Here is a 55,944-nt window from a genome sequence, read left to right on the forward strand (position 1 = left end):
ATCGGCGCGGTGATCGGCACGCTGGGCGGCGCCGAAGCGCGCGGCCGGCTGGCTGCCGCCTTCGGCAAGGATCCGCCCGCCGCCTTCATCGAGGACGCGGTTGCCATCGTCGGCGGCCTGCTCATCGTGGCGGCGGTCGCATGAGCGTGAAGAGTTTCGACGCTATCGTCATCGGCGCCGGCCAGGCCGGCCCGCCTCTCGCCGGCCGGCTCGACGCCGCCGGCATGAGCGTGGCGCTGGTCGAACGCAAGTTTGTCGGCGGCACCTGCGTCAACACCGGCTGCATGCCGACCAAGACGATGGTGGCGAGCGCCTATGCGGCGCATCTCGCCCGCCGCGCCGCCGACTATGGCGTTGCACTCTCCGGTTCGGTGGGGGTCGATTACACGAGGATCAAGGCGCGCAAGGACAAGGTGACCAACGACGCCCGCGGCAACCTGGAAAGCTGGATCGCCGGGATGAAGGGCTGCACGCTCTATCGCGGCCACGCCCGCTTCGTATCCGCCAACGCCGTTCGCGTCGGCGACGATCTTCTGACCGCGCCAAAGATCTTCCTCAACACCGGCGGCCGTGCCTCGGTGCCCGACCTGCCCGGCGTCAACGACATCCCCTACCTCACCAATTCATCGATGATGGACCTCGATGTGCTGCCCAGCCATCTCATCGTCGTCGGCGGCAGCTACATCTCGCTCGAATTCGCGCAGATGTTCCGCCGCTTCGGCTCCGAGGTCACCGTTATCGAGAAGGCGCCGCGGCTGACCGGGCGCGAGGACGAGGACGTCTCGGCCGCCATCCAGTCGATCCTCGAAAACGAAGGCATCACCGTCCATGTCGGCGCCGACGACATCGGCTTCGCCAAAAAGGGCAACGAGATCGCCGTGACCTTCTCCGCCGGCAAGCCGCCGGCCGTCGGCTCGCATGTGCTGCTGGCGCTCGGGCGCGTTCCCAATACCGACGATCTCGGCCTCGACAAGGCCGGCGTCGAGGTCGACCAGCGCGGCTACATCGTCGTCGACGAACAGTTGCGCACCAATGTGCCCGGCATCTGGGCGATGGGCGACTGCAACGGCAAGGGCGCCTTCACCCACACCTCCTACAACGACTACGAGATCGTCGCCGCCAACCTCTTCGACAATGACCCGCGCAAGGTGAGCGACCGCATCGAGGCCTATGCGCTCTACATCGATCCGCCGCTCGGCCGCTGCGGCATGACCGAGGCCGCGGTGAAGAAATCGGGGCGCCGCGCGCTTGTCGGCCAGCGGCCGATGACCCGCGTCGGCCGCGCCATCGAAAAGGGCGAGACGCAAGGCTTCATGAAGATCCTGGCCGACGCCGACACCGGAGAGATCCTCGGCTGCTCGGTGCTCGGACCGGGCGGCGACGAGGCGATCCACTGCGTGCTCGACCTCATGTACGCCAAGGCGCCGATCAAAACGCTCGCGCGCGCCATGCACATCCACCCCAACGTCTCCGAGCTTCTGCCGACCATCGCCCAGGAGCTGAAGCCGCTGGTCTGAAGCCTGGGGTCAGCCACCCTCCCGTTCGCCGGTCTCGCCAGCGAATTGTTCGACCTGCGCCGACGGTCGGACAGGCTGGACCACTCGACAGCCCTGCCGCAAACATGCATGTCTGGCCTCTCTATTGGAGGCCCCTTATGCAAAAGACGATCGAGCGCATTGCCGGCGACAGCGAAGGCGTTGCTTACGAATTTCCGGTTTTCCGCTTCGAGGGCGCGGACAAGGCGGCTTCGAGCGCCTACCTGCAAGCAGCGCTTCATGCCGGCGAATTGCCCGGCGTCGTCGCCATCGACGCGCTGATGCCTATGCTTGCCAAGGCGGAAGCGGAAGGCCGGATCAGGGGCGCCATCACCGTCGTACCTTGGGCCAATCCGATCGGCCGGGCCCAATATCATTTCGGCGAGCACCAGGGCCGCTTCAACCTCGGCACCCGCACCAATTTCAACCGCGCCTTCCCGCTGCTTGCCGCGCCGGACGCCAAGCTTTTGCCGGATGTCAGCCTCGGCGGCGCCGATCGCCGGCTGAAGAACCGGCTGGTCCAGCTCTCGCTCGGCAACGACATCGTCGTCGACCTCCACTGCGACGACGAAGGCCTTGCCTATCTCTACATCCACACCAGCCTGTGGCCGCATATGGCCGACTGCGCGGCCGCCATGGGCGCCGATGCCGTGGTGTTGTGGAGCGAGGACAGCAGCGGCACCTTCGAGGGCGCCTCGATCATGCCTTATCAGAATGTGCCTTCGAGTGTTGCGCGCTTCGACCGCCGCGTTGCCACCACCGTCGAATACCGTGGCATGCTGGACGTCGACGGTGCTTTGGCCGCCTCCGATGCCGCCGGCCTCTACCGCTTGCTGGTGACGCGCGGCGTCATCCAGGATGCTTCCGTTCCGAAGGCGAGCAACTTCGCCGGCGCCGTCGTGCCGCTGGAAAACATCGACATGATGCCGTCGCCCAAGGCCGGCGCCATCCTCTACGACGTCAAGCCCGGCGACCGCGTTGACAAGGGTGACAGGCTGGCGACAATCGTCCATACGCCGGGCGAAATCGACGGCCGCACCGAGGTGTTCGCGCCGCAGTCGGGCTTCATCCTGACTCGCCGTTCGCGCCGCATCATCCGCGCCGGCGAGGATCTGCTGAAGCTCGCCGGCGACAAGAAGAGCGACGACGCGCGCTCCGGCACGCTGGAGGACTGACACCGTCAGTCCTTCACCATCTGCGTGAAATCCAGTTGCGCGGCCGGCCATTCGCCGCTATGGGAGTCGCCATGAACATGCGTTCGAACAAGACCGTTTGGTGGTGGGCTCGCTGACAGCGGCCGGTTCGAACGCGCGTGCGTAAAGAGAGGGTGGCCGCAACGGAATGTCCGGGCGGCCATTTGTTTTTTCAAGCCATTCCCGGGTCCGTTGCCCAAAACGCTGATGGAGACGGCAATGACGACTAAAGTTCTGGACAACGGGGCCGAGCGCTTCGTCACCGCGGGCGGGGTGACGATCACCCGCGAACGCCATGACCAGCCCTATGAAGGCGCGATCGACGCCTATGTCGATGGCCTGAATTCGCGCCGCGGCGCGGTGTTTTCCTCCAATTACGAGTATCCGGGCCGCTACACGCGCTGGGACACAGCCATCATCGACCCGCCGCTTGTGATTTCGGCGCGCGGCCGCGCCATGCGCATCGAGGCGCTGAATGCCCGCGGCGAAGCGCTGCTGCCGGTGATCGGCAAGACGCTCGCGGCGCTGAGCGAAGTGACGATCGCCGAGGCCTCGAAAAAGCTCATCCGCCTCGATGTCGCAAAGCCCGGCCGCGTCTTCACCGAAGAGGAGCGCAGCCGCGTTCCGTCCGTCTTCACGGTGCTGCGCGCCATCACGGCTTTGTTCAAGACCGCCGAGGACGCCAATCTCGGCCTTTACGGTGCCTTCGGCTACGATCTCGCCTTCCAGTTCGATCCGGTCGACTACAAACTCGAGCGCAAGCAGAGCCAGCGCGACCTCGTGCTGTTCCTGCCCGACGAGATCCTGGTCGTCGACCATTATTCGACCAAAGCCTGGACGGATCGTTACGACTATTCCGGCGAAGGGTTTTCGACCGAAGGTCTGCCGCGCGACGGCGCCGCCGAGCCGTTCAGGACCGCCGACCGCATCCCGCCGCGCGGCGACCACGAGCCGGGCGAATATGCGAACCTGGTGCGGCGCGCCATGGAGAGCTTCAAGCGCGGCGATCTTTTCGAGGTCGTGCCCGGCCAGATGTTCTACGAGCGCTGCGAGACCCAGCCCTCCGACATTTCGCGCAAGCTGAAAATGATCAACCCCTCCCCCTATTCCTTCTTCATCAATCTCGGCGAAAACGAATATCTGATCGGCGCCTCGCCGGAGATGTTCGTGCGTGTAAACGGCCGGCGCGTCGAAACCTGCCCGATCTCGGGCACCATCAAGCGCGGCGACGACGCCATCTCCGACTCAGAACAGATCCTGAAGCTGCTCAACTCCAAGAAGGACGAGTCCGAGCTCACCATGTGCTCGGACGTGGACCGCAACGACAAGTCGCGGGTCTGCGAACCTGGATCGGTGCGCGTCATCGGCCGCCGCCAGATCGAGATGTATTCGCGCCTGATCCACACCGTCGACCACATCGAGGGGCGGCTGCGCGAAGGCATGGACGCCTTCGACGCCTTCCTGTCGCACGCCTGGGCGGTCACCGTCACCGGCGCGCCGAAACTCTGGGCCATGCGCTTCATCGAGCAGAACGAGAAGAGCCCGCGCGCCTGGTATGGCGGCGCGATCGGCATGGTCAACTTCAACGGCGACATGAACACCGGGCTGACGCTGCGCACCATCCGCATCAAGGACGGCATCGCCGAAGTGCGCGCCGGCGCCACATTGCTCTTCGACAGCGTTCCCGAGGAAGAAGAAGCCGAAACCGAATTGAAGGCATCCGCCATGCTCTCCGCCATCCGCGACGCCAAGACCGGCAACGCCGCAGGCACCGAGCGCACCACCGCGCGCGTCGGCGACGGCGTCAACATCCTGCTCGTCGACCATGAGGACTCCTTCGTCCACACTTTAGCCAACTACTTCCGCCAGACCGGCGCCAATGTCTCGACCGTGCGCACACCGGTACCGGAAGAGGTCTTCGAGCGGCTGAAGCCCGATCTCGTTGTGCTCTCGCCCGGCCCGGGCACGCCGAAGGACTTCGACTGCGCCGCCACCATCAGACGAGCGCGGGCGCGCGACCTGCCGGTTTTCGGCGTCTGCCTTGGCCTGCAGGCGCTGGCCGAAGCCTATGGCGGCGAGTTGCGGCAGTTGCACATCCCGATGCACGGCAAGCCCTCGCGCATCCGCGTCTCGAAGCCGGGCATCATCTTCTCTGGGCTTCCGAAGGAAGTGACGGTCGGCCGCTACCATTCGATCTTCGCCGACCCGGTGCGCCTGCCTGACGGTTTCGTGGTGACGGCCGAGACCGAGGACGGCGTCATCATGGCCTTCGAGCATCGCAAGGAGCCGATCGCCGCCGTGCAGTTCCACCCGGAATCGATCATGACGCTCGGCCACAATGCCGGCATGCGCATCATCGAGAACATCGTTGCGCATCTGCCGCGCAAGGCCAAGGAGAAGGCCGCCTAGGGCGGCGATGGGATGAACGCGGCGACCACGATGACGACAGCGGAGACAAAGGCGGCGGCCAGGCAAAAGGTCGCCACCCTTGCCTTCTGGTCGATCGTCGTCGCCGGCATTGTGCTCGCTCTCAAGGTCGTCGCCTGGTACATCACCGGCTCCGTCGCCCTTTATTCGGACGCGGCGGAATCGATCGTCAACGTCATCGCGTCGGCCGCCGCTTTCTGGGCGATCCAGGTCAGCTATAAGCCCGCCGACCAGGACCATCCCTTCGGCCATCACAAGGCCGAGTATTTGTCGGCCGTGCTAGAAGGAGTGCTGATTGTTGTCGCTGCTCTCCTGATTCTCGACGAGGTCTGGCGATCCTGGCAGCACCCCGCCCCGCTGGAACATCCTTGGAAAGGCCTTGCGGTCAACGGCGTGGCGACCATCATCAACGCAATCTGGGCATGGATCCTGATCAGCTCCGGCCGGAACGCGAAGTCGCCGGCTCTGGTTGCCGACGGCCAGCACATCATGACTGACGTGGTGACGTCCGTCGGTGTGTTCGGCGGCCTTGTCGGCGCCGTGCTCACCGGCTGGCAGATCCTCGACCCGGCGCTTGCCGTAATCGTCGCGCTCAACATCCTCTGGCAGGGCTGGCACGTCATCGGCTCGTCGATGAACGGGCTGATGGATCGCGCCGTCGACACCCAGGAGCACATGCAGATCCGCGACATCATCTCGGCCAATTCGAAAGGCGCGATGGAGGTGCATGACTTGAAGACGCGCATCGCCGGGCGCGCCACCTTCATCGAGTTCCACCTGGTCGTCGACGCCGACATGACGGTCGGCGCCAGCCACGTCATCTGCGACCGCATCGAGGATGCGCTGAAGGCCGAGATTCCTTCGGTCCGCGTCACCATCCATGTCGAGCCGGATGACGAGGCGAAGCTGCCGAAAGGCACCACGGCGGTGCCTTTCGCCTGAAGTTCACCAGTCTGAGTCTTCATCCATACGATAGCGGCCAGGGGGCCCAGGGCGATCAACTGAAGACGTCGTCGAGAGCGGGCCGCAACTGTTCTGCTGACCTTTCCAGCGCCGCCGCGACAAAGTCGTCATCAAGCGTCCCGATCACATGATCGAGCCAGTTCCAATCCTGCGAAAGATCTTCTTCAGCCATTGGCAAACCTCATGGCGTGCAGGCCGGCTGCGGCATCGGATTGAGCCTATAGATCTTGTCGTCTGATTTCGTCTTGCCGCCCGCTGCCTTCGCGCAGAGATCGACGATGGCAAGCGCGTTGTTGGGGTTGGCCAGCATCATCGTACCGCTGGCGCCGCGCTTGAGGAAAATCTCCTTCTGCGAGATGTCGCAGGCAAAATCGCTCATCTTCGAGCTGGCCGAACAGCGCCACTGATCGGCCTCGCCCTGGCAGGAATAGGTCTGCGTGACCTTGGCGCCCTTCTGCCTTGTCGTCATCGAGATAGCGATATCGGCGCCGTCGGGCCAGTTGGCGGTATCACCGCCGGCGACGAAGGCAGCGAGCTCGATCGGGCCGCGGAAAACGCGGATCGACTGCGTCATCTGGTCGGGATGCGATTTCAGATGCGCGTCGTCGTAGTCGCGGCCGTAGCAGAAAGGCTGGTCGGGCTTCAGCCGCTCGCGCAGCGGAGCCCCCAGCGCCGGGTCGATCGGATCGATGCGCGCGAACTCTGCCTTGCAGGTGTCAGCCGGCATCGGATCGAGGCGGAAATTGTCGTCCTCGCTGCCCAATGCCTGCTCGTTGTACTTCGCCTTGCCGAGATCCTCCTCCGCGCCGGCGTCGAGATACACGTCAGGCTGCACGTTGGAGAGGATCAGCCGACCCTTGTCGTCGACCTTCAGCGAGGCGAGCGTGCGATCGCATTCCATGCCGCAGCGGATGCCGCTCGCCTTATCGCTCGGATCCTCTTTGTTGCACCAGCCGGCCGCCCATTCCGGCTTCCTGGCGCCGCGCACCGTGGTGGTGAGAAAGCCGTTATAGGCTGCGTTACCGATCGTGCTCGGCTCCTCGTTCGGCCGGCTCACCGGGTCATGGCCATAGTAGAAAAAGATGCGCGCCACCTTCTGGTGCGGATGCGCCTTGAGGTGGGCGCTATCGTAGACGCGGCCGAAGCAGGCGTCGGCGCTGTTGGGGCTGAGTTCGGGAAGCTTGGGCGCATCATCGGCAAGCGCCGCGCCGACAAAAAACAACGCGGCACCCAGCGCCGCGCCCCCCGTCACGACGTCATGTGATCCTCTCCTCGCACCGACAGGACGTGACCGAGATTTATGCTAGTCTAGGTCCGCAGCCTCAGCCACGCAAATTGTGTGCAAGCCGGCAGCAGAGGAGGATGCGATGTTGCGCCGTGACATTTTCCGTGCCGGCCTTGCTGGAGTGGCCGGCCTTTTCGGTCTGCCCCAAGCGAATGCCGCCACCGCCGAGGACAGGCTGAAGGTCGCCTATCATCTCAGCGACGCCGATAAGGTCAATTTCGTCCTCGGCAACATTAAGAACCATTATGAGGGCACCGGCGGCAATGTCGAGATCGTGCTGGTCGTGCACGGTCCGGCCCTCGCGGCCTTCAAGGCCAAGAGCGCTTCCGGAGCGACGTCCAGCCGGTTTGCCGGCCTCGTTGAGCAGGGGCTCGTGCCGCAGGCCTGCGCCAACACGTTGCGCGGCATGGACATAGCGCTGGTCGACCTGCTCGAAGGCTTCCAGGTCGCCGACAAGGGCGGCGTCGTCAAGCTCGCGGAGCTGCAGCGCCAGGGCTATGTCTATCTTCGGCCCTGATTGCGCGGACTTGAACGCCTGGCCGGCAAGCGTCTACCAATTGCCAGCGCAATCCCGGAGATATCGACATGCCAGCTGATCCGACCACGCTTGTCATCCCGGACCTTGCCGGCAAGGCGGTGCTTGTCACCGGCGCCTCGACCGGGATCGGCGCCGCGCTTGCCCAGGCCTATGCCCGGCAGAACTGCCGTGTCGCCCTGCACTACAATTCGAGTCGGGAAGCCGCGGAGGGCGTCGCCAAAACCATCCGTGACGGCGGCGGCGAGGTGTTCCTGACCCAGGGCGATTTTTCGGTTTCCCCCGACGTCGAGCGCGTGGTCGAGGAGAGCGCACAACATTTCGGCCGGCTCGACGGGTTGGTCAACAATGCCGGCGGCATGCTCGGCCGCGTCGCTTATGCCGACCAGACCGAAGCGCATTACGACGCGGTGATGGATCTCAACGCGCGATCGGTGCTGACCGCCTCGAGCAAGGCGATCCCTTGGCTGAAGCGCCAGGGCGGCTTCATCATCAACACCTCCTCGATCGCCGCGCGCAACGGCGCCGGCGGCGGCGCCGGCCTCTACGGCTCGTCCAAGGCCTTCGTATCCAATGTGACGCGGGGCATGGCAAAAGAGCTGATCGGCTTCGGCATCCGCGTCAACGCCGTGGCGCCCGGCACCATTTTGACCCCGTTCCACGAACGCTACTCAAGCGCCGAGCAGATGAAGGCCATGGTCGCGACCATCCCGCAAGGCCGCGCCGGGACCGCCGAGGATTGCGTCGGCGCCTATCTGTTCCTGTCCTCCAGCCTCTTGAGCGGCTACATCATCGGCCAGGTGATCGAGGTCAATGGCGGCCAGTTGATGCAGTGAGCCGAGACCGGCATACTCTCCGCGCAACCTGATGCAGGTCGCCTAAAAGTGCGCAGCGGTTTTGGGACAACGACCTGCATAAATGAGATTTGATGCGCTTGGCGTTTGGTCAAACGCCAGGCGCTGAAGGGGAGACAGGGAATGTTCGGACTGATCGGCAAGATGCGGGCGGCACGCGGGCAGCGCGACGCGGTCATGGATGTGCTGCGTGAGACGACCGGCGCCCTGCCCGGCTGCCTGAGCTACATCATCGCCACAGACCCGGCCGATGCCGACGCGATCTGGGTCACCGAAGTGTGGACCGACCAGGCAAGCCACAAGGCCTCGCTGCAATTGCCGCAAGTCCAGGCGGCGATCGCCAAGGCGCGTCCTTTCATCGCCGGCTTCGAATTCCAGATCGAGACCCATCCGGTCGGCGGCTTTGGCCTTCCAGATCAAAAGACGGGCTGAAGCCCAGCACGCGTCGACGGTTGCCCGCAGGTATTGCTATCGTGCGCTTCGCTGGCGGATTGGCGGCATGAGGCGCCTGACGAGCGCAACGAGATCTCCCTGCCGCGACACGCCCATCTTGGCAAAGATGTGCTCGCGATGCGTTCTGGCCGTCGCTTCGCTGACTTGCAGTGCCGCCGCGGCCTTGCTGAGCGTCGCCCCGGCCATCAATTGCTCGAGCTGGCGTGTCTCGGCGGGAGTTAATCCAAACATGCGGGCGACTGTCCCGAGCTCGGTCGGCAGAGCGGCTGCGTCGCGTGTGATGAAGACCGCGGCGGTGGCCTGGGGCATGAGCCGGGTCCTGCGGTGGCCGCGCGCGAGCGGCAGGATATGAGCGACGGCTGCCTTATGATCGACGTCGCCGAGGGGCACGCCCACCCCTGTCGCGGGGACCCTCGTTTCATCGGCCTGGGCGACCGCGATGGCCTTGAGCAATTCTTCAGATATCTGGTTATTCGTGGCGGCCAGATAGCCGCCGGACGACAGGATCGGTGATCTGGCATCGAGCATGCGGCGAGCCGTTTCGTTGGTGTGCAGAATGCGCCCCTCCTCGGCCACAATGACGACACCAACCGTCACGCTGTCGAGCGTCGCTCCGAGAGCCTGCTGCTCCAGGCTTTTCATATCCATGAGATCGCCTATCGCCACCGCGCGGCGGATGTGCGGGGCAAGCAGCCGCAAGACGGCAATGTCCTCCTCCGTCACCAAGCCGTAGTGCTCGTGCCGCGAAAGCGACAGCAGTCCAAGCCTGTCAGCCTGGCGTATCACAATGAGGCTCAGGGCATCGACGATACCTTGAGGCTTCGCCCATTCCTTGTAGTAGCGGCTCTCATAGGGTTCCACGATCTCGCGGCTTGGCGCGCTTGGTTCGCCAAGACCATGGCTGCGGGCCAGGAATTCGTTTTGGAGTTGTGCGATCTCTTCGGCATGCGCCGGAAGGCGGGCGAGCCAAATGGGATCGTGGTTCCAGCTATGCGCGGACCGAACTTCCGACCTTTCCAGGTCCGTCACGACGAGCATGCCGGCGAAGCAGTTCGTGGCATCTCCGACGGCGCGGATTGCCTCCGGCCATAAGGTCGGATCGAGGGTGCAGTCGTAGATCAATCCGATCAGGTCGGCGAGACGCTCACGTGTCAGAGGCTGCCAGGTTCCGTCACTGCGAAACTGTTGCTGCTGCTCCATAGCCCCCTTCCCGGCCGAGATGCGCTCTAAAATTGAGCCTATCGGACGAACATCCGATGCGCCAGCGCTTCGCGCTTGAGATTAAGAGGCGGAAAAAAGGGGCCCGCGCCGCCCGAAGATGCGGCGATTCTTCGCTTGAGGGGATCATGATTTCGACTTGGAACGTCTTTGAGGGTCATGCCGGCCGCAGCAGCGGTGCACTGCTCTTGGCATTGTTTCTATCAATGTCCTTTTCGTGGATGACGCCAGCTTCGGCACAGGTTTCCCTGGGCGGAGATGCGGGGGACACAGAGAACGCGGTCTGTAGCTTTAACGGAAGCGTCGGTATCGTAATCAATTCAGATTGCTCGGATGCTGACACTGATGCTTTCACTCCCGCGCCATCCATCAAAGTTGGCCCCACTGGCAGCCAGATCAACTTGGACGCATCGACGGGAGAGGCCACCTTCGGCGCGCAAGCGACGTTTAACGCCTATGTAAACCTCAACGGGACGACCCAAATCAACGCGGCGATCATCGAAGGGGGCATATTCAGCAACAACCTGTCGGTCTCGAGTGGTGCGACCATCAACATGGGCGGCAATCGCATCACGAATGTCGGCACGCCGACGGCCGCAACGGATGCGGCCACGAAGGCCTATGTCGACAGTCTGGCAGGTATCGGCGCGGCGAAGGACACCGAGCAGGACGGCAGGCTCGACGGCGTCGAGGCCAAGAACGTCGAGCAGGATGGCCGGCTCGATGGCCACGACACGATGCTGGCCGCACATCAGGGGACGCTTGACACCCACACGCTCCAGATCACCGACCTCGACAGTCGGGTGACGACAAACACGCAGGACATCGCCAACCTCGACAACCGGGTGACCGGTCTGGAAGCCAGCGTCGGGGAAGGTTTCGCCAGGCTGGACGGGCGCGTCGACCGGGCATTCGTGGGCGCGGCCATGGCGATGGCGATGGCCGCACCGGCGATGCCATCGGACAAGAACTATGCCGTCTCCATCAACTGGGGCGATTTCGAGGGAAAGAACGCCTTCGCCGGCACCGCCCAGGCGCGTATCAGCGAAAGCTTCATGATCCATGGCGGCATCGGCGTCGGCTCGTCCGGCACGGTAGGCGGCCGCGCCGGCCTGACCTACGCCTGGTGACTTGCGACCGGCCCCGACGGCGCAATGCAGTCGCCTGCCCCCGGTCCGAAAGCCAATAGCGACCCGATGAAGCCGAACCTGCCCCGCCTCCTGCTCGCCATAGCACTGCCTCTCGCATTGGCGCAGCCGCTTCCGTCGGCGGCTCAGCAGGAGAAGGCGGCCCAGCAGGAGAAGAAGACGCAACGCGCGGCGAAATCCGCCGGACCGGATCGGCCGAAGCCTGCCAATATCGACAGGAACGGCGTGCTGATCCTGGTGCGGTCCGCGCTGCTGGCGGTCGACCAGGCGAACAAGACCGGCAACTACACCGTGCTGCGCGACCTCGGCGCCCCGGGCCTCCAGGCCAACACCGCCGCGCAGCTGGCCGAGATATTCGCCAGCCAGCGCAAACGAGGCATCGACCTCGCCGGCGTCGCCGTGCTGGAGCCGCAGCTGACCTTGCTGCCGCAGATCGAGACCAACGGCATGCTGCACATGGCGGGCTTCTTCCCATCCGTACCCCTGCGGCTGAACTTCGAGCTGCTTTTCGCTCCCGCCGACCACCAGTGGAAGCTCTTCGGCATCTCGGTCGATCTCGGTAACAACAGCCCTCAGGCGCCGGACAGTCCCCAGGCTCCGGCCCCGGCAGCAGCAGCCGAAACGCCGGTGGCGCCTGCTGCCGTCATCACCACAAAACAAAAAGGCGGCACCAACTAGGAGTGTGGCTCATCGTTTCACGGGATCGCTTTATCTCTGTTCTGACGCAAATCCGGCCCGAAAATCGTTTCACACTTTTCCCGGAATTGCTCTAAGAGCCGGGTATGGACTCCTCGCCGGAACAATCGTCCCCGGACCAACCGCTCGTCGAACGCATGGCGCGATTGCGCCCGCCGCGGCAGTGGCTGGTGCTGGTCGTGTTCTCGCTGCTCCTTGCCGGCGCGCTGGAATTGGCCGCCCTGCCGGCGGCGCTGCTGATCGGCCCGATGATGGCCGCGATCCTTGCCGGCACCAACGGCGCCACGGTGCGCGTGCCCCGCCCGCTGTTCGGCTCCGCCCAGGCTGTGGTTGGCTGCCTGGTGGCGAATTCGATCTCGGTCGACATCTTTCCGGTCTTCTACGCCGAATGGGCGCTCTTCTTCGCGGTGGTGATCGCCACCGTCGCCGCCTCCAGCCTGCTTGGCTGGCTGATCAGCCGCTGGCGTATCTTGCCCGGCACCACCGCCGTCTGGGGCTCCTCGCCGGGCGCGGCCACCGCCATGGTGCTGATGGCCGGCGCCTTCGGCGCGGATCAGCGCCTCGTCGCCTTCATGCAATATCTGCGCGTCATCTTCGTCTCGATGACGGCGGCTCTGGTCGCCAAGATGTGGGTCGACACGTCGGGCGTCGAAGTGCCGCCCATCATCTGGTTTCCGCCGATCGACCCATCGGCCTTCGCCGCCATCGGCATCGCGATCGTCGGCGGCCTGCTCGGAAAGCTGCTGAGGCTGCCTTCGCCCTTCTTCCTCGGCACCTTCATCTTCGGCGCCGTGATCCATCTTGGCTTCGGCGTGCAGATGCAGTTGCCGCCCTGGCTGCTGGCCTTAAGCTACGCGATGGTCGGCTGGTCGATCGGGTTGAACTTCACCCGGCCGATCCTGCGCCACGCGGCACGCGCGCTGCCGCAGATCATCGCCTCGATCGCGGCGCTGATCGCCTTCTGCGGCGGCATGGCCTTCGTCATCAGCCGCGTGCTCGGCATCGACCCGCTGACCGCCTATCTTGCGACCAGCCCCGGCGGCATGGACAGCGTCGCCATCATCGCCGCCGCGGCGCAGAACGTCGATATCTCCTTCGTCATGGCGCTGCAGTCGGCCCGCTTCCTGGTCGTGCTGCTCGTTGGGCCAAGCGTAGCCAAGCTGGTGGCGCGAAACGTCAGGGACTGACACGCAGTATCAATGCAAGGGGGGAGGAGAATACCATGAACCGCCGTTTGAACGTCGTCGATCTCTCTGGCCGTGCCGCCGTGGTGACGGGCGGCGCGCGAGGCATCGGCCTTGCCGTCGCCCGCCGCCTGCTCGTCTCGGGCGCAAGCGTCGCTATCTGGGACATCGACCAGGCCGCGATGACAAGCGCCGTCGCCGAGCTTTCGCCGCTTGGCCGCGTGAAAACCTTCCTTTGCGACCAGTCACAGATCGAGGCGGTCGACCGCGCCGCCACCGAGACCGAGGAGGCGCTTGGGTCTGTCGATCTTCTGGTCAACAATGCCGGCATTGCCGGGCCGGCCGCGACCGTGGTGGACTATGACCCCGCCGCCTGGCGGCAGATCGTCGACATCGACCTCAACGGTGTCTTCTACTGCTGCCGGCGCCTGGTGCCCGGCATGATCGCCCGCAACTACGGCCGCATCGTCAACGTCGCCTCCGTCGCCGGCAAGGAAGGCAATCCCAACGCCGCCGCCTATTCGGCCGCCAAGGCCGGCGTGCTGGCGCTTACCAAGTCGCTCGGCAAGGAGCTCGCCGGCCATGACATCGCCGTCAACGCGCTGACCCCCTCGCCCGCTCGCACCCGCATCCTCGAGCAGCTCACCGAGGCCCAGGTGACCTACATGCTTGGCAAGGTGCCGCGCGGCCGATTCGTCGAGGTGGAGGAGGCAGCGGCGATGGTCGCCTTCATGCTCTCGGACGAGAATTCCTTCACCACCGGCGCCACTTTCGATCTTTCGGGCGGACGCGCCACCTACTGAGGCGACGCCGGAAACTTCAGCTCGCCCCGCATTGCTGCCGCCGGGCGACGGCGTGGCTCCGGTGCAGGCATCAAAAAATACTTGACTCACATACTCATATTTGAGAGCGCGGGAGCGCAATCAAACATGAGAATTGGAGACGAGTTTATGCGCGAGCGGCCCAAGACATGGCGCCCAAAGGGATGGCACCAGACAATGTCATTGCTGGCGGGCACGGCCTTGCTCGGCCAGGCCTGGCCGGCGATTGCGCAGGAGAGCGAAGACGCCACCGTGCTCGGCAAGATCGAGGTGACCGCCGAAAGCAACGAGATCCTGGTTCAGGACGGCTATGTCGCCAAGAAGGATCGTGTCGGCACCAAGGTCGACACGCCGATCGTCAAGATTCCGCAGGCCGTCTCGGTCGTGACGCAGAAGCAGATCGAGGACCAGAAGCCGCGCACGCTGAACGATGCGCTGGGCTATACGGCGAGCGCCAATCCCAACAGCTTCGGCTTCGACACCCGCTACGACGCCTTCTTCCTGCGCGGCTTCCAGGCCTTCTACAACGGCATGTTCCGCGACGGGCTGCGCCAGTACAACGGGCCTTCGGCCTGGTTCAAGACCGAGCCTTACGGCATCGAGGGCGTCACCATCCTGAAGGGCCCGGCATCCTCGCTTTACGGGATCAGCGGCCCAGGCGGCATCGTCAACGTCGTCACCAAGCGGCCCAAGGACGAGCCGTTCCACGAGATCGAATTGCTGGCCGGCGAGCACAACCGCTTCCAGGCGGCCCTGGATGCCTCCGGACCTGTGAATGACGACGACAGCGTCCTCTACCGCTTGACCAGCCTCGGGCGACTGAGCGAAACCGATCTGCCGGCCTATCCCGACGACAAGCTCTATCTGGCGCCGGCCGTCACTTTCAAGCCGGACGAGGACACCAAGCTCACCATCCTCGGCGAATATTCGAAGTCCGTCACCGGCGGCGCCGCGGCCTTCTACAACTCGGCCTATGGCGTGCTGTCGAACGTCTATGAAGGCGACCCGGCCTGGAACGATTTCAGCCAGGATCAGGGCCGCATCGGCTACGAATTCGAGCACCGCGTCAACGATTGGCTGACCGTCCGCCAGAACCTGCGCTACGACGCCGTCGACAGCGACATCGAATATAGCGGCCACTATTCGGTCGGCGCCGACCAGCCGCTGCAGCGCTACTGGGGCCACTATACCGAGAAGATGAAGAACTTCGTCGTCGACAACATGGCGCAGCTCGAATTCGACACCGGCCCTGTGCGGCACACCGCGGTCGGCGGCATCGACTATGCCTGGTCGGATTACGATGCCGGTAGCGGGCTTTCCTATGTCTCGGTCGAAGACATCAAGTCAGCACCCGTTCCCTATTCCGGCGGCCAGCAGATGAACCAGCTCGGGGTCTATCTGCACGACCAGATGGAGTGGAACGATTTCACGCTGTTCACCAGCGGCCGCTATGATTGGGTCGACACCACCTCGACCGCGGCCGATTTCAGCCAGTCGAAGCAGAAGGACAGTGCCTTCTCCGGCCGGCTCGGCCTCTCCTACCGGACCGAATGGGGCATCATCCCCTATGTCAACTATTCGACTTCGTTCTCGCCCAACATCGGCGTCGTCTATGACGATGTCGCCAGCGCTGTCGGCCGCGTCGCCCGCCCGACGATTGCGACGCAGAAGGAGGTCGGCGTCAAATACGAGGTCCCGGATTACAACGCGACCGTCAGCGCCGCGTTGTTCGACATCGACCAGAAGGACGGCGTCGTCTTCGACGCCTCGACCGGCATCAACAAGCAGCGTCAGCTCGATCTCACCTCGCGCGGCGTCGAATTGGAAGCCAATGCCTCGCTCGACAACGGCTTCAGCGTCATCGCCTCCTACACCTATCTGCGCGTGAAGATCGAACGCGGCGCCGAAGGCACCGCCGGCAAGGAACTGTCGGCGACGCCGAACCACATCCTGTCGCTCTGGGGCCACTACCAGTTCGAAAACGGCACGCTGGAGGGGCTCGGGCTCGGCGCCGGCGTGCGCTTTGCCGGCGCCAGCTATGGCGACGACACCAACACCTTCAAGAACGATGCGCGCGCCTTCGTCGACGCCTCTGTGTCCTATGATTTCGGCTACCGCAATCCGAAGCTCGAAGGGGTCAAGCTGCAGGTCAACGCCAAGAACCTGTTCGACAACCGGCAGACCATCTGCTCGGCCGGCTATTGCTACCGCGACGAAGGTCGCTCGCTGTTCGGCAGCCTGCGCTATCGCTTCTGAGGCCTCGCTGGTAGTTGAGAAACGGGCGGCGAGCACAAATCCACATTCGTGGATTGTCTATTCCTCGCCGTTCCCGTCCTCGCCTTGCGCGCCCCGGCGCCAATAGGCGGTGACCAGATGTCCGTCGCGCGGCAGGCCCCATTCCTTGCGCACGATCCTGCGGATCTCGCGAAAATCGGCGAATTCGCATCCGGCCCAGACATAGAGATCGTCGGCCGTGTGGTCGCGCTGGCGAAGCGCCGCCGCCAGCAGACCTGCGCTGCCGGCATCGCGGCCGCGCCGGTAGAGCCACCGGACGGCGATGTTATCGCCCGCCGTCAGCGCGATCCGGTCCTCCGGACCATCGACCTCGATCAAGGCCTCGGCGCGGGTCGATGGCGCAAGCTCCTCCAGGATCCTGCCGATGGCGGGGAGCGCGGTATCGTCGCCGACCAGAAGCAGGTCTTGCGCCTCCGGCACGCCACCGCCGCCGGGGCCGATCATGCCGATCACGTTGCCCGCCCGCGCATTCTGCGCGAAAGCCGCGGCCGGCGTTTCGGTGCCGGGATGCAGCACGAAGTCGACGTCGAGCCAGCCGCCGGCGACATTGAGCGCGCGGATCGTGTAGACGCGGACGGTGAGCGTGTCCTCGCCCGACGGCCACACGATCATTCCGTCGGCGCCCATCGAGGGCCACACCGGCTGCCGTCCAGCAGGGGGCAGCAATAGTCGTACGTGCAGCCCGCCATGGGCGAAGCGGCCGAGGTCGCGACCGGAGAAGCGGACGCGCTGCATATGCGGCGACAGCCGTGTCGTGGATTGCACGGTAATCTCGCGGAAGAAGACGGGCGTGCCGGCATCCTTGCCGTCGCCTTGCCAGCGCAGGCCGCCAGTGGTCCCTAGCTGCCCGGCGATATGACCCGCGACGATCATCTTCATGTAAGACAGGCAGGTCTCGTCTTGCGCCGCGACCCGGATCAGTGCGCCGCCATCTTCGAGTGTGGCGTGGAGGGAGCCGTAATGCATGCGGAGCTGCCACTGATCCGTGGTCGCGCTATCGACCTCGCAGTCACAGTGCTCGGCGCGCAGCCTGTCCATGACCGCCCGGATGGCGTCGTTGCGGATATGGGTTTGCGCGCTGAGCTGAACCATCGCCAGGCCTTTCGACAAGGGTTGAGGCGATACGGCCATCAGGGCCGACGCCATCGTCAGGCGGGCATGCCACAGCGCCGGCGGCCTTTCCACAAAAAGATGACAATGTAAGTCATATTTTTGAAAACTGGCCGCCAACCGATGAACTGACGGAACGGATTTCAGGCGATGGTCAGGCTCGCGATCAGGTCGCCCTCGAGCGTGAAGGTCATGTCGCCTTCGCCTTTGAAGCCGTTGCCGGCCACCTTGATGCGCACATGCCAGGCACCGTCCGACTGCGCGATGGTGACGATGTCGAGGTGGGACTGCACGCCGATATTGTCAGACTGGTTCCAGCGCGCGATCCCCTCGCGTCCGCGGAACGAGCGGCCCCAGTCGGTGAGCAAGGCATCGGCGGTGAAGGTTTCGAGAAAGGCCCCGGTGTCGCCGGCATTGGTGGCTTCGACAAAGCGGCGGATCGGATCGGGCGTGGCCATCAATCGATCCGGTGCATCAGGTCGTCGTCCAGCCAGCGGCCGAAGAAATAGACGAGCTGCTTGTGCCACCACGGCCAGTCATGGCTGACGTCGCCGCCCCAATAGTCGACCCAGGCCTGGATGGATTTGTCACGCAGCACCTGCTCCAGTTCGCGCGTTTCCACAAGCATGCGCTCTTCCCAGGCGCCCTGTCCGCAGCAGAAGATCAGCCTGAGCGCCCTCAGCCGGCCAAGCAGTTTCTGATCGACGATACCCGGCAGGTAGTCGAGCGGCGAGTTGAAGAAGATGCTGCCGTCGAGCGCCCGGCCGAAGAAGTCGCGGGTGGAATAGACGCCGGAGAGCGAGATCACGCCGCTCGCCAGTTCCGGAAAGCGGAAGACGAAGTTCGATGAGTGATAGCCGCCCATCGAGCAGCCGCAGAACAGCGGCTTGAGAGTGCGCCCGCCATTGGCCTTGGTAGCGACCGCCTGCAGTTCCGGCAGCGCCTCTTCCCGCACATAGCGGAAATAGGCCTCGTGACGGGCGATGCGATGAGTAGGGTCGCCATGCTTGTCGAAGAAGGATTCCGAATCGATGCCGTCGAGCGTGAACAGCTGGATGCGGCCGGTGTCGATAAATTCGGCAAGTGCTGCGACGCCGCCCGAATCCTCAAACTGATAGAAGCGCCCCTGCGAGGTCGGGAACACCACCACCGGCCGCCCGGCATGGCCGTAGCGCTTGTATTCCATGTCGCGGCCGAGGTTGCGGGCATGGCCGCTGTGATAGGAAACGTCCATCGGCTCACGCCTTTTCCGCGTGGATATAGTCGACCGCATGGCGCAGCGCCTTCGGGTCCTTCGAGCGCATCTGGTAGGCGTAGTTCCCCATGGCGCGGCTGAAAACCTCTTCGATGGCCTGGTGGTGGACGATCTTGTCGCCGTGCGCGGCTAGCACGTCCTCATGGCTGTGCACATAGTCGAGGTGCCGTTTGCGGCTGGCATAGGCGGTGAAATACTCGCCTTTGTAGGGGCCGCCGGCCGCATCCTTCACCACCATGTTTGCCCATTCGGCATAGACGTCTATGTCGAAGGTGTAGTTGATCGCGTCCGTCATCCAGGCGCCGGGCGGGCGCATGTTGACCTCGAGCGCGATGATGCGCTTGTCCCTGGTCTCGAACAGTTCGATGTGGAAGAAGCGTTCCCGCACGTCGAACGCTTTCAGGATCTTGCGTCCCGCCTCCTCGACCGCCGGCGCGATCTCGGGGAAGCAGGTGTAGCTCATGTGGCGATCGCGGTTGACCACTTCCATGACGCTCTGGTCGTAGCGGTGGCTCGCCGCCAGCACCACCTCGCCGTCACGGTTGACCAGCCCGTCGAAGGTCACCACCAGCCCCTCGATGAACTGCTCCATGACGAAGGTGACGCCTTCTGGCTTGTCCCTGAAGAACTGGTCGAGCTCCTTCGCGTTGGAGATCTTGAACGTGTTCGAGGCGCCGGAGCCCGAGTCCGGCTTCACCACCACCGGGTAGCCGACGCGGCGGATGAAGGTCATGGCGCCGGCGCGGTCCGAGCATTTCCGTTGCGGAATGGTCTCGACGCCGCTCTTGCGGAAGAAGGCGCGCATGCGGCTCTTGCGCTTCAGATTCTTCACGAAATCGAGCTTGGTGCCGAAGATGTTGAAGTCGGTGCGGATGTTGGCTTCGAGTTCCAGCCAGTGCTCGTTCAAGGACTCGAAGCGGTCGATGCGGCCCCATTTGTGGATGAAATGCCCCATCGCCCGGAACACGGCATCGTAGTCTTCCATGTCCGCGACGCGATAATATTCCGTCAGCGCAGCCTTGAGCTTGCCGCTCAGCGTCTCATAGGGCGCATCGCCGATGCCGAGCACGGTGGCGCCGGCCTTCTTCAGCCGGTCGCAGAAATCGGCGCCGTTGGCTGGAAAATGCGGCGAGAAGAACACGAAATTCATGCACGGCCTCCCCCTGGGATCAGGTCCTCCGGAAGCGAGTGTGACGCATTTGCCTGATGCGGGGAAGAGCCTGGGCCTCGCGCGGTCGGGCCGGCACTTGCCTCCAGATGCCCGCTCCTGTAAGAGAGCCGGCATGACCACGCGCACCCGCTCCGTCGCTTCTCCTCGCTCCGGCTTTGCCGGCGAGACCGTGCGCGCGCTCGCTTCGACCCTGCTTCTTCTCGGCCTTATCGGCGATCGCCGGGTTCGCTGAAGGAGCGCCCGGCGGTCGAAAACCGCCCGCTCGAGGCGCATGCTCCTTGGCCAGAAATGGCAAGTCACATCAAGCGAACGAAACTTTGGTAAAGGCGCCGCTCGGCACCAATCCGCCTGAGGGCGGTCTCACGAGCCGCCGGGAGAAACGACAATGAACAGAAGAGAAGCAATCCGCGCCGGCGAGGCCGAAACGGGCGCGCAAGGGCCCGGGCAGATGCCGGACGCAGCCCGCAAATATCAGCCCTACCCGACCGTCAACCTCGCCGATCGTACCTGGCCATCGAAGGTGATCGACAAGGCGCCGATCTGGTGCTCGGTCGACCTGCGCGACGGTAACCAGGCCCTGATCGACCCGATGGGCCACGAGCGCAAGGCGCGCATGTTCGGGCTGCTCATCGACATGGGCTTCAAGGAGATCGAGATCGGCTTTCCGTCGGCCTCGCAGACCGACTTCGACTTTGCCCGCTGGTGCATCGAGGAAGGCGGCGTGCCGAGCGATGTCTCGTTGCAGGTGCTGGTGCAGTGCCGGCCCGAACTGATCACGCGGACCTTCGAAGCGCTCAAGGGCGCGCATCGCCCGATCGTGCATTTCTACAACTCGACCAGTGAGCTGCAGCGCCGCGTCGTCTTCGAGAAAGACGTCGCCGGCATCAAGCGCATCGCCACCGACGCCGCCAAGATGATCACCGACATGGCCGCCAAGGCCGGCGGCGGCTTCCGTTTCGAATACTCGCCGGAGAGCTTTACCGGCACCGAGCTGGAGGTTGCGCTGGAGATCTGCAACGCCGTCACCGAAATCGTAAAGCCGACGGACAACAACAAGCTGATCATTAACCTGCCGTCGACGGTCGAGATGTCGACGCCCAACGTCTATGCCGACCGCATCGAGTGGATGTGCCGCAATCTCGACAATCGCGACAAGCTGATCGTCTCGCTGCATCCCCACAACGACCGCGGCACCGGCATCGCCACCACCGAGCTCGGCCTGATGGCCGGCGCCGACCGCGTCGAGGGCACGCTGTTCGGCAATGGCGAGCGCACCGGCAATGTCGACATCGTCACCTTGGCGCTGAACATGTACACGCAAGGGGTCGATCCCGGGCTGGACTGTTCCGACATCAACCGGATGAAGGATGTCTACGAATACTCGAACCAGCTGAAGATCCCGGAGCGCCATCCTTACGTCGGCGAACTGGTCTACACCGCTTTCTCCGGCTCGCACCAGGATGCCATCAACAAGGGCATGAAGGCGCTGCGCAAGGCCAACACGCCGCTCTGGGAAGTGCCCTATCTGCCGATCGACCCCGCCGATGTCGGCCGCACCTATGAGGCGATCATCCGCATCAACTCGCAGTCCGGCAAGGGCGGCATCGCCTATGTGCTGCAGGCCGATTACGGCCTCAACCTGCCGCGCAACCTGCAGATCGAGTTCAGCCAGGACATCCAGACGATCACCGACGCCGAGGGCAAGGAAGTGCCGGCCAAGCGCATCCACGAGCGCTTTCTCGAAGCCTATGTCGACCAGCCTGGCGCGCGGCTAAAATTCCTCGACCATCGCACCTATCCGGACACCGAGGTGAAGGGCCGTCGCGTGGTCGAGGCGGAGATCCGCGACAACGGCAAAGAAGTGACCATCACCGGTTCCGGCACTGGCCCGATCGACGGCTTTGTCGATGCGCTTTCGCGCCATGTCGGCGTCGAGATGTCGGTGCTCGACTATTCCGAACACTCCTTGCAGCGCGGCTCGAATGCCTCGGCCATCTCCTATGTCGAGATGGAACATCCAGGCGGCAAGCTGTTCGGCGCAGGCATAAACACCAACATCGTCGCCGCCTCGCTGGAGGCCGTGGTCTCGGCCGCCAACCGCATCCTCGGCCGCAGGGCCGGCTGACCCTCGACCTTTGGCGGCGCGTTCAGCGGACGCGCCGTGCTTTAAAAACGCGCACGATTTCCCTGCCATTCATTAACCGGCAGGGAAATTTGCGGTGGCTTACGCGATCGCATAACAGAAGCATTCTTGTGCCGCGGCGTGAGCGCTATATTATCACGCCCTAACCTGTGCCGACTTTGAAAGGTCCGACACTTGGAGCCTGCCCCGCCTGCCGCCCCCGCAGTGCGCGAGACATTGGAGCGACTGCTTGCCAGCGAAACGTTCGGACGCTCCGAACGTGCGCGCAGACTGCTACGCTATCTGGTCGAGCGCGAGCAGGCCGGCGAAGCCGACCGGCTGAAGGGTGTATCCATCGCCATGGATGTCTTCGGCAAGGACGGCGATTTCGACGCATCGACCGACGCCGTCGTTAGGGTCCAGGCGGGGCGGTTGCGCGAGCTTCTGGATCACTATTTCGCCAACGAGGGCATTGCCGAGCCGGTGCGCATCGCCATTCCGCGCGGCGGCTATGTGCCTTCCTACGAGCCGAATGCCATCCGGCTCCCCGCCGAAGCCAAGCCTGCAGATGCCGGACAGGTCGCTCGGTCTTCCAAGCATTTCGAGACCCCCTCACCCGCCGATGCCGTGCCGCTGATGACGACCCCGGCACCGCCTGGATCCGCCTCGTCGCTGACGCGCCAATTGCGGTTCTTCTGGGCCGCCATGGTTCTGGTCATCGCCATGCTGGGTGTCCTCGTTATCCGCCAGGGCGATGCCTTTCTCCACGGTGACGACGCGGCAGCGCCGGTCGAAACGGCAGGCGCGACGAGCAGCGTCGCTCGCCAACCATTCGACAGCTTGCCTTTGATCTACGTAGCCATCAAGGCCGGCGGACCTGAGGCAGCACGTGTTGCCTCCTCGCTTCGCGCCGGTCTCGCCGGCTTCGATACCATAGACTTCATCGGGCGCGACGCCGACGCGTCGCGCGACGGTTCCGCCGATCCGATCGCCTTCGTTTTCGATGTTATTCCCGGCCCAGCTACTGGCGACGTCATGATCGAATTGCAGAACGTCGCGACGGGGCGGGTTCTCCTGTCACGCAATCTGACATCGGCCGAAAGCGCGCCTGGCGCGATCGAAAGCAACATCGCCAATCTCCTGACCTCGACCGTCCCCGCTTCGGGCGCGATCTACAGCTATATCGATCAGAGCGACATCCGGACCAGCCAGATCGGATGTCTGGTGCTCGACGACCGCTACTATCTCGACCAGAGCGCCAAGACGCACGAAGCTGCGTATCGCTGTCTGGAGAAGCTGGTCAGCGAAGGCACCAAATCATCGCTCGTCTACTCGGAACTGGCTTCGCTGCATCTGGAAGCCGTCAACAACCACTACGCCTATCCGGCCGTCGCAACGGTCGAGCAGGCCATGTCGTTCGCGCACCGCGCCATCCAGATGGGACCGATGAGCCCGCACGCGCATCGCGCCTATGGCTATCTCAACTCGCGTCTCGGCAATACGGACGAAGCGATCCGCTGGATGCGCAAGGCTTATGAGCTCAACCCTTACGATCTCGGCATGGCCGCCGCCTATGGCTACGGCCTGATCTTCGCCGGCCGATACCAGGAAGGAACGCCTATCCTGGGCCATGCAGTCGAAGCTTTCAGCGGCCACCCGACCTGGTGGGACTATGGCCTGTTTGTCGGAGCCTTCATGCAAGGCGATACCAAGAAGGCCGCGATTGCCAGCGAGTCGCTGAGGACCACCGCGTCAAAATCGCATTACTTGGCCGCGCGCCTGATCGGTGCCAAGATTTCAGGCCGCGACAAGCTCGCGAGCGAGTTGGCGAACGAACTGATAGCCGAATTCCCGAAATTCGCAGCCAATCCGCGCGCGGTCTTCGTCGACAGGAAGTATCCCGCCGATCTCACCGATCGGCTGGTGCAATCCTTGCGCTCCGCGGGAATCGGCAACCCGAGCTAAGCCATCGCGCCCATGTGCCGGCGCGCTGTTTGCCGTGCCGGCTCCGCTCAGCCAAGCATGGGACCGAAATTCAACAAGTATTAGGGCATGCTTCCGCATTCGGTTGGGCATACAATCCCGGTCGCGAAAATTTTACTGGCTATCGAGCCGCCCGGGGAGCAATTCAGCCACAATCTTGAATTGCCGCTCGTCCTGCCTCGCAGCCAATAATCTTGATGCTCCCATCCCTTCATGTCGCCGAAAGCGGTGCTGGCCCGAAGACGATCATCTTCCTGCACGGCTTCGGCGCTTGCCATTCGATCTGGCGCGACGTGATTGCGGAATTGGTGCCCGGTGTAAGGGCATTGGCCTACGATCTGCCCGGTCACGGACACTCCCTGGAGTACCGGGGAACGGCAGGCGCCAAGCAGGCGGCACGGGCCATCCTCGCGGATCTGGCCGCCCGCCGGCTGGGCAAGGTTCACCTTGTTGGCCATTCCATGGGCGGCGCGATCGCGACATTGATGGCGCTCGCCGACCCTGAAAGAGTTGCCTCGCTGACCTTGCTGGCGCCCGGCGGCTTCGGTCCCGAGATCAACGGTTCGCTGCTGCGCCGCTATGCCGCCGCGGACGATAGGAACGAGATCCGCGTTTGTCTTACCGCCATGTCGGGGTCGGGGAGCGTGCCTCCTGAACATGTGGTGGAGGCGCTTTTCCGCATGCGTGAACGGCCGGGCCAGTTTGCTGACCCTTGTCGACACGGCGGCCTTGATGACCGAGGATGACCGGCAAGGCGTCATCCCGAGCGAACGGCTGGAAACCTTGAGCATGCCGGTAATGGTGGTTTGGGGAACGGACGATCCCGTCCTGCCCGTCTCCCAGGCCGAAGGCTTGCCGCCGCATTTCCACCTGCACCACGTGCTCGCGGCCGGCCACATGCTGGTCGAGGAGGCGCCCGGCCTGGTTGCAGAGGCCGTGCGCCACAACACCCGTCGCCGCAGCAGAAGCCAGCGGCCCGTATTCGACGCGGCGGCGAGCTGAGCCCCATCTCGCAGTGCATTTTGCCGGCGACTGTGTTAACTCGCTATTTACCAACAGCGAGGCAGCCGCCATGAAGGATGCAGGCGACAAAATCACCCCGATCGAGCCGTCGCGAAAGCTCGCGGACGCGATCCGCGACGTCAAGAACGCGTTCGCCGACCGCGACGATGTGGTGGTCGACATGCGCGAGGCGCACCGCATGCGGCTCGAGCTGCTGGCCGCGGAGCTCGCGCCCGTCTTTGCCGGTGTTCCCACCGACATCGACAATTTCGACTTCGCCGTCTCCTCCGGCCTGCAGCCGCGGCTGTGGATCGATGCCGTCAGCCATGTCGCCATGGGACGGGATCGCCGCACCTTCCGTTTCCTCAAGGACACGCGCATCGGCCGCGTGACGCTGGCCGAATCGACCGACATGAAGCCCGTCGCCGATGCCGTGACGCGATACGTGGCCGAGCGTGTCGTCGAGCGGCAGCGGATGATGGAAGGCGCGGTCGAGAGCGCCGCGCCTGGCCTGCATCGCGCCGAGGTCCAGGAAGCCGAGCCGCCTTTGCAATCCGCAACGCGCCGCAACGGCTGGACGACCTTCTTCGCCGGGCTTGGCTTGATCGCCGCCGGCGCCCTGGTGGGCCTTGCGATATCGCTCGTGCTGTTCTGGGATCGCATCGCCCAGATGAAGATCAGCTTCTAGAGCAATTCCAGGAAAAGTGCGCAGCGGGTTTCCTCCGGAATTGCGTAAAAACAAATAGTTGGAGCAGTTCGATGTTCCCGCGAGACGATGAACTGCTCTGACGAGTTCAGCTTCTGACGAGTTCACGGCCCGCCGCTGTGTCGGCGCCCAGCTCGATCACTTGCAGGTCTGACGGCGGCAGTGCCGGACCGGTCAGGCCGCGCCGTGTCAGGCGGATGCTCCAACTGCCTTTTTCCCCGTCTATCTCGAATAGATTGTACTGAGCGGCCGGATTCTTGCCGCCCGGCGCCTGGCCGGCAGCGGCAACGCCGACCACCGGCACCTTGGCGCCGCGCGGACCGATGGTGAACAGCGACGGCAGGTGCGAATGACCGTGCAGGACAAGCTCCGCGCCATCCCGGCGAATGACCTTGTTGAAGCGCGCGATGCCGAACAGCCGCTTGTGCTGCGAAACCGCGCCGCGCACCGGCGGATGATGGATCATGATGGCGCGAAACAGCTCTTGTTGGGCTGTGGCGTGGAGGATCTTGCCAAGCCGCTCCGCCTGGCCCTCCATGAAGAAGCCGTTGGCCATGAAGGGCGCCGTGGCCCGCGCCGTCGTCACGCCGATCAGCGCAACGTTGCCGCGCACGCGCAAATAGGGAAAGGAATTGCGGTCGACCGGGCTGTTGACGCCGTCGCCCGTCATCCACAGCGCCCACGACCGGCAGACCTTGTCGAAAGCGCCCGGCACATAGGCATCATGATTGCCCGGCACCACGGACACATCGTCGGGAGAGCCAAGCGTCTCCAGCCAGTGCTTCGCCATCTCGATCTCGCCGTCGAGCGCCAGGTTGACGAGATCGCCGGTGACGGCGAGGTGGTCGGGCGCGTTGGCCTTGATATCGGCGACGATCGTGTCGATGACGGCGTCATGCATATGCCGGCGGCGGTTGCGCTGCCAGTTGACGTAGCCCAGCACGCGCTTGGAGGCGAGATCGCGATAGGTTACATCGGGCAGCGGCCCCAGATGGACATCGGAAATATGCGCGAGCCTGAACATAGCTCCTTCTTAAGCGACCCCGTTCGGGCTTTCTACTCACCGTTTGCTGTTCGGCTGCGGTTTCGCGGATGACCGGCGCCGGCGATCCGGAACAGGCGTTCCGCCAGACCGGCTGGGCGGGACTGCGGGCAAGACTATTCCATCTCTACTTCCTGCTGCGGCGTCCGATGACGCTTGGCGTGCGAGGCCTTGTCTACGACCGCGCCTCCAACTCCGTATTCCTCATCCGCCACACCTATGTGCCGGGCTGGCAATTGCCGGGCGGCGGCGTCGAGGTGGGCGAGACGCTCGTCGAGGCGCTGGCGCGCGAACTGGCCGAGGAAGGCAACATCGCGCTGACTGCTCCACCGGTGCTGAAATCGATGCACTTCAACCGCCGCGCCAGCCGCCGCGACCATGTCGGCCTCTATTTGATCGAGGCCTTCAGCCAGACGGCGCCGAAGCTGCCGGACCACGAGATCGCCGAGGCAGCGTTCTTCCCACTCGACCGTTTGCCGGAAGATGCGACGCCGGCGACGCGACGACGGATTGCCGAAATTTTCGGTGGCGAACAGGCCTCCCCCTACTGGTGAGTCAAGCCGCCTTCCTGAACCGGCCGCGATCGTGCGGTGCCGCATAGTCGAGTTCTGGTCCCACCGGGATAATGCCCGTCGGATTGATCGATTTGTGGCTGCCGTAGTAATGCGCCTTGATGTGGTGCAGGTTGACCGTTCCTGAGACGCCGGGCACCTGATAGAGATCGCGCAGATAGTTCGACAGGTTCGGATAGTCGGCGATGCGGCGCAGATTGCATTTGAAGTGGCCGACATAGACCGGATCGAAACGCACCAGCGTGGTGAACAGCCGCCAGTCGGCCTCCGTGATGCGCTCGTCGACCAGGTAGCGCTGTCTCGACAGCCGTTCTTCCACCGCGTCGAGCGCCGAGAACAATTCGCCGAACGCCTCCTCATAGGCTTCTTGCGTGGTGGCGAAGCCGGTGCGGTAGACGCCATTGTTGATTGCCGGATAGACCAGCGCGTTGATCTTGTCGATCTCCGCCCGCAGCGCCGGCGGATAGAAGTCGAGGCTCGCATCGCCCCATTCGTCGAAGGCGGAATTGAGCATCCGGATGATCTCGGAAGACTCGTTGTTGACGATGGTCTCCTGCTTTTTGTCCCACAGCACCGGTACTGACACCCGGCCCGAATAGGCGGGATCGGCCTTGGCATAGATCTGGTGCAGGAAATCGAGGCCGTAGAGCGTGTCGCCCGTGGCGCCGTCCTCGGCTCTGAAGGTCCAGCCGCTCTCACCCATGAAATGGTACACCACCGAGACGGAGATGATTCCTTCCAGCTTTTTCAGAGCGCGAAAAATCAGCGTCCGGTGCGCCCATGGGCAAGCGAGCGAGACGTAAAGGTGATAGCGGCCAGGCTCCGCCTTGAAACCGCGCTTACGGCCTTTAGCCGGCACGCCGTCGCGCGTCACCCAGTCGCGCCATTGCGCTTCGGCCCGCACGAACCTGCCGCCGCTATCGGCAGCAACTGGCCGGTGCTGCCATCTGCCTTCAATCAGCAATCCCATGCGAAATCTCCCTGCGCGTCCAACAGACATTTAGGCGTTTGGCCGGAATGTCGAAGCCCTCAGGCGCTGAACAGTTCGTCAAACGACGAACCAGATCGTCAAGCGGCGGAAGGAAAGGTGAAAAGCGCCGATTGCAGCCGGGAAGAATTGATGCTAGCGGAGGCGCCCATGTTCGACTTTGCCACGATCCGGTTCGACCGACGACGAGAGGGCGCCCGCGCTTGAAGCGCTGACTGGCGAATGCTGCCGCTTGCAGCAAACCTCTCCTCGCATACCGGAACGCAAAGACCATGAGCCTTGCCGACGTGAAATACCTGCCGGAAACCCCGGCGCACGATCCTGAAATCGAAGCCATCAACGACGAGGCCTTCGGGCCCGGCCGTTTCGTGCTTGCCGCCTACAAGATCCGCGAATCCGGCGGACATGATCGCTTGATGTCCTTTGTCGCGGTCAAGGACGATGCGGTGATCGCTTCCGTGCGCATGACGCGCGTCGCTGCAGGTGCCGGCCGCGCCATGATGTTAGGTCCGCTCGCCGTACGGCCTGCCTTCAAGAATCTCGGCATCGGCCGCCGGCTGGTCGCGATCGCGCTCGAAGCCGCGGCAAAGGCCGGCGCGCCGGCCGTCATGCTGGTCGGTGACGAGCCCTACTACGGGCCGCTCGGCTTCAAGCGCTTCCCGCGTGGCCAGGTCACGATGCCGCGCCCCGTCGATCTCGACAGGCTCCTCCATCACGAAATCAAGCCGGGCGCGGTGGCCCGGTTCGTCGGCGAGGTCTGCCATGCGGATACGGCGCGGGTTGCCGACCTGGCCCAGGCCGTGGTCCGTGCTTCGGCCAATCCGCAGTCCTCGATCGATCCGGTCATCCAAGTTGCGCCGCGGCAGCGCGCTTCGTAGCATGACCCGAAATCCTGGGAGGACGCCGGCATGAATCCGAATGGCCAGATCGCGATCGTCACCGGAGGCGGCTCCGGCCTTGGCGAAGCGACGGCGCGTGCCCTTGCCGCCAAGGGCGCCAGCGTCGCGATACTCGATGTCGGCATCGATCGCGCGGCCAAGGTTGCGGCCGACATTGGCGGCATCGCGGTTCAATGCGACGTCAGCAGCGCCGACAGTGGCAGCGTGGCGGTCGCCGAAGTAGCGGCAAAGCTCGGCGAGCCGCGCATCCTGGTCAATTGCGCCGGCATAGCCATCGGCGTGAAGACGATCGGCAAGGATGGTCCGCACCCGCTGGACCAGTACCGCAAGGTGATCGAAATCAACCTGATCGGCACCTTCAACATGATCCGCCTCGTCGCCGACCGGGCGGCGAAACTCGACCCGCTCTCCGGCGGCGAGCGCGGCGTCATCGTCAACACGGCATCGGTCGCGGCCTATGACGGCCAGATCGGCCAGGCCGCCTATTCGGCGTCCAAGGGCGGCGTCGTCGGCATGACGCTGCCGGTGGCGCGCGATCTCGCCCGCTCTGGCATCCGCGTCTGCACCATCGCCCCAGGCATCTTCAAGACGCCGATGATGGCCGGCATGCCGCAGGAGGTTCAGGATTCACTCGGCGCTTCGGTGCCCTTCCCGCCCCGCCTCGGCGAACCCTCGGAATATGCCGCGCTCGCGCTCCACATCATCGAGAACCAGATGCTGAACGGCGAGACCATCCGCCTCGACGGCGCGATCCGCATGGCGCCCAAATAAAGGGAATGATCACGCCGCTGACAGCCGCCGACAACACGGGGCCGTTGGCTGGCCTCAGGGTGATCGAGATGGCGGGCATCGGCCCGGTGCCGCTCGCAGCCCTGATGCTGTCGGAAATGGGTGCTGACGTCCTGCGCATCGAGCGGGCGGACGCCAGGGAGCCGCTTCTGTCCTTGCCGGACGCCTGCGACCTCGACCGCCATGGCCGCTCCATCCTCAGGCTCGACCTGAAACGCCCCGAGGGCCCGGAGCTTCTGCTGCGTCTTGCGGAAAAGGCCGACGTCCTCATCGAGGGCTTTCGCCCCGGCGTGATGGAGCGGCTGGGCCTCGGACCCGAAATCGTGCTCGAACGCAATCCGGCGCTGATCTATGGCCGCCTCACAGGTTTCGGCCAGGACGGACCGCTGTCGCGCAGCGCCGGCCATGACATCACCTATCTCGCCTATGCCGGCCTGCTGCACGCCATTGGCCGGCAAGGAGCGCCGCCCGTGCCACCGCTCAACCTCATCGCCGACCAGGGCGGCGGCGCAATGATGCTGATTGCCGGCGTGCTGGCCGCCCTCTTCCAGCGCTCGCGCACCGGCGAAGGTCAGGTGATCGATGCCGCGATGGTCGAGGGCGCATCGATGCTCGCGGCTACCGTCCACGCCTTCATCGCGGCAGGCCTCTGGAGCGACCGGCGCGGCGAGAACCTGCTCGATTCCGGGGCGCCTTTCTACGATGCTTACGAGACCGCGGACGGACGGCATGTCGCCATCGGCTGCCTCGAGCCGCGGTTCTTTGCCGAGTTTGCCAGGCTGTTGCCGCTCGACCGGCGTTTTGTCCCCGGCCAATATGACAGGACGTTGTGGCCGGCGATGCGTGCCGTGATCGCCGCGAGGATCAGAGAGAAGACGCGCGACGAGTGGGCCGACGTCTTTGGCCCGACCGATGCCTGCGTCGCTCCCGTCCTGTCGCTGACCGAGGCCAGGAACCATCCGCAGAGCCGTGCCCGGCAAAGCTTTGTGAAATCGGACGAGCTCGAACGCCCGGCGCCGGCGCCGCGCTTCTCGAAGGCCACGCCGACGCTTGCCGCGGCGCCGACGGTCGCCGACCGCCAGCCTTCGGATGTGCTGGCACGCTTCGGCATCGACGAAAGTGAAATCGAAACCCTTGTCAGGTCCGGCCTGTTTGGCCAATAAACCGGAGAACAGAAATCAACATATCGCGGTGAGCGCTTTGACCGAGACCAGGAAGGATGTCATTCGCGAGACCGACGCCGAGGCCGTCAGGCTGGCGAAGACGCTGGTCCGCTCGGCCCGCTTCGGCGCGCTGGCGGTGATCGAGCCCGGCACCGGCGTGCCGCTGGCAAGCCGGGTCGGCGTGGCGACCGATATAGGCGGCGCGCCGCTGATCCTGGTCTCGATGCTGTCCGCCCATACCGGCGCCATTCTGGCCGACCCGCGCTGCTCGCTGCTCGTCGGCGAACCCGGCAAGGGCGATCCGCTCGCCCATCCGCGCATCACGCTTGTATGCCAGGCGCTGCGGTTGGAGCGCGGATCGGCCGATCACGGCCGCGCCGAACGGCGCTATCTCAACCGCAATCCGAAGGCGAAGCTCTATGCCGGGCTTGGCGACTTCTCGATATTCCGGCTCGAGCCCGAGCGCGCCAGTCTGAACGGCGGCTTCGGCAAAGCCTATCTTCTGGATCGCGCCGACCTGATCACGGTCGGGCCGGTCGTCGAGGAGCTGGCGGCCAGCGAACAGTCGGCGCTGGACCACATGAACGCCGACCATCGCGATGCGCTTGGCATCTATGCGCGCCATTTCGGCCGGGCAGAGGGCGATGGCTGGATCGCCACAGGCTTCGATCCGGACGGCATGGATCTGGCTTCTGCGGACGCCACCTGCAGGGTCTTCTTCCCGCGGCCTTTGGGCGCTGCCCGCGAGTTGCGGTCCGTGCTCGTCGAGATGGCAAAGACCGGAGGCGCCACCGGCCAGGCACAGTAGCGAAAGTTAATCGTCCCAGATCGAAAGCAACTCTTGAGATTTAGATAAAATGATCTACCTTTTGTTGCAGCGCTGATTCAGCGGCGCCTCCTGACCTGAACATCGTGGAAATCAGCCGCCATTGCCCCCATGGCAGCTGGATGAGCCAGAAAACATGGGGGATCTATGATCTCGAGCAAGCTAGTCGCCAACGCCGAATCGGCTGCCGCGTTTCTGACGCTCATGGGCAATGAAAAGCGGCTGCTGATCGTCAGTTATCTGATCGACGGCGAAATGTCGGTCGGTGCCATCGCCGAGAAAGTTCAGTTGAGCCAGTCCGCTCTGTCGCAGCATCTGGCCAAGCTGAGAGCGCTCGATATCGTCGAGACGCGTCGCGATCGCCAGATGATCTACTATTCCTGCAAGTCCGACGCGGTGCGCGAGCTACTTCGCATGCTGGAAGGCATTTTCGGCGACGGCGACCTGTCCCAAATGGCCTACAGGATGCGCCGCGCCGGGACTTGACCCGCGCTCTCCAAAGCCCCTACCTCGCTGACGATCGTTCGCCAGCGAGATTTTCTATGAAGCTCATTCCCATCGACGACCCGCAAGATCCGCGTGTCGCCGGCTATCTCGACATCCGCGAGCGCGATCTCGTCGGCCGCCACGGGCGCTTCGTCGCGGAAGGCAAGGTGGTGCTGGATCTTCTGTTGTCGAACGCACGCTTCGCCGCGGAATCGGCTCTCATTCTGGAAAACAGGCTGGCGGGCCTCGAAGGCGTCTTGCGAAAGGCGCCGGCCGACTTCCCCGTCTATGTCGCCGGCGGCGAAGTCATGGACGGGATCGCCGGCTTCCACATGCATCGCGGCGTATTGGCGATCGGCGTTCGGGGCTCTCCTCGACCGGCGGAGGCGCTTCTCGAAACCTTGCCCGCAAGCGCGCTGGTCGTGGTTCTGGTCGGCATATCCAATCACGACAATATGGGCTCGATCTTCCGCAACGCCGCGGCCTTTGGCGCCGACGCCGTGCTTCTGGATTCCACCTGCTGCGATCCGCTTTACCGCAAGGCGATCCGTGTTTCGGTCGGCGCGGTGTTGAATGTTCCCTTCGGCTCCTTCGGCGACACCCCAAGCTTGACCGCAACGCTTGACCGGCTGGGCTTCAGCCAACTCGCGCTCTCGCCGCGCGGCGAGACCGACATCCGCGCCGCGGAAAGAACGTCTCGGCTGGCGCTCTATCTCGGCACGGAAGGCGAAGGCCTGCCCGAAGCCCTGCTCAACCGTTTGCGGACCGTACGGATCGACATGGCGGAGGGTTTCGACAGCCTGAACGTTGCAGCCGCCTCGGCCATCGCCCTGCATCACTTCTCAAACCGATAGCCGCCCGCGCCGCATGGCTGACTGCCCGCACTCGGATCAGTTGGTGGAGTTGGCCTTCTGCAGGGCCCTTACGCGGTCCGCGAGGCTGGTGCCGCGCTCGCCGATATCTTGCCGCCCGTCGCGAGGGGTCGCCAGGGCCTTGGCGATCGGCGAATCCGGCCCGTCCAGCCTCATCGTCAGATTGACGACCTCGGCCGCCAGCTCGTTCATTTGGTCGCGAAGCGCCGCACCGGCGCGCCGTGCATCGCCCGCCTGTTCGGGCTTTGCCGTTTCGAGTACGGCAAGATCGGTCTTGAGCCGCTTGTTTTCCCGCGCAAGCGCCGTCAGCCTCGCCTCCAGCCGCTCGCGATCGCCTTCGAGCTTGGCGATGGCCTTGTCGATGCCACCGCCTTCGTCGGCCTGGCGCGCTCCGCCGTTTGCGGCGTGAACCTGGCTTGGGCGTTCACGCATCCGGGCAAGCTCCTTCTCGCGTCTGTCGAGCTTTTCCTCGCGATCGGCAAGGGTCGCGAGCAGTCGCTCGACCTTCTTGTCCAGCTCGGTTGCTCGCTTCTTCTCCGCCTTGAGCGTGTCTCTGGCGGCTTTGCTTTCCGCGGCGAGTTCCTGATTGCGCCGGTCCGCTTCCTTGCGCTGGCTGCGCAGCACCGCAATGTCGTTGGCGAGCTTGTCCAGCTCCGATTCGCGGGCCACGAGTTCGATCTGGCGGTTCGAGGAAGAGAAGCTGGCGTCGTCATACATCTGCTCCAGCTTTTGCAGCTCCAGCGCGCGCTTCTCCAGGGAGCGCTCCGTCTGCGCCAGCTTTTCCGACAGCTTGTGCAGTTCTTCCTCGCGCTGCCTGAGCTCCGCGTTCTTGGCCTGCAGATCGGAAAGCGCCTGGTTCTTGTCCTTCGTCTCTACCGCCAATCCCTTCAGGGCTTCACTGCCGCGGCCGATCTCGACCAGTTGCTCGGCCACCTTCTCCTTGAGGCTCTTGATGTTCATCTCGAGCCGGCGCGTGTTCATGGCGAACTCGGCGCGGACCCGGTCCTTCTCGGCCAGGATCTCGGCAGGCGTCAGCGGCATCGAGGCCTCGAGGCGCCTGCGCGTCAGGACGACGGCCCGCCGCCAGACGGCCGGCGCAATCAGCGACACCAGAAAGACGGCGCAGAGGAAGCCGAGTGCGAAGAACAGGATCGACTGGACCAAGGTGGACTATTCCGTATGCGAGGCGGCAACCCGCCAATGCCCGACTGTGCCACCTTGGCATGGCGGAAATCCAGCGCCGCGGCAAGAGCATGCCGCGGTGCGATCGGTCTTATCCGGGCGGTTGTGACAATCCTGTCCGGTCAGAACGGATTCCAGGTTGCCCGTTCCGTAAGCTTCAGATAGCCGAGATTGACGCCGAGCCGGGCGCCGACGCCGGTGCGGATCGGGACGATGAGCACCCTGTCGCTCTGCAGCACGTTGAAGCCGACGCCCGCCACGACATAGGCGGAGCCGGCAACGCCGCCGAAGCGGTTGTAGAGGCTGCTGATGTCGTCGAGATTGTAGACCAGCATCATCACGCGCGAGCCTTCACCGCCGAAATCCCAGCCGAGCGACGGGCCCTGCCAGAACACCTTATGGTCGCCGGCGTTCTTGGTGTAGAGCGTGCCCTCGCCATAGGTCAGGCCGCCGATCAGCGCGCCGGATCCTTCCTCGCCGAGCAGGTAGCCGTTGGGCAGGCCGTAGGACGCAAAGATCTTTTCGACCACGGTGGCGAGACCGCCGGACGTGGCGCCGAAGAACTTGTGGCCGGAATCGATGATCTCCTGCGCGGTGTATTCCTGGGCCCGCGACGCGGAGGTTGAGAGGATGACAGCACCCATAAGGGCGATCGTCATGGTGAGGACGCGGACGAATGTCCGGTCATAGAATCGGGAAAACATGCTTCCAATCTCCGTCAGGGAGCACTTTCGCCGACGCCTCGTACCCCTACGGCTCTTAGCGGCCGTTTCGAGATGACTATCACTGGCAAACTATGCCGTAATCCTTTTTCAACCATTAAGCTGGCGCAGGAAGATGGCGGTTCGAAGGCTGGCGGCCCGACACGGTCTCCATAAGCTTCGTTTTCCCGGCGTGAACGTTCCATTTTCGCCGTCCGTGGCCGCGGATTTGTTGATGGATGGGCGGGCGCTGTGTATTCAGAAGGCCTTGGAAAAGAGCGTGATTCGCGTGGCGGCGCGAAAACGCTCGGCCATGAATATGTGAACCAGCAGGGATTTCTCCGATGGCCGAGCTCTTCACCCTCTCCGCTCCCGATCTGGCTGCGCTTCTGTGCAGCCGCGTGTGCCATGACATCATTTCGCCGGTCGGCGCCATAAACAACGGTCTCGAACTGCTCGACGAAGGCGGCGCCGACGAAGACGCCATGAAACTGATTCGCCAGAGCGCCAGGAACGCTTCGGCGCGGCTGCAGTTTGCCCGCATCGCCTTCGGCGCCGCCGGCTCGGCCGGTATGATGATCGACACCGGCGACGCCGAGGCCGTGGCCATCGCCTTCTTGAAGAACGAGAAGCCGGAGTTGGTCTGGAACGGCGCCCGCGCGCTGCTGCCCAAGAACAAGGTCAAGCTGCTGCTCAACCTCATTCTCGTCGCCAACGCGGCCATACCGCGCGGCGGCAAGCTGGTGATCACGCTGGAGAACCTGGAGACCGAGCCGCGTTTTTCGCTGTCGGCCGCCGGTCCGATGCTGCGCGTGCCGCCGAAATTCCTCGAGCTGCATTCCGGCCACAAGCCCGAGGAGCCGATCGACGCCCATTCGGTCCAGCCCTACTACACGCTGCTTCTGGCGCGTGAAGCCAACATGACGATCTCGATCCATGCGACCGCCGACGAGATCGTGTTGTCGGCGGTCTGAGGCAACGGCCAAGAACAGGCCAAGTATTTATTGCGCTGATGTCGTCGCTTGCAGCGCAAGCAAAGCAACGTCTGCTGTTGCCGGCGTGCCGGCTTGACGGTGAAAAACCGCGCAAGTGCCTCTTTGGAAAAACTTTACCTAACGGCTTTTCGGCTTCTTTACCAGATTGCCCTATGGTGCCCCGAGGTTACCGGAGGTTGCCGGTTCGGCAGATGGCAAAGAGGACCCGGAAATGAAGCGCTGCCTGTTCGTGGACGATTCGAGCGTCATCAGGAAGGTCGCAAAGCGTATCCTTGGCGGCTCGGACATCGTGGTCATCGAAGCGGCCACCGGGCTTGATGCCATCGAGATCTGCTCCGGCAATATGCCCGATGTCGTCGTCGTCGACGGCGGCTTGGCGGACATGCAGGTCGCGGATCTCATTCGCCGCATCCGCGGCATAGACGCTGCGGTCAAGCCACAGATCCTGGTGTCGCTGATCGAAGTCGATGTCGGCGCGATCATGCGTGCGAAACGGGCCGGCGCCCAGGGCTATCTTCTGAAGCCGTTCAATCGGGCGCAATTGCTCGAGAGCTTCCGCGTCCTGAAGATCGCCGCCTGATCTCGTAGGTTTTCGCGCATGAAAAACCCGGCCGGAGCCGGGTTTTTTTGAATTTCCTGGCCTTAGCTCAGGCGCTGACGCGGATGTCTTCCGGCTCGCGCAGCACGTAGCCGCGGCCCCACACGGTCTCGATGTAGTTCTGGCCGCCGGACGCCGCGTCGAGCTTCTTGCGCAGCTTGCAGATGAAGACGTCGATGATCTTCAGTTCCGGCTCGTCCATGCCGCCATAGAGGTGGTTCAGGAACATCTCCTTGGTCAGTGTCGTGCCCTTGCGCAGCGAGAGCAGCTCCAGCATCTGGTATTCCTTGCCGGTCAGGTGCACGCGCTGGCCGCCGACCTCGACGGTCTTGGCATCGAGATTGACCACCAGGTCGCCAGTGGTGATGACCGACTGGGCATGGCCCTTGGAGCGGCGCACGATGGCGTGGATGCGCGCCACCAGCTCGTCCTTGTGGAAAGGCTTCGTCATATAGTCGTCGGCGCCGAAACCGAGGCCGCGCACCTTGTCCTCGATGCCGGCCATGCCGGAGAGGATCAAGATCGGCGTCTTGACCTTGGAGAGGCGAAGCGTGCGCAGCACCTCGTAGCCCGACATGTCGGGAAGATTGAGATCGAGAAGGATGATGTCGTAGTCGTAGAGCTTGCCGAGATCGACCCCTTCTTCGCCGAGATCGGTCGTATAGACGTTGAAGCTTTCCGATTTCAGCATCAGCTCGATGCTTTGTGCGGTTGCACTGTCGTCTTCAATCAGCAGAACACGCATTTCATTCCCCTTTTCTGCTGCCGGACCCTGTCACGGCCCGTCCGGGACCCGGAGCAGTGATTGCCTGAACAGAAGGTGCCACCGACTGGTTAACAAATCCTAATTTCGTGTCGGTCACGATATCAGAATTTTTAACCCCTTTCTACACCCACTTGAATCTAATAACGAATCATAGACCCAAATCGCTCATGTACCACATTAATAAGCCAGTCTAAGTGACTCCAGAGACTCGCAGGCCGCGCTTCCCGCCGCTGCCGGAATTTTTACCCGGCCTTAAGTCCTCGCCCGTATGATTAACAATGCCCGTAAACGAATGGTTACCGCCGGCAAAAATCTTTAGGGCTTTGTTTCCCATAGAATGGGGAAAGCCGGGGGAAACGGGCGACGCTTGGGCCTTTCGGGGCCGATGGGACGATAAGCAGGTGTGCGTTTGCGGAGTACCGAGTCATGAAGTCACGTGAAAACCTCGTTCGGCTGAAGCAGTTTCAGGTGAATGAGAAGCGGCGCCAGCTGTTGCAGCTGGACATGATGATCGCCGAGTTCGAACGCATGGCCGTCGAATTGGAGGCGCAGATCGTCGCCGAAGAGAAAAAAGCCGGCATCACCGACATTAATCATTTTGCCTATCCGACCTTCGCCAAGGCGGCACGCCTGCGCCGCGACAACCTCAGGAACTCGCAGAGCGACCTTGCCCAGCAGCGAACCATAGCCGAATCATTACTCGGCGAAGCTGAAGCGGAGCTTTCCAAGGCCGAGATGCTGGAATCGCGCGACAGCAAGATCCGCGACGCGGAAGTGGGCGGCCGCAGCGCCATGATCGGCTGAGCCCGGCGCGCTTTGCCGCTATCGCCGGGATCCTCCGGCATCGCCTTAAGGGCCAGTTCCTGCCCGCGCTCCTACGTCAAGGCAGCATTGCCATATCGCCCTGATGGTTCGCCGATGCCCTGGCACGGGCATCCTTGATGTCGTGCGCATGCTCTTCCGCCCAGGAGCGGATCTGGTTGAGCAGTCCCGCAAGATTCTGGCCAAGCTCGGTCAGCTCATACTCGACCCGCGGCGGGATGACCGGGAACACTTCGCGCCGGACAAGGCCGTCGCGCTCCAGCACACGCAACGTCTGGGTCAGCATTTTCGGCGTGATGCCTTCCAGCTTGCGCGCCAGCTCGCCATTGCGCATGCGGCCGCGCCGCAGCGCGCAAACGATCAGGTAAACCCATTTGCTGGCCAGCATCTCGAGCACGGTATGCGATGGGCAGGTGCGCCGGAACGCGTCGTAACCGAAGGGAGCGTTTTTACTATCCATAAGGTACCTATATATCGTAAAGGTGCATACTGGACAAGATAATTATTACTATCCAGATGATAGCGGCATGCCAATCGAAAAGGAGGCTTCCATGCGTGCCGTTATCCAGTACTCCGTCGGTGGACCCGACGTCCTTTTTGTTGCGGAGCGACCTGATCCGTCGCCCAAGCCCGGTGAGGTGCTGGTTCGCGTCAAGGCGGCCGGCATCAACCCTGTCGACGGCGCCGTGCGCGGCGGCTTTTACCCGCTGCTCGGCGAGCCGCCCTTCATTCTCGGCTGGGATATTTCCGGAACCGTCGAGGCGGTGGGCGCCGGCGTCACCGCCTTCAAGGTCGGCGACGAGGTGTTCGGCATGCCGCGCTTTCCCAAACAGGCCGGAGCCTATGCCGAGCTCGCGGCCGCCCCGGCGGACGAGATCGCCGTCAAGCCTGGCGGCATCGATAATGCCCATGCGGCGGCGCTGCCGCTCGCCGGCCTCACCGCCTGGCAAGGCCTTGTCCGGCTCGGCCGTCTGCAATCCGGCCAGCGAGCGCTGATCCATGCCGGCGCCGGCGGCGTCGGCCATCTGGCGGTGCAGATCGCCAAGGCGCTGGGCACCTATGTCGTCTCGACCGCCAGTCCGGACAAGCTCGATTTCGTTCGCGCGCTGAGCGCCGATGAGGTGATCGACTATACCAAGGAGGATTTCACCGGGAGGGCCGGCGACTTCGACCTGGTGCTGGAGACGGTCGGCGGCGACCACGCCGACGAATCGCTGAGGGCGCTGCGCGACGGTGGCGTCTTGGTGTCGCTGCTAAACGTTCATGATGCCACCAGGGCCAAAGCCAGCGCGCGCGGCATTCGCGTCGAACGCATGTCGGTGGTGCCCGATCGCGAGGGCCTCGTCGAGCTGGCCAAGCTGGTCGATGCGAAAAAGCTGTCGGCTCATGTGGCGAAGGCTTTCCCGCTCGATCAGGCGGGCGCCGCCCATGCCTTCCTTACAACCCGGCCGATCGGCAAGGTCGTGCTGACAGTCTGAGTGGAAGGTCTCTCCGAAAACTGAAAGGGCGCGGAATTCCGCGCCCTTTCAGTCTCGACAGTCGGAGTCTAGTGACGGTATTGCTGGATGCGCGTCGTGCGCAGCCCGGCAAGGCCATATTCGTCGATCGATGCCTGCCAGGAGAGAAATTCCTCGGTTGTGAGCTTGTAGCGCTGGCAGGCTTCGTCGAGGCTGAGCAGTCCGCCGCGCACCGCAGCGACCACTTCCGCCTTGCGCCGGATAACCCAGCGCCGTGTATTCGTCGGCGGCAGATCGGCTATCGTAAGAGGGCTGCCGTCAGGCCCGATAACATATTTGACTCTAGGTCTAACCAGATCGGTCATCGTACTCTCTACTAAAAACTCAAAGACCCAATCCCCGCCACAGTACCGCCACAGCTTTAAAAATTGCCTAAGCGAACCCTAATGACTAGGTAAGGATCGTGAACGTCGCGTTAGGGTTTTGTTCGGCATTTGAGCCAATCGCGGTCCTCGCCCTGATTTTGCCGGGAAAAATCGCCGAGAAAATCGCTTGAGGAGGCAAGCTGGCGCAGCCGGGGCGCTTGACCTATATTCCGGCCATTGGCAGCCAGCGCCACGCAGATTGAAAGAACCATGAACAGCCTCGACCTTCCCGGACGCCCAGAAAACACCCGCGTCGTCGTCGCCATGTCGGGCGGCGTCGATTCGTCGGTCGTTGCCGGTATCCTGAAGCGCGAAGGCTATGATGTCGTCGGCGTCACCCTGCAGCTCTACGACCATGGCGCGGCGACGCACCGGGCAGGTTCCTGCTGCGCCGGCCAGGACATCGACGATGCCCGCCGCGTCTCCGAGACGCTCGGCATTCCGCATTACGTGCTCGACTATGAAGAGCGCTTCCGCAAGGCGGTCATCGATCCCTTCGCCGAGAGCTATGTCGCCGGTGAGACGCCGATCCCTTGCGTGTCCTGCAACCAGACGGTGAAGTTCGCCGACCTTTTGGCCACCGCGCAGGATCTCGGCGCCGACGCTTTAGCCACCGGCCACTACATCCGCTCGCGCGCCAATGGCGCGCATCGCGCGCTCTACCGGCCGGTCGATGCAGATCGCGACCAGAGCTATTTCCTGTTCGCCACCACGCAGGCGCAGATCGACTATCTGCGTTTCCCGCTCGGCGGTCTCTCCAAGCCGCAGGTGCGAACGATTGCCGAAGAGATGGGGCTGACGGTGGCTGCCAAGCAGGACAGCCAGGACATCTGCTTCGTGCCGCAGGGCAAGTATTCCGACATCATCGCCAAGCTGAAGCCGGCGGCTGCCAACCCTGGCGACATCGTCCATATCGACGGCCGCGTGCTCGGCCGCCATGAAGGCATCCTGCGCTATACGATCGGCCAGCGCCGGGGCATCGGCATCGCCTCCGGCGAGCCGCTCTATGTCGTTCATCTCGACGCCGATCGCGCCCGCGTCATTGTCGGCCCGCGCGAGGCGCTGGAGACGCACAAGATCTACCTGCGCGCCATGAACTGGCTCGGCGACGGCCCGCTCTCCGACGTTCCGGACGGCGGGATCGAGCTTTTCGCAAAAGTCCGTTCGACCAGGCCGCCGCGCCCGGCCGTGCTGCGTCATCGCGACGGCGTGACGTCTGTCGAGCTGGTCGACGGCGAATCCGGCATCGCGCCCGGACAGGCCTGCGTGCTCTATTCCGACGACGGCAATGAGGCGCGTGTGTTCGGCGGCGGCTTCATCGAGCGCTCCGAGCGCGGTGCAGAGGCCGAGGCGATGCTTTCCAGGCTTGCGGCGCGGCCCGCGCACATCCCCGCCGAGTAACTAGCGTCCGTCGACCGGGCGCTTCAGCCCAGGATTTGTCTTGCGAATGGCTCAGGCAGCCGAGCCGCTATGCGTCACCGTTCCCGCCGTGAGAATGCGCAGCACCCGGATCGCTTCCTCGCCATCAGTGCGCGGTTCGGCGCGCGTTTCGATGCACTGCATGAAATGCGCGAGCTCGCGCGTCAGCGGCATGCCTTCGCCGACCGCCACGTAAGAAGGCTCGTTGGCGGTGAAGGCCCACTGACCGCTGTCCTGCCAGACCGCATGCCGGTAGACGGCAAGCTTGCGCTCCCAGGGCTCGACATCGTCGAACACCGCCATCGCCTTGGTGCCCACCACGGTGAGCCGGCGCTCGCGATAGGGGTTGAGCCGCGAGGCGAAGAGATGGCTGCGCACGCCGTTGGGAAAGCGCATGTGCAGATGCGCGAAGTCGCTGAGATTGTCGAGCAGCGCCGCGCCCTCGCCCCTGACTTCGATCGGCTCGGTGCCGGTGATGGCGAGGATCATTGAGAGGTCATGCGGCGCCAGGTCCCAGAGCGCGTCGTTCTCGGTGTGGAACTTGCCGAGGCCGAGCCGGTGCGAGTGGATGTAGCGCACTTCGCCGAGCTCGCCGTTGTCGATCAGCGCCTTCAGCGTCTCGAAAGCGGGATGGAAGCGCAGCACGTGGCCGACCATGAAGACGCGGCTGTTCTTCCTTGCCGCCTGCACCGAGCGCTCGGCGCCCGCGACAGTCAGCGCGATCGGCTTCTCCACCAGCACGTCCTTGCCGCTCTCGACGGCGCGCACCGCCGTGTCGGCATGGAATTGCGGCGGCAGCGCCATGACGATGGCGTCGATATCGGCGCGTTCGAAGAGCCGGTCCGGCTCTATCGCCAGGCAATCCTGCTCGCTGGCGAACCCTTCGGCACGGGCGCGGTTGACGTCTGAAACGGCATGGAGCGCGCCGAGCGCCTTGAGGGTGCGGATGTGGTTGCTGCCCCAGTATCCGCAACCGAGGACGGCGATGCGCAGCTTCATTCGTTCAAACTCTAGAATTTCATGGCCGAGACATAGCGACGTGCCCCGTCGAACTCAACCCCGATGCATGCGCTTCAGCGTCTGCCCGGCAAAGCTTTTCTGGGATGAGATTATGCTGATGCGTCCGGCTTGACAGCTTTGCCCTGCCAACCTTATATCCGCGCGACCTCGGCGAACGCCTCGAACTGCCCACGATCCGTGCGGTTCTTCGAGCCTCTTCGCCGCTCCTGGCGGAGTAGCTCAGTTGGTTAGAGCACGGGAATCATAATCCTGGGGTCGGGGGTTCAAGTCCCTCCTCCGCTACCATATAATAAAATCAATAACTTAGCTGAAGCCATTGGGCGCTGCCGCTACCCCGGCGCCTTGGCAACCGCAGCGCGCGTCGAACGACCACAATGGGCCGCTTGCGCAACGTCCGCTTTCGGGAATTGGCGAGAGAACCGACCTTTGCATCCAACGTAGTGCCGACCTCCTGTCGGAAGCGGACACCCTGCATTTGCTTCCCGAGACTCGCGGAACAATTCCAAGGAGACCAAGGAGAACTGCACAGGTCTGCTTCACCCCAGTCCAGGGCCGACCCAAGCGGGGACCATCGCGCGGCATTGCTGCGGAGAAAATCTGTTGAAAGCTCTGAAACACTTCGCAAAGTGCGAGGCGGACATGAAGCCGCAGGCGATGGCGATGTCGATGATCGGCATCCGCGTGCCTTCTATCAGCCGCTTGGCGTGGTCGACCCTGATCCGCAGATAATGGCGCACCGGCGGCTGTCCTATGTGAGTGGCAAACAGCCGTTCGAGCTGCCGGCGGGAAATTCCGCCCCGCTGCGCCACCTCGTCCATGGAAAGCGGGAATTCCACATTCTCCTCCATGACCCGCATCGCTAGCACCAGCTTGTCGCTCACGCCCGCAAACGCCAGACCCGACGGGCCCGTCTGCCGGTTCGAGCCGGAGCGCTGGCCCTCGACCGTCGCATGGCGGCAGACCTCCTGCGCAACAAAGCCGCCGGTATGGCTGCCGATGAGATCCACCGCGAGATCGAACGCCGCCAGTTCGCCGGCGCAGGTCGAATACTGGCCATCCTTGACGAAGAGGGAGTCGCGGATGCGCGGCTTGTGAAACACTTCGGAAAACGCCGCGAGCCGCGACCAGTGGATCGTGCAGCGTGTGCCCGCCAGAAGGCCGGTCAGGGCAAGCAGCCAGGTTGCCGTGCCAACCGCCGAGATCGGCACTCCGCGCCGGGCGACGACCCGCAGGAAAGCATTGAGCTGAGGCGTCAGCTGCTTTTCCACCGGTTCACCGGCGATAATGGCGAGTTGATCGGCTCTGCGGTCGCCAATGCCGGCCACGAGCTCGTCCATCGAAGCATTGACCGCGACCGAAAGCCCGTTTGCCCCCTCGACGGGTTGCCTGCTCGTTCCTACGATTTGCCAGCAAAACAGCGGCAACCGGGAGACCGCATTGGCGATGCGGAACGGCTCGATATAGGCGTGAAGCGCGAGGTGGGAAAAACCGGGCAACACCAACACCGCGACGTCAAACGGGCGGAGGGCGGCCGTCGTCTCCGGCGTGGTCAGCGCCTTCATTGCGCTGATGTTGGCGGGCGCGTTCATCAGGTCCCGTATGTGGCCACCGGCTTGCCGAACATGCCGGGTTCCGGTTTCACGCCCAGCCCAGGCCGCTGCGGCACGGCGATATGACCCTTTTCGATAACGACCGGGTTCTTCGCGTCGAAATGCCCTTCGATATATTCCTGCGCGATCCATGCGCCTTCCATGCGGCGCGGCTCGACCGTAGCGGCTAGATGGACACACGCCGCAGCGATGATGTCGCCGCCCCAGGCGTCGTCGCAGCTGTGCGGCAAGGAGCGAATGGCGCAAAGATCGCGCACGGTCGTCATCTTGGTGAGACCGCCGAGGCGTGTCACCTTGAAGCCGAAGCCGTCCGCGATGCCCAGCGAAATCGCCCTCAGGACCGCGTTCTGGTCCTCGGTATTTTCGTCCAGATACACCGGATGCGTCACCCTGCCTTTCAGCGTGGCGACCTCGTCCATGGTGTTGCAGGGCTGCTCGAAAACGAAAGGGACGGCCTGGCAAAGCCGGTCGAGATGGATAGCGGAGGCGACCGTCAGGCCTCGGTTGCCGTCGACCGCGATGCGCGCCTTGTAGCCCACCGCCTCCCAAACCTTGTGGACGGTCGCCACATCCTCCTCGAGGTTGCGGCCGCCGATCTTCACCTGAAGACGTGGATAGCCGGCCTTCACCTTGTCGGCCGCGATGCGGGCGGTCTCCTCCGGCGAACCGACGATCAGCGAGTAGTAGGCAGGCACGCGGTCGGTCAAAGCACCGCCCAGCAGCGTCGAGACCGGCACGCCGAGCTTCTGGCCAAGGAGGTCGAGAAAGGCCATGTCGAACGCGGCCTTGGCATAGCCGTGCCCGTTCAGGCGCTCGTCCATCCGTTTCGCCAGAAGCCTGATCGAGGCGATCTCTGACCCGATGAGGCCCGGGGCGATTTCGGCGATCGCGGCACGGGCGCCCAATGCATGGTGCGGCTGGTAAACCGGGCCGATCGGGCAGGTCTCGCCCCAGCCGGTGAGCCCGTCATTGGTGACGATCTCGACAAGCGTGCTGTCCAGCGACTCCACGTTGTCGCTCGCCATGCGATAGATGCCGCCCTTCACCGGCAGCTCGGTCGTATAGATGTTGATCCTTTCAATGCGCATGACGGTCTCAGTATTCCTCGTTCAATGCATCGACCGCGGGGATCTCGCGCGAGCGCCGGTCGATATAGGCGGGCAGCTCCTCATCTTTCGCAATATCGAGCCTGGGCTCTTCATACTCTGCCAGCAGCCGGCGCGCATGCTCCAGCGCGCGTTGCTTGATGTCCTTGGCGCCGTCCGCGTACCACTGCTCGATCGAGTTGTTGTCGAACAGTTTTGGGATGAAGAACGCTCGTTCGAAGTTGGCCTGCGTATGCGGATGACCGAGATAGTGACCGCCCGGCCCGACGTCGCGCACCGCGGCCAGGGCCTCGTCGAAATCGTCCCACTGGATGCCTTGCGTCATGCGATAGCCCATGGCGCAGACCTCGGCGTCGACCACGAACTTGGCGATCGAGCAATGCATGCCGGCTTCGTTCCAGCCCGCCGAATGCCAGATGTAGTTGGCGCCCGACATCAGCACGGCCATCATGGTCATCGCGCTCTCATAGCCGGCCTGCGCATCGAAGACCTTGGCGCCGCCGAGCAGGTTCGACGTTCGCCACGGCACGTTGTAGCGGCGCGCCATCTGCCCGATCATGAAGTTCATGAGCGAGATTTCCGGCGTGCCCGCCATCGGCGCGCCCGACTGCATCGAGACGGTCGAGAGATAGTGTCCGTAGATCGCCGGGCAGCCCTTGCGCACCACCTGAGTATAGGCGAGCGCGGAAAGCGCCTCGGCGTTGAGCTGCGCCACTGCCGCCGCGGTCGAAGCCGGCGTGTTGGCGCCGCCGAGAACGAAGGGCGAGCATAGCACCGGCTGGTTGCGCCGGCAGAAGGCGCGCATGGCGCCCAGCATCACCTGGTCCCAGACCAGCGGTGAATTGCCGTTGCAATTGCCGGTCGTCACCGCATGCGTCTCGAGGAAATCTTCGCCGAACAGGATCTCGCACATGTCGAGCACATCCTCGGCGTTCTTCGGCGAGGTGGGACCTGATCGCCCCCTATCTCGATGAATTGTCGAAAGAGCGGCGCGCTTTGATCGTGGTCCAGGACGACGGAACGCCGGTCGGCACGGTCACCACCAAATCCGTCCTCAAGGCGCTCGCAGCCCATTCTTCCCTCCTTGGTCGCGGCCTCAAGCCAGATCAAACCTCTCGACGGCCCGCATGATGCCGCGCAGTTCGGCGAGGCCCTTCAGCCGGCCGATCAGCGAGTAACCGGGATTGATCCTGGTCTTGCCGATGTCGTCGGCGAGCAGATGTCCGTGATCGGGCCGCATCGGAATGCGCCAGTCGGCGCGGCCCTCCTTCCGACGCCGTGCCTCCTCCCGCATCAGGGCAAGGATGACATGCGCCATGTCGGTGCCGCCCTCGAGATGCTCCGCTTCATAAAAGGAGCCATCATCTTCGATGGTGACGTTGCGCAGATGGACGAAATGGATGCGGCCGGCGAATTCCTTGATCATGGCGACGATGTCGTTGTCGGCGCGCGTGCCGTAGGAGCCAGTGCAGAAAGTCAGGCCGTTGGCCGGGCTGTCGACGGCGTCGAGGATGAAGCGCGCGTCCTCGGCCGTCGAAACGATGCGCGGCAGGCCGTAAAGCGAAAAGGGCGGGTCGTCGGGATGGATGCACATGCGCAACCCTTCCTGTTCGGCGACCGGAATGATCTCGCGCAGGAACCAGGCGAGATTGTCGCGCAATTCCTTTGGTCCGATTGCTTCGTATTCGGCCAAGGCCTCGCGAAAACTGTCACGGTTGTAGCTGCGTTCGGTGGCGGGCAGGCCGGCGATGAGGTTGCGCTCGATCCTGTCGATCTTCTCGTCGCCGAGCTCCTTCAATCGCGCTTCTGCCTCAGCGATGCGCGCGGCGCTGTACCCGGCCTCGGCATTCCCGCGCTTCAGCACGAACAGGTCGTAAGCCGCGAAATCGATCGCGTCGAAGCGCAACGCATAACCCGTCGTCGGAAGGCGGTAAGCCAGATCAGTGCGGGTCCAGTCGACCACGGGCATGAAATTGTAGCAGATCGTCGCGATGCCGGCTTCGGCCAGCGCGCGGATCGTGTCCTTGTAGAAGCCGGCATAGCGGAGCCGTTCCGGCGAGCCGATCTTGATCGAGTTGTGGACGGGAATGCTCTCGACGACCGACCAGGTCAGCCCTGCAGCCTCGATGATCCGCTTGCGTTCCAGGATGTTTTCCAGCGGCCAGGCGCGTCCGTCATAGATGTCGTGCAGGGCCGAGACGACACCGGTCGCCCCCGCCTGCTTGACATGATCGAGTGTCACCGGATCGTCCGGACCATACCAACGCCAGCATTGTTCCATCGCCGCTTTCCTTTTCGAGAAAGCCTGAACTTATTGTTGGACCACAATGCGAGTCAAATTAAATTTCGACGATCGCCGAGCTGGTTTTGCCTGCGGAATATTCGCGCAATTCACTCTGAAGTGCTCTAAACTGGTTGTTTTCTCCAAATCTTACGATATTGTGGTCCAACAATTTAGGAGGATTGATGTCGGAAAACTCCCACGCCGTGCGCGACAATGTCGTCGCCCGCCGCGCCGGCGGCAGCTCGGCGGTCGACGCCGCGGCCGGGCGGATCCTCGACCTCATCCGCACGCGGCATCTGAATGTCGGCGACGTGCTGCCGACGGAGCGCGAGCTCAGCGAGATCACCGGCGCCAGCCGCAACACGGTGCGCGAGGCGTTGCGCACCATCCGGACTTACGGGCTGATCGAGCCCAAGCCCCGCGTCGGCGCCGTCCTGGCCGACGGGCAGAGCATCGCCATCCAGAACTTCTTTGCCGCGCATATGGATGTCTCACGCTCGTCCTTCGCCGACATCCAGGGCTTCAGGCGCATCATTGAAGTCGGCATCGGCGACCACATCGTGCTCAATGCCACGAACGAGCAGATCGAGGCGCTCGACGAAATCAATGCCCGGATCGTCGAGAGCCGCTCGATCGAAGAGGCCGCTAAGAACGATTTCAATTTTCACATGGCGCTGATCGGGCTGGCGGACAATCGTATGCTGACCGACATGTATTCCTTCCTTTCCCCGGTGATCCTGCGGATCATGACCATCGGCAAGGAAATGCGCCCGGTGCTGGCCGACACACGCGCCGCGCATGGCGAGATCATTGCCGCACTTCGCGCACGCGACAGGCTGGCCTACGCCTATCTGATGAGCCGCCATCTCGATTTCGCCCTGCGATTCCTGCCGGAAGAACCGGCTTCCGACAGTGACTGAAGGAGTTCCCGCAATGACGGATTTTGACGGCAAGGTCGCGCTGGTGACCGGGACGACCGGGATTGGTCTGGCAACCGCTATGCGCCTTGCTGCCGGGGGTGCGGCGATCGTTGCCTGCGGCATCGACCGCGCGGCCAATGCCGCGTTGAGAGCGAAGCTGCAAAGCTCCGAGGCCGGCGTGCTGGTTGTCGACATCGACGTCTCCGTTTCCGACCAGGTTCGAGACGCCGTAGCCGCCGGAGTCGAGCGTTTCGGCGGCCTCGACGTGATCGTCAATTCGGCGGCGGTCCATCCCTATGGAACCGCGACGACGACTGACTGGGAAACCTGGAACAAGGCGATGACGGTCAATGTCGGCTCAATCTATCTGACCGCCCATTTCGGCATCCCGCAAATGATCCGCCGCGGCGGCGGCGCCATCGTCAATGTCGCCTCGGTGCAAGGCTTCGCCTGTCAGCAGAACGTCGCCGCCTATGCCACGACCAAGGGCGCCATCCACACGCTGACGCGGTCGCTGGCGCTCGACTACGCGGCGGCCGGCATCCGGGTCAATTCGGTCAGCCCGGGCTCGATCCGCACGCCGATCCTGGAGAAGGCCGCGCGCGGCGAAAACGGCAGCGATGCCGACGTCGAGGAAGCCTACAGGCGCTTCGGCGCGGCGCATCCGCTTGGCCGCATCGGCGAACCGGAGGAAGTGGCGGAGCTCATCGCCTTTTTGTGCTCCTCCAAGGCGAGCTTCTGCACCGGCGCGGACTACAAAATAGACGGCGGCCTGACCGCCGGCATAGGCGTCAAGTAAAGTGATGAAGATCGGTCTTGGCCTTTACCGGGAATCGCTGACTCAGGACAATTTCCGCTTTGCCCGTCAGGCAGGCGCCACGCATATCGTTGCGCACCTCACCAAATATTTTCGCGGGCGCGATCCTTCGCTGTCCGCCGGCAGCGAGAAGGAAGGCTGGGGCGATTGCTCCACCGATGAGCTCTGGGACTATGCGGACTTGGCCGGCCTGGTGAAGACCGTGCGCGACAACGGGCTGGAAATCGCCGCGATCGAGAATTTTTCGCCGCGTTTCTGATCCGATGTCTTGCTCGACGGTCCCGATCGGGCCAAGCAGATCGAAGGCTTGAAGCGTCTGGTCCGTGACGCCGGGCGCGCCGGCATCCCCCGCATCGGCTATAACTTCTCCATCGCCGGCGTCTGGGGCTGGTCGCGCGGGCCGTTCGCGCGCGGCGAGGCCATGTCGATAGGGCTCGACCTTGCGGCCATCGATCCCGATCTGCCCCTCCCCGACGGCGTCGTCTGGAACATGCGCTACCGCGTTGGCCGGCCGGACGCCAGCCCGGTGACGGTGAGCAGCGACGAGCTTTGGCAGCGGCTTAGCGCCTTCCTGCGGGAAGTCGTTCCGGTGGCCGAAGAATCCGGCGTGGTGCTCGCAGCGCATCCCGACGACCCGCCGGCCGAAGCGCTGCGCGGCACGGCGCGGCTCGTCAACCGGCCGGAGAAATACGACCGGCTGATGGACATCGTCGATTCGTCGTCCAACGGGCTGGAGCTCTGCCTCGGCTCGCTGCAGGAGATGCCGGGCGCCGACGAGATTTACGGGCATGTCCGGCGCTTTGCCCGAAGAAAGCGGATCGGCTACATCCATTTCCGCAACGTGCGCGGCAAGGTCCCGAACTATCACGAGACCTTCGTCGACGACGGCGACATCGACATGGCCGAAATCGTTCGCATCCTGCGCGACGAAAACTATGACGGCGTCATCATCCCCGACCATACTCCGGAAATGTCCTGCGATGCGCCATGGCATGCAGGAAAGGCCTTCGCGCTCGGCTATATGCGCGCGCTGGTCCAGAACGCCGCGGCGCTGGGACCTTCCCGCACCGCCCAAGCCGCCAACATCCGGGTAGAAGCCTGAGGACTAAATCGACGCGCCTCTATGCCGACGTTCGGCATCATGTGACAGGTATCCGCAGGCGCGCGGCTGCTGTGCAGCAGCAATCCTCCCGCGGATACCGCATCAATCGTCTGATGGGGACCAGCAGAGCCGCCTCGTCCTAATCCGCGCGCCCGATCACAATCAACCGCCAGCCAGCGACCGCCGCATTGCAACTCTTCTGGAAAATGCAACGTGAAACCGACAAAAAGCAAGTTGTAGTTAGGCTCAGAAGAATTCAATTAATTTATATTTCAATTCAAATTTTACATATTAACTAACTATTAACATATCACTTAACTTTTTGATTTTTTTACGTATGGTGCCCATGAAGGGGGTAGTTTGAATATCGGAGAATGGGGCGACTTCTCCTATGCGAAAAGTTTTAGAAACTTCAAAAAGAGATTTTGAACAAGACTGCGTTACGACCAGCGGATCGGATCCGCTCCATTCCAGCCAACCTTTGACGCCCGCAAACCATGAGACCTCCCGTTTTCCCCGGTTGCAGCATCAGACTTCGACCGGGCACCCGGGCGTGAGCGCCGTGGCGAAGCTGGAAGCAGCGCCTTCCCGGCAAGACCTGCCTGCACTGCCGACGGTGCAGCTTGGCGGGCTGCCCGTCACCGTGATCGACCGGCAAGGCGCCGCCCGGCTGATGATCGCCGCTGCGCGGCAACACCGCCATGGCAGCCGTCCGTATTACTTCACCTCCGCCAACGGCGAGGTCATCGCCCAGGCTCGCGCGAAGCCCGAGATAGCCGCACTCTTCCGTCAGGCCGACCAGATCTTCGCCGACGGCCAGCCGCTTGTCCTTGCCTCGCGCCTTTTGTGCCGCACGCCGCTGCCGGAACGGGTGGCCACCACCGATCTGTTCCACGACGTGGCAAAGCTAGCCGAAAACGAAGCGGCGACCTTCTATCTGCTGGGATCGACGGAGGCCGGGAACGCCAAGGCCGTTGCCGCCATCAGGGCCCGTTATCCGCGCCTGCGCATCGTCGGCCACAGCCACGGCTATCTCACCGGCGACGCGCTCGAGAAGAAGCTCGATGAGATCAACGCGCTTGCGCCGGACATATTGTGGCTGGGTCTCGGCGTTCCGCGCGAGCAGATTTTTGTCCGCGATTTTGCGTCGCGACTCTCGAATGTCGGCGTGATCAAGACCTCCGGGGGACTCTTCGATCATATCGCCGGCAAGGTCCGGCGTGCGCCGTTCTGGGTCCAGAAGGCCGGCTTCGAATGGCTGTGGCGCATGCTGATGGAGCCGCGCCGGCTCTTCTGGCGCTATTTCACCACCAATCCCCGCGCCCTCTATGCTCTCCTGAGGTATTCGCAATGACCGCCGAACATTCACTTCGTCCGCTGCCGGCGGGAACCGATACGGAGATCGCCATCGTCGGCGGCGGGCTCTCCGGGACGCTTGCCGCGACCTTGCTCGGCCGGTCGGGCTACCGCGTCACGCTGATCGACCGCCACCCCGTTTTTCCGCACGAGTTCCGCGTCGAGAAGATCGCCGGCGACCAGATCGACAAACTGCGCCGGATCGGTCTCCTGGACAGCCTTTCCGCGGCGGCCGCGGCATTCGACGAGATCGTCAACGTGCGCAAGGGGCGGGTGCTCGACCGCACGCGCGCCCGTCACTACGGCATCTTCTACGACGACCTCGTCGCGGCGATGCGGGCCGAACTGCCCAAGACCGTACGCTTCGTCGCCGGCAGGGTGAGCGCGGTGGAGGCCGGGCCAGAGCGGCAGCGTGTGTCGATCATCGGGCAGCCGGATGTGACGGCTCGCCTCCTTGTGCTCGCCACAGGCATGGGGGACATCCTGCGGCGTGACGTTGGCATCGAGCGCCGGTTCGTCCACCAGCGGCAATCGCTGACTTTCGGGTTCAATGTCCGGCCGGCGGACGCAAGTGCCTTCAAGCATCCGGCACTGACCTATTACGGCGAACGCGTCTCCGACGGGATCGACTACCTGAACTTTTTCCCGGCCGGCGGTGTTACCCGCGCCAATCTCTTTGTCTTCCGGGAGCACACCGACCCCTGGGTCAAGGCGCTGCGCGACCGCCCTCGCGAAACGCTCGTCGAAACGCTTCCCGGACTTCTCAAGACATTCGGCGACTTCGAGGTCATCGACCGTGTCTCGAGCTGGGTCACCGACATCACCGTCGCCGAAAATTGCAAGCGCGACGGCGTAGTCCTGATCGGAGACGCTTACCAGACGTCCTGTCCGGCCGCCGGAACAGGGGTCAGCCGGCTGCTTACCGATGTGGAGCGCCTGTGCATGGTGCACGTGCCGCAATGGATGGCCTCGCCCGGCATGGCGGCGGCAAAGATCGCCGCCTTCTATGATGATCCCATGAAGCTGGCGATGGATGAGCGGGGGCTCGAGCTGGCGAGTTTCCGCCGCAGCCTGACCATCGACACCGACCTGCGCTGGCGCGCGCGCCGGCAGGCTCACTTCAGCCGCCGCCGCATCCTGCATGAGATCGACAAGTTCAGCCCGAGCTTTGCCGCCAGGCTGCGCGGTCTCAAACGGCCGACGGTGGAAGCCGTCACCTGATCGCGGCCGATCGGCCGGCTCATAGCGGTCGAAGGCCGTCCTTGCATCGACCTGCGCGGCCCGGTTTGGGACCAGCAACGAGTATTTTGAAGCGGGTCAGGGATTCGGTGCGCTTCAATCTTTCAGATGTCAGGACGACTCTGCGGCCTCATCGGGGGCCGGCTGCACCATAACGGCAGAAGGCTTGGCCTTCCTGACATGCGCCGCCTCCAGGATACGCCGCGCCAGCACCTTGGCTGCCGGCATTTTCTCCACCGTCAGATGTGCCGCATAGCCGAGCGGACTCCCCGCCCGGTAGATTTGCCACATCGGTGAAGGCCGGCCGCCGAAGACGCGCTTGTAGGGCTCGTCGCCGATGGTGAAATCGAGATGGTGATCGCCGCGCTCGATGCAGTCGCGGGCGATCTGCTCGAACATCAGGCTGCCGATCGACTGCTTCCTGTAGCCGGCCTCGTCGAAGCCGCCGAGAATGACCAGCAGCGAGCCGCGGTGCTCAAGCCCGAGCGCGCCGGCGATCGGCCGGCCGTTCATCCAGAATGCGTAGGTGCGGGCGAAGCCGCCGCATCCTTCGTTGGCAACGGCCAGATAGAAATCGAAATACGAGGGCAGTTGCAAAAGATCGGCGGGGCCGTTGCTGCCGTCGAAGCGTTTGCCGCGATAGAGCTTGAGGGCATCGAATGTCGTGCTGATGGCGGCCGGGCCGTCGACGCATTCGAAACGCGCCTCGCCCATCCGGTTGAGCTGCCGGGATTTCTTGTCGAGTTCCTTGCGATAGGACTGGTCCAGCCGATGCTCGCGCCAGCCGGCGAATGTCGGCTCCAGCTTGCTGGAATAGGCGCTCATGCCCATGCTGTCGCGCTTGTCGACGCCAAGCAGGCGCTCCATCGCCAAGGAGCGGTCCGCCAGCTTGCCGATGCGCAGGAGATCGTATGGCTGCAGATACTTGCGAATGGCGGCGACCGTGCGGTCGTCGGCAAGGATGCGGGAGAAAGTTTCCTCGTCGGCGACCGGCGAGACATAATCCGAAACCCGCATGTCCGCGAATTCAACGACCTTCAGCAGCGTGTACCGGCGCCTCACCAGAGGCAGGACCATCGCGAGCTTTCCGCTCGCACGCACGCGAACGACGATGACCAATGGCGTGGCGGCGCCTTGCCGCACGAGCCTCTCATCCAGTTGCGCGAGCCAAATCGGATGCTGAAAAGCCGTCGCCGCCGAACTGGCGAAGAGCTCGGCGTATTCCTTCGAACGGAAATCGAACGCATCCTCGGCAGTGACTTCAAACATGTGATCCGAACCGGCGGGGCTGCGGCTTATCGACGACGTCTTGCGTCTCAGGTCAAGATCGATCGCCGGGATTGTTGGAATCTTGGTATATGCGCAAAATGCTAATGTTGCGTTGCACAGGGATCAGGCGCGTCCGCCGAAAGACCGGTTCGGTATCGCAAGGCAGGAAATTCCCCTGGCAGGCGAAGTCGAACTTCGCACGTAACCTCGATGTAAGCATTTTCGGCCAGTCTCTCGTTCCTCATTGTTGGAAATCCGAACAGGACATAGTCGCGCAAGACATGCTGGCGATCGAGGTCATCGTTCCGCAATCGGCGCCCCGCCATTGGCAGCAGGTCGCCATCGAGCGGCTGGAGGCGGACGGCCACGATGTCGCCGTTCTGCATCAGCCCGGGCCCGCAAGCTGGCCGGCCGCGGCAAAGGCCGCCTTCCGGTTCGAGCAACGTCTTTTCCGCCGGCGAGGGCCCCTTCTCGGCTCCGCGGTGCAAGCGATCCAGGCCCGGCCCGGCAACCGCCCTGCCGCGCTGAGGCTCGATCTTGCCGGCGATGCGGCCCTGTCGAATGTTCCGACCATCGGCCTTCGCTTCGACGGATCCAGCGCCGATCTCCAGGCAGCAATTGCCGTCGCGGCCGGCAGGCTGCCGGTGATCGAGGCCGTGCTCGACAGGAAGAAGGTGGTGGGCCAGGCGCGACCGATGGTCGACAAGCGCGAATCCACGGCGCTCGGCACCGAGGACGTGTTCGCCCGCGCCATCACTCTGGTCCAGTCGCTCACTCGCGCGTTCGCCGCGGACCGGCTGCCACCGGAGACAGTTGCTGAAATCCGGGGGCGTGGCGAGCGAGGCCGGTTCACATCCGCCTATCTCGGCGCAGCGCTTCCGCGGCTCGGCCGGGAAGCGCTTCGGCGCGCACGCTTCCGCCACGCGCATTGGCGTGTCGGCTATCGCTTTACCGATGCGCCGGGCGTCGCCGACATGGGCAAGCTCGGCACCGACTGGTCGGTGCTGCCGGACCCGGGCGATCATTTCTATGCTGACCCGTTCCCCTTCTGGTGGCAGGGCCGGCCCTTCGTGTTCGTCGAGGATTATCCGCACGCGACCGGGAAGGCCGTCATCTCCGTTGTTCCGTTTGATTCAAGCGGCGTTCCTGAAAAGCCTCGGGTCGTGTTGGAGGAAGCCCACCACCTCTCCTACCCGCAAGTGTTCGAGCGCGACGGCGCGATCTGGATGCTGCCGGAGGCGAGCGCCGGCGGCAGGCTCATGC

General features: G+C 63.8%; 54 protein-coding genes, 1 tRNA gene and 2 pseudogenes (1 of these 57 only partly in view). 37 read left to right on the forward strand and 20 right to left on the reverse strand.

What is annotated here, in order from left to right; translation table 11 throughout:
- From AU465_RS26355 to AU465_RS26375, 5 genes and pseudogenes are all read left to right on the forward strand, one after another.
- Positions 1-144: pseudogene (locus tag AU465_RS26355) on the forward strand (DUF4126 domain-containing protein); the annotation flags it as partial.
- On the forward strand, positions 141-1,517 hold the full coding sequence (locus AU465_RS26360; protein WP_192254748.1) for an FAD-containing oxidoreductase: 1,377 nt from the start codon (positions 141-143) through the stop codon (positions 1,515-1,517). The pseudogene AU465_RS26355 and the gene AU465_RS26360, both read left to right, overlap by 4 nt.
- A gap of 137 nt (positions 1,518-1,654) precedes the next feature.
- Entirely contained in the window at positions 1,655-2,710 is a 1,056-nt protein-coding gene (locus AU465_RS26365; RefSeq protein WP_192254750.1) for a M14 family metallopeptidase, read from the forward strand.
- 237 nt (positions 2,711-2,947) lie between these two features.
- Positions 2,948-5,137 carry an anthranilate synthase gene (locus AU465_RS26370; protein ID WP_192254752.1) on the forward strand — a complete coding sequence of 730 codons (2,190 nt, stop codon included), beginning with the start codon at positions 2,948-2,950 and terminating at the stop codon, positions 5,135-5,137.
- A 12-nt stretch (positions 5,138-5,149) separates the two neighbouring features.
- Positions 5,150-6,097, forward strand: coding sequence for a cation diffusion facilitator family transporter (locus tag AU465_RS26375; RefSeq protein WP_192254754.1), 948 nt, complete (start codon positions 5,150-5,152; stop codon positions 6,095-6,097).
- A 55-nt stretch (positions 6,098-6,152) separates the two neighbouring features.
- On the opposite strand, the gene AU465_RS26380 is transcribed toward AU465_RS26375, so the two are convergent.
- Together AU465_RS26380 and AU465_RS26385 are read right to left on the reverse strand one after the other, a co-directional pair.
- Complete coding sequence (locus AU465_RS26380) at positions 6,153-6,290, reverse strand: hypothetical protein (protein ID WP_192254756.1); 138 nt, start codon at positions 6,288-6,290, stop codon at positions 6,153-6,155.
- 9 nt (positions 6,291-6,299) lie between these two features.
- Entirely contained in the window at positions 6,300-7,370 is a 1,071-nt protein-coding gene (locus AU465_RS26385; RefSeq protein ID WP_192254758.1) for a hypothetical protein, read from the reverse strand.
- Between the two features lie 115 nt (positions 7,371-7,485).
- Between AU465_RS26385 and AU465_RS26390 the strand changes: the two genes are divergently transcribed.
- The 3 genes from AU465_RS26390 (at position 7,486) to AU465_RS26400 (ending at position 9,224) form a co-directional block, all read left to right on the forward strand.
- Positions 7,486-7,920: a DsrE family protein gene (locus AU465_RS26390; protein ID WP_192254760.1), complete on the forward strand. Its 435-nt coding sequence runs from the start codon at positions 7,486-7,488 to the stop codon at positions 7,918-7,920.
- A 68-nt stretch (positions 7,921-7,988) separates the two neighbouring features.
- Entirely contained in the window at positions 7,989-8,774 is a 786-nt protein-coding gene (locus AU465_RS26395) for an SDR family NAD(P)-dependent oxidoreductase (protein ID WP_192254762.1), read from the forward strand.
- A 141-nt stretch (positions 8,775-8,915) separates the two neighbouring features.
- A complete protein-coding gene (locus AU465_RS26400; protein WP_192254764.1) occupies positions 8,916-9,224 on the forward strand; it encodes a putative quinol monooxygenase in 309 nt (102 codons plus the stop codon).
- Positions 9,225-9,260: 36 nt separating this feature from the next.
- On the opposite strand, the gene AU465_RS26405 is transcribed toward AU465_RS26400, so the two are convergent.
- The gene (locus tag AU465_RS26405) at positions 9,261-10,445 is read right to left on the reverse strand and encodes a helix-turn-helix transcriptional regulator (protein WP_192254766.1); all 1,185 of its coding nucleotides are present in this window, start codon (positions 10,443-10,445) and stop codon (positions 9,261-9,263) included.
- A gap of 56 nt (positions 10,446-10,501) precedes the next feature.
- Between AU465_RS26405 and AU465_RS26410 the strand changes: the two genes are divergently transcribed.
- From AU465_RS26410 to AU465_RS26430, 5 genes are all read left to right on the forward strand, one after another.
- Positions 10,502-11,593: a YadA-like family protein gene (locus AU465_RS26410; RefSeq protein WP_192254768.1), complete on the forward strand. Its 1,092-nt coding sequence runs from the start codon at positions 10,502-10,504 to the stop codon at positions 11,591-11,593.
- 24 nt (positions 11,594-11,617) lie between these two features.
- Complete coding sequence (locus AU465_RS26415; RefSeq protein ID WP_246506433.1) at positions 11,618-12,289, forward strand: hypothetical protein; 672 nt, start codon at positions 11,618-11,620, stop codon at positions 12,287-12,289.
- Positions 12,290-12,393: 104 nt separating this feature from the next.
- The gene (locus AU465_RS26420) at positions 12,394-13,494 is read left to right on the forward strand and encodes an AbrB family protein (RefSeq protein ID WP_192254770.1); all 1,101 of its coding nucleotides are present in this window, start codon (positions 12,394-12,396) and stop codon (positions 13,492-13,494) included.
- A 47-nt stretch (positions 13,495-13,541) separates the two neighbouring features.
- Positions 13,542-14,294 carry an SDR family NAD(P)-dependent oxidoreductase gene (locus AU465_RS26425; protein WP_192254986.1) on the forward strand — a complete coding sequence of 251 codons (753 nt, stop codon included), beginning with the start codon at positions 13,542-13,544 and terminating at the stop codon, positions 14,292-14,294.
- Between the two features lie 195 nt (positions 14,295-14,489).
- A complete protein-coding gene (locus tag AU465_RS26430) occupies positions 14,490-16,568 on the forward strand; it encodes a TonB-dependent siderophore receptor (protein WP_246506435.1) in 2,079 nt (692 codons plus the stop codon).
- A 57-nt stretch (positions 16,569-16,625) separates the two neighbouring features.
- Here the strand turns inward: AU465_RS26430 and AU465_RS26435 are convergent, their stop codons facing one another.
- The 4 genes from AU465_RS26435 to AU465_RS26450 all read right to left on the reverse strand — a co-directional run bounded on the left by AU465_RS26435 (position 16,626) and on the right by AU465_RS26450 (position 20,122).
- A complete protein-coding gene (locus AU465_RS26435; RefSeq protein ID WP_246506438.1) occupies positions 16,626-17,738 on the reverse strand; it encodes a siderophore-interacting protein in 1,113 nt (370 codons plus the stop codon).
- 122 nt (positions 17,739-17,860) lie between these two features.
- The gene (locus AU465_RS26440; protein WP_192254774.1) at positions 17,861-18,175 is read right to left on the reverse strand and encodes a nuclear transport factor 2 family protein; all 315 of its coding nucleotides are present in this window, start codon (positions 18,173-18,175) and stop codon (positions 17,861-17,863) included.
- Positions 18,175-18,951, reverse strand: a complete 777-nt coding sequence (locus AU465_RS26445) for an esterase family protein (RefSeq protein ID WP_192254776.1) — start codon at positions 18,949-18,951, stop codon at positions 18,175-18,177. The genes AU465_RS26440 and AU465_RS26445 overlap by 1 nt, the downstream gene beginning before the upstream one ends.
- Before the next feature lie 4 nt (positions 18,952-18,955).
- Positions 18,956-20,122, reverse strand: a complete 1,167-nt coding sequence (locus AU465_RS26450) for an ATP-grasp domain-containing protein (protein ID WP_192254777.1) — start codon at positions 20,120-20,122, stop codon at positions 18,956-18,958.
- Positions 20,123-20,528: 406 nt separating this feature from the next.
- Here AU465_RS26450 and leuA point away from each other — a divergent pair, with 406 nt between their 5' ends.
- From leuA to AU465_RS26470, 4 genes and pseudogenes are all read left to right on the forward strand, one after another.
- The gene (gene leuA / locus AU465_RS26455) at positions 20,529-22,268 is read left to right on the forward strand and encodes a 2-isopropylmalate synthase (protein WP_376774904.1); all 1,740 of its coding nucleotides are present in this window, start codon (positions 20,529-20,531) and stop codon (positions 22,266-22,268) included.
- A 192-nt stretch (positions 22,269-22,460) separates the two neighbouring features.
- Entirely contained in the window at positions 22,461-24,230 is a 1,770-nt protein-coding gene (locus AU465_RS26460) for a tetratricopeptide repeat protein (RefSeq protein WP_192254780.1), read from the forward strand.
- 215 nt (positions 24,231-24,445) lie between these two features.
- A pseudogene (locus AU465_RS26465) lies at positions 24,446-25,250 on the forward strand (alpha/beta fold hydrolase).
- Positions 25,251-25,320: 70 nt separating this feature from the next.
- A complete protein-coding gene (locus tag AU465_RS26470; RefSeq protein ID WP_192254782.1) occupies positions 25,321-25,938 on the forward strand; it encodes a hypothetical protein in 618 nt (205 codons plus the stop codon).
- A gap of 106 nt (positions 25,939-26,044) precedes the next feature.
- Here the strand turns inward: AU465_RS26470 and AU465_RS26475 are convergent, their stop codons facing one another.
- A complete protein-coding gene (locus tag AU465_RS26475) occupies positions 26,045-26,980 on the reverse strand; it encodes a metallophosphoesterase family protein (protein WP_192254784.1) in 936 nt (311 codons plus the stop codon).
- A gap of 68 nt (positions 26,981-27,048) precedes the next feature.
- On the opposite strand from AU465_RS26475, the gene AU465_RS26480 reads away from it, so the two are divergent.
- Positions 27,049-27,552, forward strand: a complete 504-nt coding sequence (locus AU465_RS26480; RefSeq protein WP_192254786.1) for an NUDIX domain-containing protein — start codon at positions 27,049-27,051, stop codon at positions 27,550-27,552.
- Position 27,553: 1 nt separating this feature from the next.
- On the opposite strand, the gene AU465_RS26485 is transcribed toward AU465_RS26480, so the two are convergent.
- Complete coding sequence (locus AU465_RS26485) at positions 27,554-28,540, reverse strand: glutathione S-transferase family protein (RefSeq protein ID WP_192254788.1); 987 nt, start codon at positions 28,538-28,540, stop codon at positions 27,554-27,556.
- A 290-nt stretch (positions 28,541-28,830) separates the two neighbouring features.
- Here AU465_RS26485 and AU465_RS26490 point away from each other — a divergent pair, with 290 nt between their 5' ends.
- The 6 genes from AU465_RS26490 (at position 28,831) to AU465_RS26515 (ending at position 33,575) form a co-directional block, all read left to right on the forward strand.
- Positions 28,831-29,436, forward strand: a complete 606-nt coding sequence (locus AU465_RS26490) for a GNAT family N-acetyltransferase (RefSeq protein WP_192254790.1) — start codon at positions 28,831-28,833, stop codon at positions 29,434-29,436.
- A 30-nt stretch (positions 29,437-29,466) separates the two neighbouring features.
- Positions 29,467-30,228 carry a 3-hydroxyacyl-CoA dehydrogenase gene (locus AU465_RS26495; RefSeq protein ID WP_192254792.1) on the forward strand — a complete coding sequence of 254 codons (762 nt, stop codon included), beginning with the start codon at positions 29,467-29,469 and terminating at the stop codon, positions 30,226-30,228.
- Positions 30,229-30,233: 5 nt separating this feature from the next.
- Positions 30,234-31,409, forward strand: coding sequence for a CaiB/BaiF CoA transferase family protein (locus tag AU465_RS26500; RefSeq protein WP_192254794.1), 1,176 nt, complete (start codon positions 30,234-30,236; stop codon positions 31,407-31,409).
- 37 nt (positions 31,410-31,446) lie between these two features.
- On the forward strand, positions 31,447-32,217 hold the full coding sequence (locus AU465_RS26505) for a HugZ family pyridoxamine 5'-phosphate oxidase (RefSeq protein ID WP_246506440.1): 771 nt from the start codon (positions 31,447-31,449) through the stop codon (positions 32,215-32,217).
- Between the two features lie 165 nt (positions 32,218-32,382).
- A complete protein-coding gene (locus AU465_RS26510; protein WP_192254798.1) occupies positions 32,383-32,721 on the forward strand; it encodes an ArsR/SmtB family transcription factor in 339 nt (112 codons plus the stop codon).
- A 56-nt stretch (positions 32,722-32,777) separates the two neighbouring features.
- The gene (locus tag AU465_RS26515) at positions 32,778-33,575 is read left to right on the forward strand and encodes a TrmH family RNA methyltransferase (RefSeq protein ID WP_192254800.1); all 798 of its coding nucleotides are present in this window, start codon (positions 32,778-32,780) and stop codon (positions 33,573-33,575) included.
- 36 nt (positions 33,576-33,611) lie between these two features.
- Here the strand turns inward: AU465_RS26515 and AU465_RS26520 are convergent, their stop codons facing one another.
- Positions 33,612-34,757, reverse strand: a complete 1,146-nt coding sequence (locus AU465_RS26520) for a coiled-coil domain-containing protein (RefSeq protein ID WP_192254802.1) — start codon at positions 34,755-34,757, stop codon at positions 33,612-33,614.
- 140 nt (positions 34,758-34,897) lie between these two features.
- On the reverse strand, positions 34,898-35,434 hold the full coding sequence (locus AU465_RS26525) for a DUF1134 domain-containing protein (RefSeq protein WP_246506462.1): 537 nt from the start codon (positions 35,432-35,434) through the stop codon (positions 34,898-34,900).
- Between the two features lie 386 nt (positions 35,435-35,820).
- Between AU465_RS26525 and chpT the strand changes: the two genes are divergently transcribed.
- Together chpT and AU465_RS26535 are read left to right on the forward strand one after the other, a co-directional pair.
- Positions 35,821-36,450: a histidine phosphotransferase ChpT gene (gene chpT / locus AU465_RS26530; RefSeq protein ID WP_192254806.1), complete on the forward strand. Its 630-nt coding sequence runs from the start codon at positions 35,821-35,823 to the stop codon at positions 36,448-36,450.
- Positions 36,451-36,682: 232 nt separating this feature from the next.
- Complete coding sequence (locus tag AU465_RS26535; protein WP_192254808.1) at positions 36,683-37,051, forward strand: response regulator; 369 nt, start codon at positions 36,683-36,685, stop codon at positions 37,049-37,051.
- 67 nt (positions 37,052-37,118) lie between these two features.
- Here AU465_RS26535 and ctrA read toward each other — a convergent pair whose 3' ends face one another.
- Complete coding sequence (gene ctrA, locus AU465_RS26540; RefSeq protein ID WP_006203583.1) at positions 37,119-37,814, reverse strand: response regulator transcription factor CtrA; 696 nt, start codon at positions 37,812-37,814, stop codon at positions 37,119-37,121.
- Positions 37,815-38,261: 447 nt separating this feature from the next.
- On the opposite strand from ctrA, the gene AU465_RS26545 reads away from it, so the two are divergent.
- Positions 38,262-38,639, forward strand: a complete 378-nt coding sequence (locus AU465_RS26545; protein ID WP_192254810.1) for a flagellar export protein FliJ — start codon at positions 38,262-38,264, stop codon at positions 38,637-38,639.
- A 76-nt stretch (positions 38,640-38,715) separates the two neighbouring features.
- On the opposite strand, the gene AU465_RS26550 is transcribed toward AU465_RS26545, so the two are convergent.
- Positions 38,716-39,117, reverse strand: coding sequence for a winged helix-turn-helix transcriptional regulator (locus AU465_RS26550; protein ID WP_192254812.1), 402 nt, complete (start codon positions 39,115-39,117; stop codon positions 38,716-38,718).
- A 91-nt stretch (positions 39,118-39,208) separates the two neighbouring features.
- Between AU465_RS26550 and AU465_RS26555 the strand changes: the two genes are divergently transcribed.
- Complete coding sequence (locus AU465_RS26555; protein ID WP_192254814.1) at positions 39,209-40,135, forward strand: NADP-dependent oxidoreductase; 927 nt, start codon at positions 39,209-39,211, stop codon at positions 40,133-40,135.
- Between the two features lie 68 nt (positions 40,136-40,203).
- Here AU465_RS26555 and sciP read toward each other — a convergent pair whose 3' ends face one another.
- A complete protein-coding gene (gene sciP, locus AU465_RS26560; protein ID WP_013529904.1) occupies positions 40,204-40,479 on the reverse strand; it encodes a CtrA inhibitor SciP in 276 nt (91 codons plus the stop codon).
- Between the two features lie 270 nt (positions 40,480-40,749).
- Here sciP and mnmA point away from each other — a divergent pair, with 270 nt between their 5' ends.
- Positions 40,750-41,940: a tRNA 2-thiouridine(34) synthase MnmA gene (gene mnmA / locus AU465_RS26565; RefSeq protein WP_192254816.1), complete on the forward strand. Its 1,191-nt coding sequence runs from the start codon at positions 40,750-40,752 to the stop codon at positions 41,938-41,940.
- Between the two features lie 51 nt (positions 41,941-41,991).
- On the opposite strand, the gene AU465_RS26570 is transcribed toward mnmA, so the two are convergent.
- On the reverse strand, positions 41,992-42,957 hold the full coding sequence (locus AU465_RS26570; protein WP_192254818.1) for a Gfo/Idh/MocA family protein: 966 nt from the start codon (positions 42,955-42,957) through the stop codon (positions 41,992-41,994).
- Positions 42,958-43,186: 229 nt separating this feature from the next.
- Between AU465_RS26570 and AU465_RS26575 the strand changes: the two genes are divergently transcribed.
- Positions 43,187-43,263: transfer RNA gene (locus tag AU465_RS26575), tRNA-Met, on the forward strand.
- Positions 43,264-43,514: 251 nt separating this feature from the next.
- Here AU465_RS26575 and AU465_RS26580 read toward each other — a convergent pair.
- The 4 genes from AU465_RS26580 to uxuA all read right to left on the reverse strand — a co-directional run bounded on the left by AU465_RS26580 (position 43,515) and on the right by uxuA (position 47,975).
- Complete coding sequence (locus tag AU465_RS26580; protein WP_192254820.1) at positions 43,515-44,567, reverse strand: GlxA family transcriptional regulator; 1,053 nt, start codon at positions 44,565-44,567, stop codon at positions 43,515-43,517.
- Positions 44,567-45,676, reverse strand: a complete 1,110-nt coding sequence (locus AU465_RS26585; RefSeq protein ID WP_192254822.1) for a mandelate racemase/muconate lactonizing enzyme family protein — start codon at positions 45,674-45,676, stop codon at positions 44,567-44,569. The genes AU465_RS26580 and AU465_RS26585 overlap by 1 nt, the downstream gene beginning before the upstream one ends.
- A gap of 7 nt (positions 45,677-45,683) precedes the next feature.
- Complete coding sequence (locus AU465_RS26590) at positions 45,684-46,670, reverse strand: trimethylamine methyltransferase family protein (protein ID WP_312891321.1); 987 nt, start codon at positions 46,668-46,670, stop codon at positions 45,684-45,686.
- Positions 46,671-46,790: 120 nt separating this feature from the next.
- Positions 46,791-47,975, reverse strand: coding sequence for a mannonate dehydratase (gene uxuA / locus AU465_RS26595; protein WP_192254824.1), 1,185 nt, complete (start codon positions 47,973-47,975; stop codon positions 46,791-46,793).
- A gap of 185 nt (positions 47,976-48,160) precedes the next feature.
- On the opposite strand from uxuA, the gene AU465_RS26600 reads away from it, so the two are divergent.
- From AU465_RS26600 to AU465_RS26620, 6 genes are all read left to right on the forward strand, one after another.
- Complete coding sequence (locus tag AU465_RS26600) at positions 48,161-48,898, forward strand: FadR/GntR family transcriptional regulator (RefSeq protein ID WP_192254826.1); 738 nt, start codon at positions 48,161-48,163, stop codon at positions 48,896-48,898.
- Positions 48,899-48,911: 13 nt separating this feature from the next.
- Positions 48,912-49,697, forward strand: a complete 786-nt coding sequence (locus AU465_RS26605) for an SDR family NAD(P)-dependent oxidoreductase (protein ID WP_192254828.1) — start codon at positions 48,912-48,914, stop codon at positions 49,695-49,697.
- Between the two features lie 4 nt (positions 49,698-49,701).
- Positions 49,702-49,974 carry a hypothetical protein gene (locus AU465_RS36765; protein ID WP_246506444.1) on the forward strand — a complete coding sequence of 91 codons (273 nt, stop codon included), beginning with the start codon at positions 49,702-49,704 and terminating at the stop codon, positions 49,972-49,974.
- Between the two features lie 9 nt (positions 49,975-49,983).
- Positions 49,984-50,817, forward strand: a complete 834-nt coding sequence (locus tag AU465_RS26610) for a mannonate dehydratase (protein ID WP_246506446.1) — start codon at positions 49,984-49,986, stop codon at positions 50,815-50,817.
- A gap of 562 nt (positions 50,818-51,379) precedes the next feature.
- Positions 51,380-52,171 (forward strand): WecB/TagA/CpsF family glycosyltransferase, encoded by a 792-nt coding sequence (locus AU465_RS26615; protein ID WP_512699442.1) that lies wholly within the window; start codon positions 51,380-51,382, stop codon positions 52,169-52,171.
- A complete protein-coding gene (locus tag AU465_RS26620) occupies positions 52,168-53,394 on the forward strand; it encodes an FAD-dependent oxidoreductase (RefSeq protein WP_192254830.1) in 1,227 nt (408 codons plus the stop codon). Before AU465_RS26615 ends, AU465_RS26620 begins: the two co-directional genes overlap by 4 nt.
- A 129-nt stretch (positions 53,395-53,523) precedes the next feature.
- Here the strand turns inward: AU465_RS26620 and AU465_RS26625 are convergent, their stop codons facing one another.
- Entirely contained in the window at positions 53,524-54,681 is a 1,158-nt protein-coding gene (locus tag AU465_RS26625; RefSeq protein ID WP_192254832.1) for a GNAT family N-acetyltransferase, read from the reverse strand.
- 281 nt (positions 54,682-54,962) lie between these two features.
- Here AU465_RS26625 and AU465_RS26630 point away from each other — a divergent pair, with 281 nt between their 5' ends.
- Positions 54,963-55,944: the 5' portion of a glucosamine inositolphosphorylceramide transferase family protein gene (locus AU465_RS26630; protein WP_192254834.1), read on the forward strand. 479 nt of this gene lie beyond the right edge of the window; 982 of the gene's 1,461 nt are visible here — the first part of the coding sequence; its start codon is at positions 54,963-54,965; the stop codon falls past the right edge of the window.

The sequence above is a fragment of the Mesorhizobium silamurunense genome (assembly GCF_014843905.1).
Taxonomy (GTDB): Bacteria; Pseudomonadota; Alphaproteobacteria; order Rhizobiales; family Rhizobiaceae; genus Mesorhizobium; species Mesorhizobium silamurunense.

What these genes read in the sequence shown, in the direction of transcription:
- AU465_RS26360 (WP_192254748.1), top strand. Translation starts at nt 141, where the DNA reads ATGAGCGTGAAGAGTTTCGACGCTATCGTCATCGGCGCCGGCCAGGCC.
- AU465_RS26365 (WP_192254750.1), top strand. Translation starts at nt 1,655, where the DNA reads ATGCAAAAGACGATCGAGCGCATTGCCGGCGACAGCGAAGGCGTTGCT.
- AU465_RS26370 (WP_192254752.1), top strand. Translation starts at nt 2,948, where the DNA reads ATGACGACTAAAGTTCTGGACAACGGGGCCGAGCGCTTCGTCACCGCG.
- AU465_RS26375 (WP_192254754.1), top strand. Translation starts at nt 5,150, where the DNA reads ATGAACGCGGCGACCACGATGACGACAGCGGAGACAAAGGCGGCGGCC.
- AU465_RS26380 (WP_192254756.1), bottom strand. Translation starts at nt 6,290, where the DNA reads ATGGCTGAAGAAGATCTTTCGCAGGATTGGAACTGGCTCGATCATGTG.
- AU465_RS26390 (WP_192254760.1), top strand. Translation starts at nt 7,486, where the DNA reads ATGTTGCGCCGTGACATTTTCCGTGCCGGCCTTGCTGGAGTGGCCGGC.
- AU465_RS26395 (WP_192254762.1), top strand. Translation starts at nt 7,989, where the DNA reads ATGCCAGCTGATCCGACCACGCTTGTCATCCCGGACCTTGCCGGCAAG.
- AU465_RS26400 (WP_192254764.1), top strand. Translation starts at nt 8,916, where the DNA reads ATGTTCGGACTGATCGGCAAGATGCGGGCGGCACGCGGGCAGCGCGAC.
- AU465_RS26405 (WP_192254766.1), bottom strand. Translation starts at nt 10,445, where the DNA reads ATGGAGCAGCAGCAACAGTTTCGCAGTGACGGAACCTGGCAGCCTCTG.
- AU465_RS26410 (WP_192254768.1), top strand. Translation starts at nt 10,502, where the DNA reads ATGCGCCAGCGCTTCGCGCTTGAGATTAAGAGGCGGAAAAAAGGGGCC.
- AU465_RS26415 (WP_246506433.1), top strand. Translation starts at nt 11,618, where the DNA reads ATGCAGTCGCCTGCCCCCGGTCCGAAAGCCAATAGCGACCCGATGAAG.
- AU465_RS26420 (WP_192254770.1), top strand. Translation starts at nt 12,394, where the DNA reads ATGGACTCCTCGCCGGAACAATCGTCCCCGGACCAACCGCTCGTCGAA.
- AU465_RS26430 (WP_246506435.1), top strand. Translation starts at nt 14,490, where the DNA reads ATGTCATTGCTGGCGGGCACGGCCTTGCTCGGCCAGGCCTGGCCGGCG.
- AU465_RS26435 (WP_246506438.1), bottom strand. Translation starts at nt 17,738, where the DNA reads ATGGCCGTATCGCCTCAACCCTTGTCGAAAGGCCTGGCGATGGTTCAG.
- AU465_RS26440 (WP_192254774.1), bottom strand. Translation starts at nt 18,175, where the DNA reads ATGGCCACGCCCGATCCGATCCGCCGCTTTGTCGAAGCCACCAATGCC.
- AU465_RS26445 (WP_192254776.1), bottom strand. Translation starts at nt 18,951, where the DNA reads ATGGACGTTTCCTATCACAGCGGCCATGCCCGCAACCTCGGCCGCGAC.
- AU465_RS26450 (WP_192254777.1), bottom strand. Translation starts at nt 20,122, where the DNA reads ATGAATTTCGTGTTCTTCTCGCCGCATTTTCCAGCCAACGGCGCCGAT.
- leuA (WP_376774904.1), top strand. Translation starts at nt 20,529, where the DNA reads ATGAACAGAAGAGAAGCAATCCGCGCCGGCGAGGCCGAAACGGGCGCG.
- AU465_RS26470 (WP_192254782.1), top strand. Translation starts at nt 25,321, where the DNA reads ATGAAGGATGCAGGCGACAAAATCACCCCGATCGAGCCGTCGCGAAAG.
- AU465_RS26475 (WP_192254784.1), bottom strand. Translation starts at nt 26,980, where the DNA reads ATGTTCAGGCTCGCGCATATTTCCGATGTCCATCTGGGGCCGCTGCCC.
- AU465_RS26480 (WP_192254786.1), top strand. Translation starts at nt 27,049, where the DNA reads ATGACCGGCGCCGGCGATCCGGAACAGGCGTTCCGCCAGACCGGCTGG.
- AU465_RS26485 (WP_192254788.1), bottom strand. Translation starts at nt 28,540, where the DNA reads ATGGGATTGCTGATTGAAGGCAGATGGCAGCACCGGCCAGTTGCTGCC.
- AU465_RS26490 (WP_192254790.1), top strand. Translation starts at nt 28,831, where the DNA reads ATGAGCCTTGCCGACGTGAAATACCTGCCGGAAACCCCGGCGCACGAT.
- AU465_RS26495 (WP_192254792.1), top strand. Translation starts at nt 29,467, where the DNA reads ATGAATCCGAATGGCCAGATCGCGATCGTCACCGGAGGCGGCTCCGGC.
- AU465_RS26500 (WP_192254794.1), top strand. Translation starts at nt 30,234, where the DNA reads ATGATCACGCCGCTGACAGCCGCCGACAACACGGGGCCGTTGGCTGGC.
- AU465_RS26510 (WP_192254798.1), top strand. Translation starts at nt 32,383, where the DNA reads ATGATCTCGAGCAAGCTAGTCGCCAACGCCGAATCGGCTGCCGCGTTT.
- AU465_RS26515 (WP_192254800.1), top strand. Translation starts at nt 32,778, where the DNA reads ATGAAGCTCATTCCCATCGACGACCCGCAAGATCCGCGTGTCGCCGGC.
- AU465_RS26525 (WP_246506462.1), bottom strand. Translation starts at nt 35,434, where the DNA reads ATGACGATCGCCCTTATGGGTGCTGTCATCCTCTCAACCTCCGCGTCG.
- chpT (WP_192254806.1), top strand. Translation starts at nt 35,821, where the DNA reads ATGGCCGAGCTCTTCACCCTCTCCGCTCCCGATCTGGCTGCGCTTCTG.
- AU465_RS26535 (WP_192254808.1), top strand. Translation starts at nt 36,683, where the DNA reads ATGAAGCGCTGCCTGTTCGTGGACGATTCGAGCGTCATCAGGAAGGTC.
- ctrA (WP_006203583.1), bottom strand. Translation starts at nt 37,814, where the DNA reads ATGCGTGTTCTGCTGATTGAAGACGACAGTGCAACCGCACAAAGCATC.
- AU465_RS26545 (WP_192254810.1), top strand. Translation starts at nt 38,262, where the DNA reads ATGAAGTCACGTGAAAACCTCGTTCGGCTGAAGCAGTTTCAGGTGAAT.
- AU465_RS26550 (WP_192254812.1), bottom strand. Translation starts at nt 39,117, where the DNA reads ATGGATAGTAAAAACGCTCCCTTCGGTTACGACGCGTTCCGGCGCACC.
- AU465_RS26555 (WP_192254814.1), top strand. Translation starts at nt 39,209, where the DNA reads ATGCGTGCCGTTATCCAGTACTCCGTCGGTGGACCCGACGTCCTTTTT.
- sciP (WP_013529904.1), bottom strand. Translation starts at nt 40,479, where the DNA reads ATGACCGATCTGGTTAGACCTAGAGTCAAATATGTTATCGGGCCTGAC.
- mnmA (WP_192254816.1), top strand. Translation starts at nt 40,750, where the DNA reads ATGAACAGCCTCGACCTTCCCGGACGCCCAGAAAACACCCGCGTCGTC.
- AU465_RS26570 (WP_192254818.1), bottom strand. Translation starts at nt 42,957, where the DNA reads ATGAAGCTGCGCATCGCCGTCCTCGGTTGCGGATACTGGGGCAGCAAC.
- AU465_RS26580 (WP_192254820.1), bottom strand. Translation starts at nt 44,567, where the DNA reads ATGAACGCGCCCGCCAACATCAGCGCAATGAAGGCGCTGACCACGCCG.
- AU465_RS26585 (WP_192254822.1), bottom strand. Translation starts at nt 45,676, where the DNA reads ATGCGCATTGAAAGGATCAACATCTATACGACCGAGCTGCCGGTGAAG.
- uxuA (WP_192254824.1), bottom strand. Translation starts at nt 47,975, where the DNA reads ATGGAACAATGCTGGCGTTGGTATGGTCCGGACGATCCGGTGACACTC.
- AU465_RS26600 (WP_192254826.1), top strand. Translation starts at nt 48,161, where the DNA reads ATGTCGGAAAACTCCCACGCCGTGCGCGACAATGTCGTCGCCCGCCGC.
- AU465_RS26605 (WP_192254828.1), top strand. Translation starts at nt 48,912, where the DNA reads ATGACGGATTTTGACGGCAAGGTCGCGCTGGTGACCGGGACGACCGGG.
- AU465_RS36765 (WP_246506444.1), top strand. Translation starts at nt 49,702, where the DNA reads ATGAAGATCGGTCTTGGCCTTTACCGGGAATCGCTGACTCAGGACAAT.
- AU465_RS26620 (WP_192254830.1), top strand. Translation starts at nt 52,168, where the DNA reads ATGACCGCCGAACATTCACTTCGTCCGCTGCCGGCGGGAACCGATACG.
- AU465_RS26625 (WP_192254832.1), bottom strand. Translation starts at nt 54,681, where the DNA reads ATGTTTGAAGTCACTGCCGAGGATGCGTTCGATTTCCGTTCGAAGGAA.